Genomic DNA, 57,671 nt, shown 5'->3' with positions numbered 1-57,671 from the left:
CGACTTGTACAATCAACTCATAAATAGAAAAATTTAAATCACAGCTAATTGTTGATGAAAATGGCTTTTCAATTGCATTCTTGTGAATTACTCTAGGCGTGAATTGTTATGGGTTTAGTTCAATAATGTCTGACTTTCTGATTGATGAAGAATTACTTGCCGCCATAGATATGGGGTCGAACAGTTTTCACCTTGCAATTGCACGGGTAGATCATGGTGAAGTTAAAAAAGTTGCTTCGATGTCAGAAAAAGTACAGCTTGCAGCTGGTTTAGATGAGAATAAAAACCTAACAGAAGCCGCTCAGCAACGAGGCTTAGCCTGCTTGGCTCGTTTTGTAGGAAGATTAAGTTCTGTTCAACCGAATCGCTTACGAATTGTGGCGACCAATGCTTTGCGCCAGGCAAAAAATGGTCATGAATTTATCCAAAAAGCAGCAGAGATTTTGCCTAAACCTATTGAAATTATTGCTGGGCGAGAAGAAGCGCGTCTGATTTATCTTGGTGTATCACATACCATGGCAAATGGTGGTCGACGTTTAGTTGTAGATATTGGTGGTGGTTCTACTGAGTTCATTATTGGTGAAGAGTTTGAACCTATTTACACTGAGTCATTGCAAATGGGATGCGTGGCTTATACAAAAGCCTACTTTGCCGATGGCGAAATCACACAAAAAGCCTTTGATAAAGCAGTTGTTGCTGCCCGTAAAGAACTTTCAGCTATTGCAACAACGTATAAAATGGAAGGTTGGGATACTGTCGTTGGTTCTAGTGGAACGATTAAAGCTTGCCGCCAAATTATGGTGAATATGGGCTTGAGTGATGAACAAGAAAACGTTACTCGAGAAGGCTTATATAAACTCAAAGATAAATTACTTAAGTTTAAAAATATTTCTGAAATTGATTTTGAAGGGTTAAGAGAAGACCGACGAGCAGTTTTGCCAGCCGGATTGGCAATTTTGTACGCAGTTTTCGAAGTTTTAGAAATTGATCGTTTGGCATATTCTGATGGTGCATTACGTGAAGGAGTCATGTATGACCTGTTAGGTCGTTTTAAACATGAAGATATCCGTGATCGCAGTGTACAGGCTTTAATGGGGCGTTATAACGCAGATCCGAAACAGGCAGAACGAGTTGTAAATACAGCACAACAATTATTTGATGGTGTTGCAGAGTCCCTTAATTTAACGAGTGAAGACAGTGACTTACTGCGTCGAGCTGCCTATTTGCATGAAATTGGTTTAGCAATTAGTCATGGTGGTTATCACCGTCATGGTGCTTATTTATTGCAGCATTCTGATATTCCGGGTTTCTCACAAATTGATCAAAATCACCTTTCACATTTGGTTGCTCACCACCGTCGTAAATTGCGAAATGATGTAAAAAATGAAATTTTGAAGGCTGGTGGTAATAAATTACTTTATCTATGTTTATTACTTCGCCTAGCAGTTTTACTCAACCATAGTCGAAGTGATCAGATGCTTCCTGCCATTGAACTGACCATCATAAATGATCAACAATGGCAACTTAGTGTTTCTGGTGATGCCAAACAATGGCCATTGTTAGTTGCCGACTTGCATGATGAGCAAGAGCAGTTTAAGCATTGGGACATTGAATTGAATATTCAGTCGGAAAAATTTATCGATTAAAGGGATAATATTCGACCTATGAAAAAAGCTACTCAGTCCAAAGCATGGACAACGGTTCAAATTGCACGTCATCCTGATCGTCCGCAGTTTCTAGATTATGTCGGTGAAATCTTTACAGAGTTTGATGCCTTGCATGGTGATCGTTTGTTTGGTGACGATGGTGCGATGGTAGGTGGTCTTGCTCGTTTTGATGGTCAGCCTGTAATGGTTATTGGCCAACACCGTGGTCGTAGTACCCGTGAAAAATTAAAGCACAACTTCGGTATGGCTAACCCAGAAGGTTACCGTAAATCTCAACGCCTATTAGATATGGCTGAGCGCTTTAACCTTCCGGTCTTCACATTTATTGATACTATGGGTGCTTATCCAGGTGTTGGTGCTGAAGAGCGTGGACAAGCTGAAGCAATTGCAACTAGTCTTGCTCAACTTTCAAGTTTGAAAGTTCCTGTTGTTGCAACAGTACTCGGTGAAGGCGGTTCTGGTGGTGCTTTAGGTATTGGTGTTGCTGACCGAGTAATTATGTTGTCACATAGTATTTATTCTGTGATTTCACCAGAAGGCTGTGCATCTATTTTGTGGAAAACTGCTGAAAAAGCGGCTCAAGCAAGTGAAGCTTTAGGTTTGACAGCAGATAAATTACAATCTCTAGGTATTGTTGAATATGTAGTAGATGAAGGCGAAGGGGCTCATTTAGACCCTGAGCAAGTCATGCAAAACCTAAAAGTAGTTTTGAAGCAAGCTTTGGATGAGTTGCTACCAATGGATGCAAATGAACGATGCGAAGCACGTTATCAACGTTTAATGAAGTTTGGCAGCGAAAATTTAGGCATAGCGTCTTAAAACAGGCTCAAGAGTTTTCAGAAAATAGTACTTTTCTTATTGGATGTAGTGGCGGCATGGATTCAATGCTGCTACTACATTTAATGTCTCAAATTTTCCCTCAAAAGATCCGAGTAATTTACATAGATCATCAACTGCAATCAAAAAGTGCGGGATGGGGAAAACTCGTTGCTAAACAAGCGACTCGTTTAAATATTCCTTATATCATTAAAAAAGTTCAAGTTACTGACGGTAATTTGGAAGCTCAAGCACGTCAGGCGCGTTACCAAGCTTATCTACAACATTTACAAGCCAATGAAATTTTAGTGCTCGCTCATCATCAGCAAGATCAGGCTGAAACGGTAGTATTGCGTTTATTGTCGGGTGCAGGTGTTGATGGGCTTGCTGCTATGCAGTGTATTGATCATCGTGTAGATATGACAATTTGGCGTCCTTTTTTGGATTTAACCCGTGAGCAGATTGCCGAGTGGACTACTCAACTTGAGATTGAGTATGTAGTTGACCCTACAAATTATGATATTCATTATGATCGGGCATGGTCGCGTGAAGAACTTTGGCCATTTTTACAAAAACGATTTCCCAAAATGCAGCAAGCACTTAGTCGTACTAGTTACTTGATGCAAGATGCTTCTGAAATTTTAGAAGAAGTTTTAAAAGTTGATTTGCAAAATTGTGGTACGGATGAATGTTTGGATTTAACACAGCTATTAAAACTATCTTCTGCTCGACAGCGTCAATTGCTTTCGGTTTGGATGAAAGGTGATGGGCAATATCGACCTGCATTTGAAATGGTTGAACGGTTAAAAAATGAAGTAATTGATTCCAAGTCTGATGCACAAGCAGCATTACACTGGAACCAGTTTTACTATCTCCGTTATCAACACCATCTTTATCGGTTGAGTCGACAAGTTTTTCTTGCTGAAAAATTAAATCCAGTTGAAACCGAGATGGAGCATTATTTTCAACTAGGGGAAATAGTGGATTGCGCTTCAGGAAATTTTCAAATTACTCAAAAAAATATGGGTTTGGCTGCATCTTTATTAAATAAAAAATTAAAAATAATTCGACGCCAAGGTGGTGAAAAGGTCCATTTATATGGTCGTGTTGGGCAATGGCCATTAAAAAAAGCAATTCAAGAAGCACATATTTTGCCTTGGCTTCGTCATACAATTCAAATATTAGTCATAGATAATGTTATGCTTGGGGTTTTTACACCGAAAGGATTTTGGTTGGCTCAGTCTCCGTATTGTGAGCAAGGAGGATGGCAACCAGATTTAATTTCTTATTCTTGTAATCTGGTAAATGGCGAAGATGGTTATGACAAGTGCAGTAAATAGTAATATCTGTTTTATTGGTGGTGGTAATATGGCCCAAGCTTTGATTGGTGGGCTCATTTCAAGAGGTTTACCGCCAACACGTATTACCGTTTCAGATCCTGTTGAGCAAATACGTCAATTATTGCAAGAAAAAGAAGTCCATGTGACACAAGATAATGTAGCTGCAATTAAAAATGCTGATGTCGTTGTACTGGCAGTAAAACCACAAGTTTTGGCGACTGTTTTACGTCCTTTAAAAGGACTGTTATCAGATAAATTGGTTATTTCAATTATTGCTGGTGCTGAAATCCAAACGATATCGAACTTAATTGATAGCAATCGAATTGTTCGAGTTATGCCAAATACGCCAGCTCTAGTTCAGACGGGTGCACATGGTATCTATGCAAATGATGTAGTAGGTACTTCGGATCGTGAATTAACAAGTCAGATTTTAGCAGCCACAGGCTTAACAATTTGGGTAAACTCCGAAGCTCAAATTGATGCGGTAACAGCGGTTTCTGGCTCAGGTCCTGCATATTTCTTCTATCTCATGGAAAGTATGATCCGTGCGGGTAAAAATTTAGGACTTGATGAAAAAGTTGCAACTGCGTTGACTCTTCAAACGGCATTAGGTGCAGCTCAAATGGCAATTACCAGTTCAAATACTCCTTCTGAACTTCGTAAGAATGTGACATCGCCAAATGGCACAACTCAAGCTGCACTTGAAGTTTTTGACCGTGCACAAATCTCCCAAAATATTCAATCTGCATTGGCTGCTGCACAGAAGCGTAGTCAAGAATTGGCTCAAGAATTGAGTGACAGTGCGAAATAGCTTAAATAGGATAAGACAACTATGGGTGCAAATTCTGCGCTAATTTTTGGAATTTTAATTAATGTCGCGATTTTATTGGTCTTTTTCCGTTTTTTAATGCAATTGGCGGCAGTAAGTCCTTATAATCCTGTGGTTTTATCGACCGTAAAGGCGACTAAAATTGTTGATATTTTTGGCCGAATTTTTCCGACGGTCGCAAAAGGCCGATTTAATTTGGCTGCGTTGGTTCTTTTAATTATTTTATATTTGCTGAAAATTTTTGGCGTGATGTATCTTTCTGGCTCTATGCCAAATAGTCCGGTTCACTTAGTGATTCTGACATTTGTGACGATGATTCAGGACCTAATTCGTTTCTGCCGTTATTTAATTTTCGCGACAATTATTTTGAGTTGGGTGGTTATGTTCACTCAATCGCGTTCACCTTATATTGAAGTGATTCAAGATTTAGCTGAACCATTACTCGCGCCATTCCGTCGTTTATTGCCTAATATGGGAATGATTGACTTATCTCCAATTTTGGCGTTTTTGGCGCTTTATATTGCCGAGATCTTAATGAATGAAGTTGCAAAAGTTCTTTTAACGGGACTTTAAGTTAACGCAAAAAAAGGGCTGTTAATACAGCCCTTTTTTATTTCTACTAATTAATGGGCATCATCCCAGTTTTGCCCTTGCCCAACTTCAACAACTAAAGGCACAGAAATTTTTACTACAGATTCCATGACAGTCGCGATTTGCTTAGAGAGCTCCTCGGCAATGTTTTGATCTGCTTCAAACACTAATTCATCGTGTACTTGAAGAAGTAACTTGGCTTGATCTTTTGGTAAGATTCTATCGACTTCAATCATTGCAAGTTTAATGATATCAGCGGCACTACCTTGTAACGGTGCATTAATTGCAGCACGTTCGGCAGCCTTACGTACCATTACATTTCGTGCATCAATATCAGGCGTATAAAGACGACGACCTAAAATAGTTTCAACAAAGCCTTGTTCTGATGCTACTTGGCGGGTACGTTGCATATATTCATAGATGCCAGGATAGCGTTGGAAATATTGTTTGATATAGTTTTGCGATTCTTGACGTGTAAATCCTAATTGACGAATTAAACCAAACTCAGACATACCATACAGTAGACCAAAGTTAACTGCTTTCGCTTGACGGCGTTGGTCATTGGTCACATCTTCAATGGCAATACCCAATACTTCGGCAGCAGTACGACGGTGAACGTCTTGTCCATGCTGGAATGCGTGTACTAATGCTTCATCTTGAGAGAAATGAGCCATTAAACGTAATTCAATTTGCGAGTAATCGGCAGCCAATAATACTCGACCTTCTGGCGCAATGAATGCTTTACGAATTTGGCGCCCAATTTGTCTACGAATTGGAATATTTTGTAAGTTAGGATCTGAAGAGGAGAGGCGACCTGTTGCTGTAAGTGCTTGGTGATAACTTGTATGTACACGATGCGTGTCGTTATGAGATTGCTCAACTAGACGATCAGTATAGGTACTTTTTAGCTTTGCTAAACCACGATGCTCTAGAATAATTTCCGCTAAAGGATGTTCAATTTTTTCTAAAACAGTTTCACTGGTGCTGTATTGTCCAGTTGCAGTTTTTTTACCGCCTTTGATTCCTAATTTATCAAATAGTATTTCGCCTACTTGTTTAGGAGATGCAATATTAAAAGTTTCATCTGCAATTTCCATCGCCTGATTTTCAAGCCCTTCCATTGTTTTTGCAAATTCAACGCTTAATTTATCTAAGAAGGCATGATCTAGACGAATTCCATCTTCTTCCATACCCGATAAAATACGGGCAACTGGCATTTCGATGTTATATAAAATATTTTCTAGCTCAGGAAATGGCTTAAGTTTGTTTGAAAGGACTTCATATAAACGATAAGTCACATGAGCATCTTCTGCAGCATAGTGAGCAGCAACTTCAATCTCAATTTGATTGAAAGTCTTTTGTTTGGCGCCCTTACCAGCAATTTGTTCAAAGGTGGTGGTTAAGTGGCTTAAGTAGACACGAGCTACGTCATCCATGCCGTGACGAGTGGCTGCTGCATTCAATACATAAGATGCAAGCATGCTATCGAAATACCAGCCTTTAAGTTCTATGCCATGATTGGCAAAGATATGGGCATCATATTTAAGGTGATGACCAATTTTTTTAACTGCTTCATTTTCTAGCACAGGTTTAATTTGAGCCAGAATTTGATCACGATCTAGTTGCTGCGGCGCATTTTCATAATTATGCGCTAATGGAACATAGTAGGCATCTTTCGCATCAAATGCGATTGAAAAACCAACCATCTCTGCAATACGGTAGTCAAGACTTGTAGTTTCTGTATCAATAGCAAAATGATCGGCATTTTGCATGCGTTGCCAGAGCTGATCCCATGCTTCTTGGGTTAAAACAGTGTGATAATTTGCAGTTCCAAGCTGGTCATCTTGACTAGTTAAGCTTGCTTGATCTTCGGTTTCTATAGATTCAGCAGGTTTAACTTCATTTTGAACAACAGTTTGTGAAGCTTGTTGTTTATAGCTTGAGCTATTTGGATTGTTTGGATGATCAAGCGACTGTAATTGGTTTCTAAACTCAAGCTCAGTATAAAGATTACGTAGAGCCTCTACATTTGGATCAGTAAGCTTTAACTCATGCCAATCGAGTTCTAAAGGAAGATCACAAACAATGCTAGCTAACTGGTGGTCAAGCTTAATATTGTCTAAGTTATCTTTAATATTTTGGCTAAGTTTGCCTTTAAGTTGGTCTGCATTGGCAATAATATTGTCTAAAGTGCCATATTCAGTTAGTAACTTAGCTGCTGTTTTTGCACCTACGCCAGGTACACCCATGATGCCATCAGACGCATCGCCCATAAGGGTTAAGTAATCGATAATTTGATTTGGCCAAACACCAAATTTTTCAAATACCCCGTCGGTATCCATGACGCGATCTTTAAAGCTATCTTCAAGTTTTACATGATCATTGACGAGCTGAGCCATGTCTTTATCTCCGGTTGAGATAAGTACATGATGGCCTTCGAGTACGGCACGTTTAGCGAGCGTACCGATAATATCATCTGCTTCTGCACCCGGAAGACTATATAAAGGAATTCCTTGAGCTTTAATCAATGCATGTAAATATGGAATCTGTTGAGATAACTCTTCCGGCATGGTCGGGCGATCACCTTTATAAATAGGTGAAAGCTTGTGGCGGAAAGTTGGCTCAGGCGTATCAAAAATGACAGCCATATGTGTCGGCTGCATACGGCGCATTAATTTTTGAATGGCAGAAATTGCCCCACGTATTGCATTGGTATGTAACCCTGTAGAGGTCGTCAATGGTGGTAATGCATGATATGCACGAAATAAAAAATAGGACCCATCAACCAAGACAAATGGTGGCATTGAACAATTCCTTAATTTGAATTAGGGGTATTTTACGTGAAAACGGCTATGAATGCAGGTTTATGATTTTTGCAGTATTTTGTATGTATAAATATACGCTTGTATTGGCTTGAAGTAAGATGACCTGTAATGAAGGTGTCATATTGCTAAGCCCATGTATAAAAAAGACAAACAGGGAATGATCATTGTTTTGATCGCTTTGACTTTGTTTTTAGCCATTTCAATTGGTTTTAAATTTCAGAGTGCTGTTATTGCTTTATCTATTGCACTTACTGTCATTCTAGTTCAATTACTGTCAAATCTACATGAGCGTTTAACTCATTTAGAACAGCAGTTTTCTCAGCAGAAAACGCCACTTTATTCTATTCACATGCAAAGAACAGTGATTTATGCAGCCGCCTTGGTTGCATTAGTTGCTTATATAAATCATTGGATGTGGATTGCTGGTGGGGCTTTACTTGTTTTATTGCTATGTTTGATTCAAACCATCAGTGCATTTCATACTCGACTATTATACCTCGAGTCAGCAAAACAAACTGTTCATGTAAATGAGACCATACAAACAGAAGTTATAAATCCTGTAATAGAACAAGTTAGTTCCAATAATACAGACACGCTAGTCCCAGCGGGAACGGCACCTTTAAATCAAACAGAACAACCAGCACATGTTCAGACCGCATGGTGGCAACCAGCCGTAGATTGGATGATTCATGGTAATCCAATCTTAAGAGTTGCTGTTGCTGTGCTTATGGTTGGGGTAGTGTTGCTATTACGTTTTGCAAGCGAGCATTGGCAACTTAGTTTAGGTGTGAAACTTGGATTTATTGCGATTGCTGGAGGTGTGTTAACGGCATTTGGGTATACATTGCAAAAGAAAAATCAGCTTTTTGCTGTGGCATTGCAAGGTGTCGGGCTGGCTGTTGTATTCCTGACACTTGTGTTCTCACATCATTTTGGTGTAATTGCCAACCTAACTACAGCGAGTATTCTGTTTACGATTTTATTAGCTATTACGGTATTCCTGAGCTTAAAACAACAAGCTATTTATTTGGCAATATTAGCACTTGGTATGGCTTATGCGGCTCCTTTAGTTATTCCGCAATATCGCCCTGATGTAACCTTCCTATTTAGCTACTACTTAGTAATTAACTTAGCAGTTGCTGCGGTTAATTTTATTCAGCCTTGGAAAATCTTAAATCAAATTGCTTTCTTTGCCACAATGTTTATTGGTGGTAGTGCAATCGCATTTTATGCAGAACCTGCAAAATTTAATACATTAGACTGGATTTTGTGGTGCCATATAGCGCTGTTTATTTGGCTTAGTGTCCGTTATAGCCAAAATATATCTCGCACGTCAGTAAGTGAAAAACAAGAAGGCATTCGGTTACCTCCGCTCTTAGATGTGGGACTTATTTTTAGTGTGCCAGTACTGGGCTTTACCCTTCATGCCTACTTAGTACATGAGTCTACACAAGCATTGACGATTGGTGCAGCCGTCTTGGCAGGTACCTATGCCGTATTAACTTTCTGGATTAAAAAAACTCATCCACAGCTTTCGGTCCTTGCAAAAAGCTTTTTCATTCTCGCGGTTGCGTTTTTTGCCTTAATTTTCCCGCTTGCAAAAGGAGCACATTGGACAGCAATTGGTTGGGTTGCTCAAGGTACGGCTTTAATTGTTTGGGGAGTAACTGAGCGCTACCGTTTAAGCCGATATATTGGTGTAGTTTTAGTTTTACTTAGCTCTATTGCACTGTTTTATCAGGTGTGGGCAAATGAAGAGTTCCCAACGCTAAGCACAAGCATCTATGCAATTGCCCAATTTATTTCTGCCTTTTATTTATTGCAATACAACAGTAAAGAGCAACGCTATTTTAGCGCAAGCATGTTTAGTGGCATTTTCTTGTGTTTAGGAATGTATGCGGGTGCTGTAGCTGGTGTAGAAATCATGGCATGGCATCATCATGCTTTGAGTCCATATTTGATGTTCGCCGTAGTTCTAATCGCAATATTTAGCGCAGTTGTTCACTATAAACTTCGTGTGCAATGGCAAAGTTTGCAGTTAATTTTAATTAGCCTGTTACTGTTGTTAGTTTTGGGTGAAGCGTTTGCGAGTCAAGTGTTTACGTTGTTTAAATGGGTAGACTCATTACAACAAACTACTTTCTTAGTCGCTACCATTATTCTAAGTGCTTTATTTCTTATGGCTCAACCGCAGTCGGATGAGTCTGGGTACTTAAATGTCTGGGCTGGTTTAAGCTGGTTGGCGTTAGCAGTAGTTGGTTTGGCGATCTTTCCAAAAATGCCAGTTGTTACTCTGGCTTTTATCCCTGTGGTTTATTCGCTTTGGGCGTATAAGGCTCATAAAACTACATTGTTGCATCAAATTCCTGTTTGGTGTTTAAGCTTAATTTGGTTGCTAGTTGTGAGCGTTGATCGCCACTCTGCTGAGTACCTTTATTTTGTTCCTTTATTTAACTTAACTGATTTTCTTTCTATTGTAGTATTTGCAGGTCTGCTCTTTATTATTTATCAACATGCTTTTGATCAAGATAAATCACTAGAGTGGACTTTTAAAATTACAACAATTTTAGCTGGGTTATTGGTATTCAGTAGTGTGGTCGTTAGGGGCTTACATCATTACTGGGGGACACCACTATGGAGCTTAGCAATTTGGACGAATGGTGAAGTGCAGTTAAGTTTGACATTGCTTTGGGTCATTTTGGCATTTGTATTAACTACATTCTCAAGCCGTAAAATGATTCGTCAACTCTGGTTTGTAGGTGCTGCGCTTTTAGGTATTGTGGTATTAAAGTTGATTTTGCTTGATCTATCACAAAGTGCGACATTAACTCGAGTCATTTCGTTTATTGGGGCAGGTGGAGTAATGTTGATTATTGCTTATCTTGCGCCATTACCCCCGTCATCTACCGCACACAAGAATCAAGAGCCTAAGCTTTAGGCTCTCGTTTTAATTCTTTTTGATTGCTATATTGATCGATATCATCTTCAGCAAAACCAGTAGATGGTCGATCAATCAAGCCCATTTTAGGAACAGGAATTTCAATTCGGTTATCTAAGAATCCATTTCGGATTCGTTCTTGCATTTCATCTCGAACTTTTAACGAGTTCTCTTGTCGACACCACATTGTGAATAAAAGCTCAATTGATGATTCCCTGAATGCGGTAACCGTAACCGCGGGTTTGGGATCATCCAGTACAAGTGGATAATGAGCTGCTACATTCAGTAAAACCTCACGTACTTTAATAATATCTTCGTGAAAGTTGATTGCGAGCGTAATTGGGATACGTCGTATCGGATATTTAGACAAGTTGTGTACAGGCGCACGAATGAGTTGTTCGTTCGGTAAACGAATATAGACATTGTCGAGTGTAAGTAATTTTACCGAAAGTAAATCAATTGAGATGACTTCGCCTTCAATTGTATTACCACGAATGAGAGTAATTTGGATCGTATCACCGACTTCAAATGAACCTTCACCAATCAAAAATAAACCACTAATCAAGTTACTGGCAGATGTTTGCGATGCAAAACCGAGTGCTACAGTTAAAATCCCTGCTGCACCGAGGAATACACTAAGTTTGAACCCAGCTTCTTTCAAACTCGTCATGATGAAGAGTAAAAAAATAAAATAAAAAATACCACGGCGCCATACAAGGCGTTGGTGAGCATTAAAACGTGAGCCAATGGTTCTAATAAACGTATTCGAAATAATACGAGCAAGAACAAAGCCAATGAAACACAGTACAACAGCGACTAAAATTTCACTAATACGTTCGGTATTGATATTGGTAAATATGCTTTTGAGGCTATCAGCGATATCTTTTGGAATATTTGAATCAGCCATATAAACCTCTTAAAAGAATGAATCAAACATATTGAATAATGCTCCACCAGGTGAGCGTGGTGGGTGAACATAAGTCACTTCACCAGCAAGAGGTGGCGTACGATTTTCAATACGAATACGTGCCGGACGATCAGAACCCTCATAATAAACTTTAATTTGAGAAGTCCACAAACGACCTGTACTTTCACTATAAAAAAGAGGAAGGGCGGTAACTGGCACATTCATACGATCAAAGCGTAATTGATGATTACTTGTGTTGTGAAAGTCGATTGGAGTAACAGCACGGAAAGCGCGTGGTGTTAATAGATTCAAATCAGTACGGCCATCCACTGAAGTGGCATAACAGATTTCTCCTTGCTGCGCATTAGGACCAAACCACGTATCTTTAGGCTGAATCACAGGAATCTCAAACAAAGGTTCATGCTGACTTTCAACTAAGCCTGCAATCCATAATGGTGTGCTTATATATAGAGTCCCACGTTGACCTGCTGGAATATAAATAGGATCGACAGGTTTAATAACCACAGAACGATCTGCCAGACGTGGCATCAGTAAAAATTCTGGGTTGGTCTTTCGAAACATGTATCGTTCTACTTGAACCGTATGCGGAAAGGCAAAATGTGGATCGGCAATTGGATGCCAATCTTGTTCATTATCGTCTTGGAGAGACGGACGATAATATTCGATGCGCCATTCTTTTATGCCACGTGTTAAACGAAAGAGCATTGAACCGAATTGCCATGCTTTGGATTGGTTAATTTCAAAGTGCTGTTCACCCCACCATTTTAAAGAATTCTGGGGGTGAGGCTGATATTCATTATTTTCAAACAAGACGCAAAATTCCTCTACCGAGTTGTTAAACAGACTTCACGCTGTAATCTGCTTAGAGTACACTCAAAATCATCTTACTCATCATTATAAATTGTGATGCAAATATTGAAACAAATACAAGTTCCATATAGTTTTGCCAAGCGTCATGGTGTTTTATTTCGTTATGACGGTGATCAGGTATTTATTATTAGACGTCAAAACACTGAAAAAATTGCATTACAGGAAGCAAGACGCATCTTGGGTAAGCCAGCTCATTATCAATTATGTACTGAACAAGAATTTAATACGCTCTTAAGTACGAGTTATGCAGGTGATACAGGGGAATCACAACAAGTTGCAGCTGGTTTAGAAGATCATCCAGATTTATTGAGTTTGGCCGATCAGGTTCCTGAAACAGAAGATTTGATGGACCAAGAAGATGACGCACCTATTGTTCGTCTGATCAATGCACTTCTCTCTGAGGCAATTCGAGTAGGGGCTTCTGATATTCATATTGAAGCTTTTGAAAAGAAACTATCTGTACGATTACGTGTAGATGGACAATTACGTGAAGTTGTACAGCCGCGCCGTGAGTTGGCGCCGTTGCTTGTTTCACGTATTAAAGTCATGGCAAAACTCGATATTGCAGAAAAGCGTGTGCCGCAAGATGGGCGTATTTCTTTACGTCTTGCAGGTCGAGAAGTAGATGTTCGTGTTTCGACTTTACCATCTTCGCATGGTGAAAGGGTTGTAATGCGTTTGCTTGATAAACAAGCGGGCCGACTCAACATGACTCATTTAGGTTTAATGGCAAATGACTACGAGCGTTTAACTCAGTTAGTACATCGTCCTCATGGCATTATTTTGGTCACAGGGCCTACAGGTTCGGGGAAAACAACGACTTTATATGCAGCCTTATCTGATCTAAATGATAATACGCGTAACATCTTAACTGCCGAAGATCCGATTGAATATCAACTTGAAGGCATTGGTCAAACCCAAGTGAACACCAAAGTGGATATGACATTTGCTCGTGCTTTAAAAGCAATGTTACGTCAAGATCCAGATGTGGTGATGGTGGGGGAGATTCGTGATTTAGAAACTGCTGAAATTGCAGTTCAAGCATCTTTAACAGGACATTTAGTTTTATCAACACTACATACCAATACCGCTATTGGTGCAGTTACTCGTCTTAAAGATATGGGGATTGAACCCTTCTTGTTATCAAGCTCTTTAATTGGGGTGATTGCTCAACGTTTGGTTCGTACTTTATGTCCACATTGTATGACATGGCGTGAAGCCGATACTTTTGAGAAACAGGTTTTTCAACATATTAATAATGAACCATTATTGCAGTTACCTGAAGCCAAAGGGTGCGATCATTGTTCACATTTAGGTTTTAATGGGCGTACAGCGATTTATGAAATCGTACCAGTTGATGAACCTATGCGCCGTCTAATTCATGGTAACGCAGCTGAATATGAATTAGAAAATCATGCTCGTGAGTATTCAGGTTCTATTCGTGATGATGGTTTGCGCAAAGTACTTGCGGGTAAAACTACACTCGAAGAAGTGCTTCGTGTAACTAATGAGGCAAGTGAAGCATAATATTTAAGATGTAAAAAATGCCCGATTTGATTCGGGCATTTTTTAAATATCAAAACTTATTCAGTCACGATATTAAACGTCACATCAATATTATTGCGAGTTGCATTTGAATATGGGCAAACAATGTGGGCTGCTGCAACTAACTTTTCAGCTTCTTCACGATCCATACCCACTAAGTAAACATTTAAAGTTACTTCGATGCTAAAACCTGTAGGAATTGGGCCAATACCTACTTCACCTTCTACATAAGCGTCTTTACTAATATTAAATTTATCGCGGTTTGCAACAAATTTTAAAGCTCCTAAAAAGCATGCTGAATAGCCAGCTGCGAATAGTTGCTCTGGATTTGTTACAGCACCACCAGCGCCACCCATTTCTTTAGGTACACCAAGTTGTACATCTAATACGCCGTCTGATGAAGTCGCACGGCCATCACGACCACCGGTTGCTTTAGCTTTTGCACGATAAACAACTTTTTCTAATGACATCGTTTTTATTCCTAAAATAAATTGAATACAAATATATCGTACACGACTTAATTATTTTGACAAGTATATTTTTTAAAAAAATTGCTGTTTATTTGACTAAGTTTGTACGGAGTTTAGTAAGTTGATCTTTAAGGCCTAGTAGTGTTGTCATATCACATGAACTTGCTTCTAATACGCCTGATGGAATATGGATTGCTTGATCTTTTAATTTTTTTCCTTCATCACTTAGCGTAATAATCACTTGTCTCTCATCTTGAGTTGAACGGGTACGATGAAGTAAATGCGAGGCTTCTAACTTTTTCAAGATAGGAGTGAGGGTAGATGATTCTAAAAAAAGTTTAGCTCCAACTTCTGAAACAGTCACTTCATCCTGCTCCCATAACACTAACATCACTAAATATTGGGGATAGGTAATGCCCAAAGGTGCTAGAAGTTTTCTGTAGAGTTGATTAAGCGCTAAATTCGTTGAATAAATGAGGAAACATAATTGATTCTCAAGCTTTAAGTTTTGACAGTCTTGGTCCATATCTTCCTCAAAGAAACTAGTATTGCTTTTGTAGTATATCGCGTTCTATTCAGTTTCTTAAATGTTCATAAGAATAGGTTATGAATAAAGTAAATTAAGGGATATAAAAAATGGAATAATTACATCAATTATTCCATAAGATAAAAATAGTCTAGATGAAAGTGTTTACCACAAATCTGCAATCTTTTTCATTAAACGCGCACGATACTTCGCAGTAGGATTATTTGCATTACGTTGCTGCTCTTGTTCATAAAAATCTTGCCATGCAGTAATCATTTCAAGCGTAGTTCCTTGTTTTTTAATCACAGAAACATCTGCTGGCTGAATATTTTCTAAACGTTGTCTTGCACCTTCTGCGCCCGTACCCCAACCAATAATTCTTTGGCCAAAAGCGGGCAAGGGGATATTTTTAGGAGTTTCTGGAAGAATATCTGATTTGAGCTGTGCAGTAGGCGAAACAAAATGGTTTGTTGTACCATGCTCTGCATAACAATGAATATTTGCCCCCAAGCAAAAAATGCTAAATAAGTATTTCCACATGAATAATTAAACTTTTAATAATGAATCAATTTACGGTGAGTCATCAGAGGCATTGAAGAGCGGACGAGTTCTTGTGCTGTTAAATCAAAGGGTACAGTGATTAAACCACTCCCCTCATATCCAATCATACTTAAAATTTGGCCACGACTATCTGTTGCCCCAGAGTGTCCCCAGGTTTGTCGTTTTTCACCATGCCAGCCCTGTTGTGCTGCGCCTAAAACATAACATTGGCTATCCATTGCCCGAGCTTGTAGCAAAAGCTGCCAGTGCATTTGTCCAGTTGTATAAGTAAATGCAGCAGGAGCAGTCAGAATATGAGCGCCTTGTTGTCTCAGAGTTAGAGCAAGCTCTGGAAAACGTAAGTCATAACATACCATTAAGCCAATATTGCCAAAAGGGGTAGATGTGACTACTACGTCTGTTCCAGGTTCAAAGAAACGAGACTCTTGATAACCACCGACAGCATCACCCACTTGTACATCAAATAAATGGATCTTGTCATAACGTGCTTCTGTACGCTCAGGGCTAATACAAAGACTAACCGTCCGGACTCGACCATCTTGAATGGTAGATCCATCTGGACGAAATGGGCATGGTAAGGTACCGGCCACAACCCAGATTTGATATTGATGTGCTAGCTTCTCAAGCCGTTGTTGAATAGACTCAAATTGCTCAGCTGTTTCGCGTTGTTTTCCAGCTGCAAAACATACAAAGTTTTCGGGGAAAACAATTAGGCTAGCATTTTGCGCCTTACTTTGTTGAATCAGCGACTCAATGACTTGAAAATTATTTTCAATATCATCTTGAGAGTTCATTTGAGCAACAGAAATAAGGGTCATATTCTAATAATCCGGCTTAATGATTAAAGTCAGGCATTTTGCTTATCTGATACCTGTTCAAGCGTATCTTGTTCTTTCTGTAACTGCTTCACAAGTGGCTCAAACATATTCTGATTGTTTGCATTGAGTTTCATCAATGTCTTATGTGCATCCAGAACTGTTCTTAGCATTGCATTATGAGTGATCTGTTCATCAGTTAACGTTAATGTGCAAACGTTAGGATCGCCACAGTAATTCAAAATGACAAAAACCTGCCCTAGCCCCATACTGTTGGCTAAGGTTGTGATATCTGGATTGGTAGATAGCATCACAGCTTGAATATGATGAGTTTGTTTAAGCTTTAAACCTAGCTTAGCTAGGATGCCTAACACCGTACTATCAATAAATGTTGTTTGGGTTAAATCAACGATTGCACCAACAACATTCTCTTGCTGTTCAATTCTGTTTAAAAGTTTGTCTAGACTTATACAAGAATGGGCTCGCACTTCACCAATAAGTTTGAAAATATGCGTTCCATTTAAACTTGCATATTCAACATGACCTGTTGACATATAAATGCCATTTTCAGAGAAGGATAGAAAAATTATCACATAGTGCCATCGCAGACTCAAGAGTCCTTAAGTCGTATATTATGTAATTAATTGATTCGTAAATTAATTCATTCGACAAAGACTGAAAATGGCAATGTCATCAGCCACATGATCGGGTGCTTGGAATGATTGATTTTGCAAATGATGGACCAATTGTTGGAACTGATCATTTAACCCACCATCAAAAGGTTCAAGTGCTCCATCTGAGCAAACAATGAAACGTGCTTGGTGATTTAATGTACAAACATGCTCTTCAACTTCGAGTTCATCAGTTAAGCCTAATGGGAAGCTACTTGTTGTTAAAATTTTTGGAGCTTGATTAGGTTCAAAAATGATAGGAGGGGGGTAGTGCCCAGCACTTGACCAGCGAAGCGTATGTGTTTCAAGGTTTAAAATACCCACCACAATCGTAATGTGCTTTTCAATATTCTCTTGAACCAGCATCCCATTTAATTTTTTTATTAATTGTCTTGGGGTTTTAGAACGGCCATGAAAAGCTGCCATCCATGATGTTAATAAACTACTGGTTACACCATGTCCTGAAACATCGGCAAGATAAAATAAAACTTCCTTATCATTTAATTTCCAGTAGTCATACCAATCACCGGAGAGATAAGCTGAGGGTTGGAAGAAAGTTTCGACTTGATAATTTAATAAATCAATTGGATTAGGCAGTAATCGTTTTTGCAGTTCAGCAGCCGAAGGTAAGTCACGACTATCTTGGTTACGCTTATATTGAGCATCGATTCTTGATAATGCTTTATTTAAATCGTTAGGTAGTTGATTCCATACCCAACCTGCAAGAGCACCCGCCTCCCAAGCTTGAGCTAAAGCGCTACCTTCATGTTCAAAAGCAATGACAATCGTTGGTAAATTCCATTTATATGTCAGGAAATCTTGTACATCTGCTATTGCAATGATGGTTGGATCATATAAATCTAAATCATCTATGTTAATGACTTGTAAGCCTGGCAATTTATCCAAAGCTTGCTCTAAATAAGGGATAGAGCGTGTCGGTTTAATAAAATACATAGAAGAGATGGTAGTCCTTTTATATGATCACTTTATTCATCATAGAGTATGTATGATCAAAATCAAGGTATTGCCGAACTCTTAATCCGAGCAATACCTCGATTTCATCTTTTAAGGGTTTTGATTCTCATCTGGCGTATCTTCTGAGTCATCATCAATGAAAGATACATCAGCTGAGTCACCCTTTTTCTCTGCAATTTGGAATGCTTTACGTTGGAGGTATAAATCTCGAATCATGGCGTATTGATCACCTTGTAAGGTCTGATCTAGATCCAGATATTGAGCGCGCGTATCAACCGCTTGTAACATATTACTTGACCAATAAAGACCCTCTTGATCATCCATAACATATTTTTGTGGACGTGCTTGGGCGTCTACTGCTAAACCAAAACCATCACGTAAGGTACTTGGACCGAAAAAAGGCAACATTAGGAATGGGCCAGACGGAACACCATAGTAACCGAGAGTTACACCAAAATTCTCTTCTTCAGTCGGTAAACCTAAACGGCTGGCAGGGTCAGCTAAACCAAGAGTAGTTAACGTATTAATTGTAAAGCGACCTAGGGTTTTTGCCGCACGACCAGGGCGACCTTGAATAAGCTGGTTAACAGCATTCCAAGGTTCTCCAAGATTTTTACGGAACTGACGATAAGAACCACGTACATCTTCTGGAGTCTTTTCTCTATATTGCACAGCAACTGGACGTAAAAAATTTCGGTCCAACATGTCGTTAAATGAGTAAATTGGACGATTTAATGACTGTAATGGGTCTTTTACAGGATCTGGTTGTGCTGCATTCGCATTAATTTTTAAATCTTTAACTTTAATATTTTTTAAATCTTTAATAATTTGTGAGCGCGTATGAGTCGGTGCTGTTTCTTCTAGTGAGCTAGCATCAGAAGATTCACTTATAGTATTTTCTTGAGCATATAGAGAGGTACAAACACCTACAGATAATACGCTTAGTAAAATTAAATTAGAATAATTCATATAATTCCTTAACCGCCAGCCAGGCTAATACTTAAATGTGCAGTTGGGTGGAGATATGTTTTAATACAAAATTGATAACCTATTATCAATGTAAAATTGATCAAATAATATAGATAAAATGCTAAAAAGCTTAAAAAGTATCCAGTTGATGATATTGATTTAAAAAAAGGGTTGCAAAGGGACTGAGATGGTCTATAATGCACATCCATCGGCGGTGATGCAGATAGAAACTTGTTGAAAAACAGTTACTTGTGATTAAGTTGATTGCTTTAAGTAATGAATTTGATGGTAAGTTGGTTTGAGAATAAGTTTTAAAAATATCGAAATTACCTGTTGACTTTTAAGAGATTAAGAGTAATATAGCCGACCTAGCTTGCTGGTGACGAACCAGGAAGAAGATCATTAAGAGAATTGAAGAACAACTTGTGTGGATTTTTACTGATTGATTAATCGAAATAATTTTCATTGATTGATTGGTTTAAATTACTCGAAGTTTATTTGAGCGAAATTTAAGTCAGTAATTGATGAGCCAGAATTGGTACCTTGTCTTTAAATAAGGTACAAAATGATTTTAACTGAAGAGTTTGATCATGGCTCAGATTGAACGCTGGCGGCAGGCTTAACACATGCAAGTCGAGCGGAGAGAGGTAGCTTGCTACTGATCTTAGCGGCGGACGGGTGAGTAATGCTTAGGAATCTGCCTATTAGTGGGGGACAACATTTCGAAAGGAATGCTAATACCGCATACGTCCTACGGGAGAAAGCAGGGGATCTTCGGACCTTGCGCTAATAGATGAGCCTAAGTCGGATTAGCTAGTTGGTGGGGTAAAGGCCTACCAAGGCGACGATCTGTAGCGGGTCTGAGAGGATGATCCGCCACACTGGGACTGAGACACGGCCCAGACTCCTACGGGAGGCAGCAGTGGGGAATATTGGACAATGGGCGCAAGCCTGATCCAGCCATGCCGCGTGTGTGAAGAAGGCCTTATGGTTGTAAAGCACTTTAAGCGAGGAGGAGGCTACTTTAGTTAATACCTAGAGATAGTGGACGTTACTCGCAGAATAAGCACCGGCTAACTCTGTGCCAGCAGCCGCGGTAATACAGAGGGTGCAAGCGTTAATCGGATTTACTGGGCGTAAAGCGCGCGTAGGCGGCTAATTAAGTCAAATGTGAAATCCCCGAGCTTAACTTGGGAATTGCATTCGATACTGGTTAGCTAGAGTGTGGGAGAGGATGGTAGAATTCCAGGTGTAGCGGTGAAATGCGTAGAGATCTGGAGGAATACCGATGGCGAAGGCAGCCATCTGGCCTAACACTGACGCTGAGGTGCGAAAGCATGGGGAGCAAACAGGATTAGATACCCTGGTAGTCCATGCCGTAAACGATGTCTACTAGCCGTTGGGGCCTTTGAGGCTTTAGTGGCGCAGCTAACGCGATAAGTAGACCGCCTGGGGAGTACGGTCGCAAGACTAAAACTCAAATGAATTGACGGGGGCCCGCACAAGCGGTGGAGCATGTGGTTTAATTCGATGCAACGCGAAGAACCTTACCTGGCCTTGACATAGTAAGAACTTTCCAGAGATGGATTGGTGCCTTCGGGAACTTACATACAGGTGCTGCATGGCTGTCGTCAGCTCGTGTCGTGAGATGTTGGGTTAAGTCCCGCAACGAGCGCAACCCTTTTCCTTATTTGCCAGCGAGTAATGTCGGGAACTTTAAGGATACTGCCAGTGACAAACTGGAGGAAGGCGGGGACGACGTCAAGTCATCATGGCCCTTACGGCCAGGGCTACACACGTGCTACAATGGTCGGTACAAAGGGTTGCTACCTAGCGATAGGATGCTAATCTCAAAAAGCCGATCGTAGTCCGGATTGGAGTCTGCAACTCGACTCCATGAAGTCGGAATCGCTAGTAATCGCGGATCAGAATGCCGCGGTGAATACGTTCCCGGGCCTTGTACACACCGCCCGTCACACCATGGGAGTTTGTTGCACCAGAAGTAGCTAGCCTAACTGCAAAGAGGGCGGTTACCACGGTGTGGCCGATGACTGGGGTGAAGTCGTAACAAGGTAGCCGTAGGGGAACCTGCGGCTGGATCACCTCCTTAACGAAAGATTGACGATTGGTAAGAATCCACAACAAGTTGTTCTTCATAGATGTATCTGAGGGTCTGTAGCTCAGTTGGTTAGAGCACACGCTTGATAAGCGTGGGGTCACAAGTTCAAGTCTTGTCAGACCCACCATGACTTTGACTGGTTGAAGTTATAGATAAAAGATACATGACTGATGATGTAAGCTGGGGACTTAGCTTAGTTGGTAGAGCGCCTGCTTTGCACGCAGGAGGTCAGGAGTTCGACTCTCCTAGTCTCCACCAGAACTTAAGATAAGTTCGGATTACAGAAATTAGTAAATAGAGATTTCGGTCTTGGTTTATTAACTTCTGTGATTTAAGTATCACGGTATTAAGCATGACCTGACGAAGGCGTGTTTATTCATTAACAGATTGGCAAAATTGAGTCTGAAATAAATTGTTCACTCAAGAGTTTAGATTAAGCAATTAATCTAGATGAATTGAGAACTAGCAAATTAACTGAATCAAGCGTTTTGGTATATGAATTTAGATTGAAGCTGTACAGTGTTTAAGTACACAGACAACAGATAGTAGCGATGAAGAATCGCACGGACAACACTCACTTGTAGGTGTTGACGACTGTTTGGGGTTGTATAGTCAAGTAATTAAGTGCATGTGGTGGATGCCTTGGCAGTCAGAGGCGATGAAAGACGTGATAGCCTGCGAAAAGCTCCGGGGAGGCGGCAAATATCCTTTGATCCGGAGATTTCTGAATGGGGGAACCCACCTACTTTAAGGTAGGTATTGCAACATGAATACATAGTGTTGCAAGGCGAACGAGGGGAAGTGAAACATCTCAGTACCCTTAGGAAAAGAAATCAATTGAGATTCCCTCAGTAGCGGCGAGCGAACGGGGATCAGCCCATTAAGTTATGTGTGTTTTAGTGGAACGCTCTGGGAAGTGCGAACGTAGAGGGTGATATTCCCGTACACGAAAGGGCACACATAATGATGACGAGTAGGGCGAGGCACGTGAAACCTTGTCTGAATATGGGGGGACCATCCTCCAAGGCTAAATACTCCTGACTGACCGATAGTGAACCAGTACCGTGAGGGAAAGGCGAAAAGAACCCCTGTGAGGGGAGTGAAATAGATCCTGAAACCGCATGCATACAAGCAGTGGGAGCACCTTCGTGGTGTGACTGCGTACCTTTTGTATAATGGGTCAGCGACTTATATTCAGTAGCGAGGTTAACCGTATAGGGGAGCCGTAGAGAAATCGAGTCTTAATAGGGCGTTTAGTTGCTGGGTATAGACCCGAAACCAGGCGATCTATCCATGAGCAGGTTGAAGGTTGGGTAACACTAACTGGAGGACCGAACCCACTGTCGTTGAAAAGCCAGGGGATGACTTGTGGATAGGGGTGAAAGGCTAATCAAGCCTGGTGATAGCTGGTTCTCCCCGAAAGCTATTTAGGTAGCGCCTCGGACGAATACCATAGGGGGTAGAGCACTGTTTCGGCTAGGGGGTCATCCCGACTTACCAAACCGATGCAAACTCCGAATACCTATGAGTACTATCCGGGAGACAGACTGCGGGTGCTAACGTCCGTAGTCAAGAGGAAAACAATCCAGACCGCCAGCTAAGGCCCCAAAATCATAGTTAAGTGGGAAACGATGTGGGAAGGCATAGACAGCTAGGAGGTTGGCTTAGAAGCAGCCACCCTTTAAAGAAAGCGTAATAGCTCACTAGTCGAGTCGGCCTGCGCGGAAGATGTAACGGGGCTAAAACTATGTGCCGAAGCTGCGGATTTGACATTAGTCAAGTGGTAGGGGAGCGTTCTGTAAGCCGATGAAGGTGTATTGAGAAGTATGCTGGAGGTATCAGAAGTGCGAATGCTGACGTGAGTAACGACAAAACGGGTGAAAAACCCGTTCGCCGAAAGACCAAGGGTTCCAGTCCAACGTTAATCGGGGCTGGGTGAGTCGACCCCTAAGGCGAGGCCGAAAGGCGTAGTCGATGGGAAATTGGTTAATATTCCAATACTTCTGTGTAATGCGATGAGAGGACGGAGAAGGTTAAGTCAGCCTGGCGTTGGTTGTCCAGGTGGAAGGATGTAGGTATGTATCTTAGGCAAATCCGGGGTACTCTATACTGAGATCCGATAGCAAGCTGTACTTGTACAGTGAAGTGGCTGATACCATGCTTCCAGGAAAAGTCTCTAAGCTTCAGTTACACAGGAATCGTACCCGAAACCGACACAGGTGGTCAGGTCGAGTAGACCAAGGCGCTTGAGAGAACTCTGCTGAAGGAACTAGGCAAAATGGTACCGTAACTTCGGGAGAAGGTACGCTGTTGTTGGTGATGGAACTTGCTTCCTGAGCTGACGACAGCCGCAGAAACCAGGCCGCTGCAACTGTTTATTAAAAACATAGCACTCTGCAAACACGAAAGTGGACGTATAGGGTGTGATGCCTGCCCGGTGCTGGAAGGTTAATTGATGGGGTTAGCGTAAGCGAAGCTCTTGATCGAAGCCCCAGTAAACGGCGGCCGTAACTATAACGGTCCTAAGGTAGCGAAATTCCTTGTCGGGTAAGTTCCGACCTGCACGAATGGCATAATGATGGCGGCGCTGTCTCCAGCAGAGGCTCAGTGAAATCGAAATCGCTGTGAAGATGCAGTGTACCCGCGGCTAGACGGAAAGACCCCGTGAACCTTTACTGCAGCTTGACACTGAACTTTGACCTTACTTGTGTAGGATAGGTGGGAGGCTTTGAAGTTGGAACGCTAGTTCCAATGGAGCCGTCCTTGAAATACCACCCTGGTAATGTTGAGGTTCTAACTCTGTCCCGTTATCCGGGACGAGGACCGTGTCTGGTGGGTAGTTTGACTGGGGCGGTCTCCTCCTAAAGAGTAACGGAGGAGTACGAAGGTGCGCTCAGCGTGGTCGGAAATCACGCGTAGAGTATAAAGGCAAAAGCGCGCTTAACTGCGAGACCCACAAGTCGAGCAGGTACGAAAGTAGGTCTTAGTGATCCGGTGGTTCTGTATGGAAGGGCCATCGCTCAACGGATAAAAGGTACTCTGGGGATAACAGGCTGATACCGCCCAAGAGTTCATATCGACGGCGGTGTTTGGCACCTCGATGTCGGCTCATCTCATCCTGGGGCTGAAGCAGGTCCCAAGGGTATGGCTGTTCGCCATTTAAAGAGGTACGCGAGCTGGGTTTAGAACGTCGTGAGACAGTTCGGTCCCTATCTACCGTGGGCGCTGGAAATTTGAGAGGATCTGCTCCTAGTACGAGAGGACCAGAGTGGACGAACCTCTGGTGTACCGGTTGTGACGCCAGTCGCATCGCCGGGTAGCTATGTTCGGAAGGGATAACCGCTGAAAGCATCTAAGCGGGAAGCCTACCTCAAGATAAGATTTCCCTAGGAATTTATTCCTCTAAAGAGCCGTTCGAGACTAGGACGTTGATAGGTTGGATGTGGAAGCATAGTGATATGTGAAGCTGACCAATACTAATTGCTCGTGAGGCTTGACTATACAACACCCAAGCAGTTGTATATGAAGCATCAATCGATTCATAAACATGCAAAGCAACTTGATTTAGTTATACTACTAGCTAAAATGAACAACGAAAAATCAGACCAATCAGCCCATCTGTAAAGATTTGGAAAACGCAACGTATCACACAGTGAATAAAACGAAGCAAGTATCCATACCAGTTGTGCTGGCGACCATAGCAAGAGTGAACCACCTGATCCCTTCCCGAACTCAGAAGTGAAACCTCTTAGCGCTGATGGTAGTGTGGGGTTACCCATGTGAGAGTAAGTCATCGCCAGCTCATTATTCTAAACACCCCCGTTCTAATGAATGGGGGTGTTTTTTTATGCCTAAAATATATTTGGGGGAATAAATATAAAATAGATAGTAAGCTATGAGTTGAAAACTTTAAATTTAATAGAAAAAAACTATACACTTGAAGAGTAATCAATTAAACAAAATTAAAAGAGGGCTAGCTCCTCCTAATTAACTTTTTATAACAAGATTTCGTGTCTGACTTTATATGAGAACCGTGTTTGATAGAATTAATTTAATAAGATTATTTTTATAATTGGAAAAATCTCTTTTTTCTTCTACAAATTTCAGTTGGATATGTATGACAAATAGAAACTATATGTTATAAATATTGAATAGGCATGATTTTTGCTTGTTTTATGGAAAATGAAATATATGAAATTATCTGTTGGATTGAAAGTAGCGAATTCTCTATCGTTAACACCTCAATTGCAGCAGGCGATTCGTTTGTTACAACTCTCTAGTTTAGAGCTTGAACAGGAAATTCAGATTCAACTAGATAGTAATCCTTTACTTGAAAAAATAGAAGAAGAATCACTAACGGAGAGTCTGGCTGCATTAGAAAATAAAGAATCGGATGACTTAACGACGGAGCTAAATGCAGATCATTTACCTGATGATTTACCCGTTGATACTGAGTGGGATGATGTTTATACCCATCAATCAACAGCTTTGGCTACTCCAGAATTTGAAGAGCGAGAAGATAATCGCCAAGTTCAATTATCGCTAAAAGAACATATTCTAGAACAAGTTAATCTTTTGCATTTTTCTAAAATAGATCAATTAATTGCTTATTGTATTGTTGATGCATTAGATGATAAGGGATTTTTAGATGCTGAAATTGAAGAAATAATTTTAGCGGCACAACAATTATTAAATGAAATGGATATTGAGGAAGAGATCGAAGAAGATGAGGTTTTAGTTGTTTTAAAACACATTCAACGACTTGATCCTTTAGGGATCGGTTCGCGTAATTTAGCGGAATGTTTAAAAATACAGCTAGAGTTTCTGCCCAAAGATGTTGAATATCTAAATGAGGCAAAAAATCTATTACAGTATTATGAGCTTTTGATAGCCAATGATCTTAATAAATTACTCAAACAAACTGGTTTAACGAAAGACCAATTAAAGTTTGCAATCAATCTTTTAAAAACGTTAAAACCTTATCCTGGTATGGATTTTGATAAGCAAGAATCTGATTATCAAATTCCCGATGTAGTAGTTTCAAAAAAAGATTTACATTGGCAGGTTCAGCTAAACCCAGATGTACTTCCTAAATTAAGAATTAATTCTTTTTACTCTAGTATGATTCGTAGAGCAGATCAGAGTGAGGATAATTTATATTTACGTAACCAGATGCTTGAGGCGAAAAACTTTATTAAAAGTATTGATGAAAGGCATAAAACGTTATTAAAAGTAGCTTCTTGTATCGTAGAGCATCAAAAAGCTTTTTTGGAAATAGGCCCGGAAGCGATGAAGCCGCTAGTTCTTCGAGACGTGGCAGAAGAAGTCGAATTGCATGAATCTACAGTTTCTCGTGTAACTACAAATAAATATATGCTTACGCCTCGTGGTCTATTTGAGTTGAAATATTTTTTCTCTAGCCATGTAGGAACAACAGCAGGGGGAGAGGCATCTTCCACCGCAATTCGGGCAATGATTAAGAAACTAGTCGCCAACGAAAATCCACGTAAGCCTTTGTCAGATAATGTAATTGCTACATTGTTAAAGGATGAGGGAATTGAAGTGGCTCGAAGAACGGTCGCAAAATATCGAGAATCGTTACATATTCCTTCGTCGTCTGAAAGAAAAGTCTTGATCTGAATTTTGAAGTATGGCTATTCTAGAGATTCATTATGACGAAATAATGAAATTTCATTTTCACCAAGAGAGTAACTAAAATGGTTTAATTGTTCTAAGTTTTCTTTTTGATAGCATTAAATCGTTTTAGTTCTTCTTTAGATAACCTAAAAAAGGTGAGGGATAGAATTATGCAAATAACGATTCGTGGACATCATTTAGCAATTACACCAGCTATAGAAGAAAATATTAAATCAAAATTTAATCAGTTAACAAAACACTTAGATCAGGTGAATAGTATGCAGATTAAATTAACAAAAGATCATCAAATTGATAAGCGCTCTCATAAAGGTAGTTCGAACCATGTTGCAGAGGCTATTGTAAGATTGCCGGGAATTGAGTTGTTTGCTCAGGCAACTGCTGATGATATGTATACTTCAATTAAAAAACTAACTGAAAAATTAAAAAAACAATTATTAAAATATCGGAAAATGCAGTGCACTTATTCGCAAGTTGCTGTTTCTATTTAATAAGTTTTATATAATTGAAAGAGGCTTGAAACATAGCCTCTTTTTTATTGATAAAATATAAACACGTACTGAATTCTTTGAAAAAGTTATAGTAAAATACTTCGTTTTACACCTTAGGTTGTGTCAGAGGTCTTTGCAATGAATAGTGAACAGCTCACTCAAATTTTAAAAGAAGCTTTCCCTGAAGCGGAAGTAGCGGTGAGCGGACAGGCCGGAAAATTTGACCTCCGTATTGTGGATGATCAATTTGACGGTAAGCGTACTGTTGCTCGCCAACAATTAGTTTATGCACCATTAAATACTTATATTGCAAGTGGCGAAGTTCACGCGGTAACAATTCGTGCAATGACCAAAGATGAATGGCGTAAAGCAAGCCTTTTCGGAGCTTAAATATTAATGGATAAATTTTTAATTACGGGTGGTGTTAAGCTCGACGGGGAAGTGCGCATTTCTGGTGCTAAAAATGCAGCTTTACCATTACTTGCTGCAACTATTCTTGCAGACTCTCCAATTACGATCACTAATGTTCCAAATCTTAAAGATGTAAATACTTTGGTCAAGTTGATTGGTGGTTTAGGGGTTACAATCGGCTATGAAAATGACACAGTAAAAGCTGATACCTCTACTTTAGATAATCAGTTTGCTCCTTATGAACTAGTAAAAACAATGCGTGCTTCAATTTTGGTTTTGGGACCATTATTAGCGCGTTACGGTAATGCGAAAGTTTCTTTACCGGGTGGTTGTGCAATTGGATCACGTCCAGTTGATCAGCATTTAAAAGCCTTAGAAGCTTTAGGTGCACATATTGAAGTTGAAAATGGTTATGTCCATGCTTCAGTTGAAGGCCGTTTAAAAGGTGGCGAAGTTGTTTTTGATATGGTTACCGTTGGCGGTACTGAAAACATCTTGATGGCTGCTGCACTGGCTGATGGTGTTACGACTATTCGTAATGCAGCTCGTGAGCCTGAGATCACTGACCTTGCTCAAATGCTCATTAAAATGGGCGCCAAGATTGAAGGACTTGATACTGATACTCTTGTTGTAACTGGAGTAGAAAGTTTGCATGGCTGTGAATATGCTGTGGTAGCTGATCGTATTGAAACGGGTTCTTATTTGGCAGCTGCGGCAATTACGGGCGGTCGTGTCAAGACTACACATACCGACCCTGCATTACTTGAATCTGTTTTGGATAAGTTTGAAGAAATGGGTGCCGAAGTCACTCGTGGTGATGACTGGATCGAACTTGATATGTTAGGCAAACGCCCTAAAGCTGTAAGTTTTAGAACTTTGCCACATCCAGAGTTTCCAACAGATATGCAAGCTCAGCTTATGGCTGTAAATGCTATTGGTCGTGGATTTGCAACTATCTCTGAAACGATTTTTGAAAATCGTTTTATGCATGTTCCTGAATTGTCACGCATGGGTGCTAATATTCAGGTTGAAGGTCATGATGCTGTCGTGACTGGAGTAGAAACTTTACAGGCTGCACCTGTAATGGCAACAGATTTGCGTGCTTCGTTCTCTCTAGTTTTGGCAGCTTTAGTGGCAGAAGGAGATACCTTAATTGACCGTATCTACCATATTGACCGTGGGTATGAGCATGTCGAAGAGAAACTTCAAGGTTTAGGTGCCAAAATTAAGCGAGTAAGTTAATGAATGATGTAAGAAACGATGATCCTAATTTTGATGTGATGGGCAATTTTGATCATGGTTTGACCTTGGCACTCAGTAAAGGACGTATCTTAAAAGAGACGTTACCTTTACTAGCTACAGCGGGTATTAATTTGCTCGAAGATCCGGAAAAGTCCCGCAAACTCATTTTTCCTACTACGCATAAGCAAGTACGTATTTTGATTTTACGTGCATCTGATGTGCCTACCTATGTAGAAAATGGCGCAGCAGATTTAGGTGTAGCAGGCAAAGATGTGTTGATGGAACATGGCGCTCAGCATGTATATGAGCTACTTGACCTGAAAATCGCTAAGTGTAAATTAATGACTGCTGGCAAAGTGGGAATGGAACGTCCAAAAGGCCGTTTAAAAATTGCCACGAAATACGTCAATCTTACACGTCAGTATTATGCAAGCTTAGGTGAGCAAGTCGATGTGATCAAACTCTATGGTTCTATGGAGTTAGCGCCTTTGGTGGGTTTGGGTGATTACATTGTCGATGTGGTCGACACTGGTAATACGCTAAGAGCGAATGGTCTTGAGCCATTAGAGGAGATTTGCAAAGTCTCTTCACGTTTAATTGTAAATAAAGCTAGTTTTAAACGTAAGCAAACGCTATTAAACCCAATCATTTCACAGCTCGAGCAAGCTGTTCAATCACGTTAAAAGCAATTTCCCATCATGCTTTTGTGATAGTTGCTTCAGATGATGCCCACAAGCGTCTAGAAAAAGAGTAAACTTAGTTTTTCTTTTTCGCCTTGTGGGTAAATTGATGCGACGTTTATCGACTCAAGATCAGAACTTCAAACAGGTTTTTGCTGAGCTTTTAGCATTTGAAACTGTGAATGATCTTAATTTAGTGCAAACAGTAGATCAAATTATTACTGATGTTCGTCAGCATGGTGATGATCATGTTTTAAAGCTTACTCAACAGTTCGATCGACATCCTGCGCATCAATTTTCAGATTTGGAATTATCTCAACAACAACTTAAAACTGCTTTTGATAATTTAAGCCCAGAAATTCGTAATGCTCTAGAGTTAGCAGCAAAGCGTATTCGTTCATTTCATGAAGCTCAGAAACAAGAGAGCTGGACTTATATAGATGATTTGGGTAATACATTAGGACAAAAAGTCACACCTCTAGACCGTGTGGGTATTTATGTACCAGGTGGTTTAGCCTCTTATCCGTCTTCAGTTTTAATGAATGCAGTGCCAGCCCATGTTGCTGGTGTACCTGAAATTATTATGGTTGTTCCTGCACCAAACGGTGAACTAAATCCATTGGTTCTAGCTGCGGCTTACCTTGCAGGAGTGAGTCGAGTATTCACTATTGGGGGAGCTCAAGCTGTAGCAGCGCTTGCTTATGGTACTCAGACCATTCCACCTGTAGATAAAATTACTGGCCCTGGAAATCGTTTTGTGGCAGCTGCCAAACGCGCTGTATTTGGTCAGGTCGGTATTGATATGATTGCTGGACCTTCTGAAATTTTAGTATATGCAGAAGGTGAAAATAATGCAGATTGGTTAGCTATGGATGTTTTATCTCAGGCTGAACATGACACAGTTGCTCAAGCTATTTTCATTACTCCTGATGAAGCTTTGCTTAATGCGGTAGAGTTGGCAATTGAAAACCATTTAAATGAATTGCCAAAGGCAGACATTGCGAGAACTTCGATTGAAAACCGTGGTGCTTTGGTATTAGTAAAGGACCGTGCAGAAGCAATTGATTTGATTAATCAAGTTGCACCAGAACATTTGGAACTTTGCTTAGATGATGCCGAGGCTATGAGTGAAGATATTCGCCATGCTGGAGCAATTTTCATGGGGCGCTATACACCTGAAGCAATTGGTGACTATTGTGCAGGCCCAAACCATGTATTACCGACCTCTGGAACTGCTCGTTTTTCTTCTCCATTAGGTGTTTATGATTTTCAAAAACGTTCGAGCTTAATTATGTGTTCGAAAGATGGAGTCAAATCGTTAGCTAAGACAGCAGATATATTGGCTGTTCAAGAGAACTTAGATGCCCATGCACGCTCAGCTCGCTATCGTTATCAATAAGCTTATAAACCTTGTAGTTTTTTAATTATTACTCAGGGCTGGTTTTCAGCCCTTTTTTGAGATAAGACCATGACTTTATCTACAGCACAAATGCGCTTTTGGAGTCCAGAAGTTCGTGAGTTAGAGCCGTATATTCCTGGTGAACAGCCTAAAATTCAGAATTTATTGAAGCTCAATACAAATGAAAATCCATATCCGCCATCACCAAAAGTAGTTGAAGCAGTTCAAGCTGTTTTAACTCATCAGGCTGATGCATTGCGTTTATATCCAGACCCAGATGCTACGGCATTAAAACATGCGATTGCTAAGCAACAGAATATTGAAGTTTCACAAGTTTTTGTTGGTAATGGCTCAGATGAAGTACTTGCTCATATTTTTAAAGCATTTTTTCTTCAAGATGAACCAATTCTTTATCCAGATATCACTTATAGCTTTTATCCAGTTTATAGTCAGTTTTTTGGTACAAAGACTAAAGAAATCCCACTCAATGATAATTTTGAGATAGAAGTTAAAGATTATGTGCAACCAAATGGTGGGGTTATTATTACAAACCCTAATGCTCCAACAAGTATTGCACTAGGCTTAGCAGAAATCGAACAAATTTTAAAAGCTAATCCAGATCGAGTGGTTGTCATTGATGAGGCTTATGTTGACTTTGGTGCAGAATCAGCTGTGAGTTTAGTAAATCGCTATGAGAATCTGGTTGTGTGTCAAACAACTTCAAAATCTCGTTCTCTTGCGGGTTTACGCGTTGGCTTCGCGATTGCTCAGTCTCATTTAATTGCTGCACTTGAAGCTGTCAAAAATAGTTTTAATTCATATCCTATTGACCGTTTTGCAATTGCAGCAGCGGTAGCCTCTTTTGAAGATCAAACTTATTTTGAAGAACAATGTCAAAAAGTTATTTCTAGTCGTGAAAAGCTAGTAGATGAATTAACTACTTTGGGCTTTAAAGTTTTACCTTCTAAAGCAAACTTTATTTTTGCTTCACATCCATCGCATGATGCAGGTCAGCTTGCACAGCAATTACGTGAGCAGGGCATTATTGTGCGCTATTTCAATAAGCCTCGTATTAATCAATTCTTGCGAATAACTGTAGGAACTGATGAGCAAAATGAGCGTTTAGTACAGACATTAAAAGAAGATATTCTCTAAATTTTACTCTGCTGTGCTGTTCATCAAGTTCAGCATAGCAGAGACTTTATCAAGACTTTCTTGATATTCTGCTTCTGCATTTGATGCAATCGTAATACCACCACCTGCCCATAAAGAAAGCTGATTCTGATATTGTTGAAAACTACGGATAAGAATATTCCAGCGACCAGTTCCATCAAAATTGAAGTAACCCAATGTTCCGCAATATGCGCCTCTTGCTGATTCTTCTAACTCTTCAATGATCTGCATTGCCCGAATTTTGGGAGCACCTGTGATTGAGCCTCCGGGTAAGGCTGAAAGCAACATTTGCATAGGATTGATATCATCTTTAAGAGTGGCAACGATCTCGCTTACCATGTGATGTACTTGATTAAAACTTTCAATCTCGAATAGTTTTGTTGTTTTTACAGATCCTGTATTGGCATAAATGCTCAAATCATTACGTAATAAATCGACAATCATCACATTTTCTGCTTGGTCTTTTTGAGAGTTTTTTAAGGTTTGTTTAGAAATAAAATCTTTTTCTGCATTCTTATAGCGAGGCATTGTGCCTTTAATAGGTCTAGTTTTAATTTGTTTATTTTGATTAAATTCGATGAAAAGCTCGGGAGAGCAACTTAATAATTCAAAATCATCTAATTTTAAATAACCTGCATATGGAGCATTTGTAAGTTGCCATAAGTCTTTAGCTTTATTTAATAAGGATCCTGAAAATTTAGCTTTAAACTCTTGGGTTAAATTAATTTGATAGCAATCTCCAGCCTTAATATATTCTTGTATTTTATAGAAAGCATCGAAATATTGTTTTTTAGACCATCTTGGTTGAATAATGGTTTTTAATTCAAATGTATTTTTAGAGTTATTGGAATCAAAATTCTCTATTTTATTTTCAATATATGAGAATAGATCAATTGCATTTTCTTCATCACTAAAAAAATACCAATCATTATCTATATATTTTAAAAAAGATCGATATTGGCCTAGGAATAGAGAAGGTTGTATATGATTTCGTCCATTAATAAATTGATGTGCACTGAAGTCATAGCTGATAAAACCAATATAACCACCCATAAAACTTGTTGTTGATTTAATGTCTTTATTTAAATTGTTTTCTTTAAATTGAATGAAATTTAAGAGTTGATTTGATTTTGATCTATTTTTATATTCGATGAAATTTTGGCGCTCAAAATCTAAATAATTTTCATTTTGAATAATAATATAATCTTGCGGAAGAAATCCGATAATTGGGTTGTTATTATCATTTAAATAAATAAGCCCAGTTAAACCATTTAATTTTTTTAAAATATCGGCAGCATTTTTACTATATAAAGAGATTTTTTTCTTTAACTGAGACATTTTTAAATAAAAGAGTGTTTAATGAGAGAGTAGTTAGTTTACTATAAGTTGTACTTCATCAGGAGAAAGTCTTTTAAATACTAAACTTTTTGCTGATAAAATGAACGAAATTTTCAACTTAGAATTTATTGTTTTTAACAAGGTTTGTGTAGAAAAACTTGAGTGTACCGTTTGTCGGGTAGTTGGCAAAAAATGCACAACACTAGTTGAACAAAAATTAACGTAGATGTAATTTAGTAATTGCTAAGCAAAACTACTCAAGGATTGGAAGTTTCGGTTGCCATATAAAGAAAAATGCAATTTGAGACAATAGAGTGGTTAAGTCAAAAAATAAATGCTCTTGGGAGAGTGCTCAATGAAAATGTTTACTAAACTTGCTTTAGTTTCTTCTTTAGCTATCAGTGCAAATGCAAATGCAATGGCAATGCAGTCAATGGACGATGCTGCGCTTAGTGCTGCTACAGGTCAAGATGGTATTAATATCGGTATCGCTTTAGGTGCTGGCGGTATTTCTATCGATAAAGTATTTATTCATGATAATGATGGTTTAGACCCTGCTACAGGTATTACAGGTGCTGCGGCAACAGCTGGTGCGATTGTAGTAAGCGGAGTATCTGTTACACAGGTTGATCAAACTGCTAATTTGTTGGATCTTAAAATTGATAGTGTTGGTGCAGCTGGTAATAATGGCGCGTTTTTAAACGTTGCTGCAAACGTGGGTGCTGTTAATGTAAGTGTTGGTTCTATTGGTGTGGGTACTTCTGGTACTTTAAATACAACTACTGCTGTACGTGGTATTAATGAAACTGCTCCAACTGAAATTATCTCTGGTTTAGATTTGTCTCTAGGCGCAATTTCAGCGAATGTACAATTAGGTACTACTCCACAGGGTGCGATGATTAAAGTGAACTCTGCTTTACAGGGCGGTTTAACACTATCTAACTTCGGTATCAACGACGCTGCGGGGGGGGGATCGATTTTATTGGATAAAGTAATGGTTCGAGGCGCTGGTAATACGACTGGTGATTTAGATGTTGATGCTGAAATTTCAGTTGTACCAACAGGTTTACAAATCCAAAATAACAGTACTCAAGGTATGAACGTTTATGTACAGGGTGTACGTTTAGGTACAAATACTAAAGCAACTGATGGTACTTGGGGTACCGGTGCGGTTAAAGCAGCTTCAATTGGTGATGTTGAAATTCAAGGTTTAAATGTAGGAACTTCTACAATTACAATTTCAGGTCACTAATCTGAGTTTCTAATAAAAAAAGCGCGTTTATTACGCGCTTTTTTTATTTATTAACTGTCTAATTTAACTATATAAAAATATATTTTTTATTGATAAAAATAAGCTGTTAAATTAAAAATCGATTTAAATTAATCACACAAGTCTCTCTATTTTTATAAAACTAAACGTTCATCAAAAAAAAGTAAAAAAAGGCTGTTTTTTTCAAAAAAAAAAGGTATCTTCAACACACAGGGATGTAGAGCTATTGCTCTAAGAATAAAATGAATAAGGCCAGTAGGCCACCATTTAGAACAAGTGCTTATGTTAGAGATTGCTTTAGGCTCAGCATTGATATATTACTTTGCGACAGAAGCCTTCGAAATAGAAAAAAAGCCACCGGGAACTGTTTATTATACAGAGACTGCCGATTCACGTAATTTATCTTTTCGCCGTAATCATATTGAACCAGTTCAGATTAAACCAGCTGTAGAAGATCAGTTCCGAGGTATTGTTCGACAAGCTTATGACTATAGCTGTGGTTCAGCTGCTCTTACTACACTTTTAAATGGTTATGTGGGAACTAGTTTGACTGAACAGCAGACTATGAGCGGTTTACTACAGTATGGTGAATATCAACGTATTATTGAACGTCGAAGCTTCTCACTACTTGATATGAAGCGCTTTGTTACTGCTATTGGTTTGGATAGTGGCGGTTATCGAGGGGAGTTTTCGGATTTAGTCAATCTTGGACAACCTGCAATTGTTCCAATTTCTTATGCTGGTTTTAAACATTTTGTCGTATATAAAGCTTATAAAGATGGACGAGTCTATGTTGCTGATCCTGCATTAGGGAATATCAGCTTTGATGAAAATCGTTTTAAAGAGGTTTGGGATAATAATACATTATTCGTTGTTTCTGTTCCTGAATCTCAACGTAAAGACCTATTGGCCTTAAAAGACTCAGATATGCGTCATGTGGAAGATGCAACTGTTAACCGTTATGCCTTTGTGGATGTGCAATATCCAACATTCAATTATGACCGTTTAGCAAATAAAGCATCAACTATGCGTAGGGTACTGGATAAAGACCCAAATTCTGCAACCTATAATCAGCCAATTGAAACATATATGCGTCTTTACTATAAGCGTAAATAATCAAATATGAATTGAGTAAAATAAATACATTAGGTGGGAAGAAACATGAATAATCGATGGATGAAGATGAGTGTGTTGGCATTAAGTATGAGTGCTATTACGGGCACACTTTATGCAAATGACCAAGTCGCACAAACTGAAGCTGAAGCTCAAAACACCACAGTTGTTTCTGATGCGAGTACAGGATCAGTAGTAACATCAGCAACAGATTCAGTTCAAGAAACGAGTACAACTCCAGTTACAGATGTTGTAACTACTGAACCTGCTCCTGTTGAGGCAGCAAATACTGGAGCTAATCAAGCTGCTACTGCTTTACAGAAAAAAGAAGGTGATGCGTCTCAAGAGACAAATTTGCAAGAAGTATTTACTTCAAATGAGCGCCAATATTCATTGATTAAAAGAGGCGTATTTTCAGCCTATTACGATCTCGATTATACCTATTATCGCGATACTCGAATTGATTTAGCTTTGGCTGATAATTCATCTCAACTCAACCGATTGCGTATTGAAGAAGATGCGAACCATACTTTAACGAATAGTTTTACTGTTCAATACGGGATATTGGACAACTTAACATTATCTGCAACTGTTCCTTTCGTTGCCAAGTCTGAAATTGTTCGAGATACAACTGCAGCGGGTTTAGGTGATATTTCTTTAGGGGCACGCTGGGAACCTTTCCCATTAAAGCAAGGCCGTTTGCCATTGGTATTATTTGGTAACCTATCAACAAAAACTGGGGATAGCCCTTACGAAATTGGTTTAGATGAGCTTTCAACAGGTAAGGGATATTACTCTGTTGGAGTGGGAGCAAGTACCCGTAAATATATCGATCCGGTTGTGTTATTTGCTTCGGCATCTGCCAATTATGGTTTTAAAGAAACAGGTTTAGATCAAGCACGTGGTAGTGGGGCTAAGGGGCCAAGGATTTTAACTTCTTTTGATCCAGGCATTAGTGGCGGTTTCTCATTCGGTTTTGCTTACTCATTTAACTATGACGTGTCATTAACCATGTCGTATCAACAAAGCTTTAACATGGATGCTGAGTTTGAATTTAATAATGGAGACGAATCATATAAATCGCCAGACCAAAGTAGTGCAATGTTGTCTTTTGCTTTAGGTGTACGTGTTTCACCTGAAACGATTGTTAATGGCACAGTGGGGATTGGTTTAACAGAAGATGCACCAGATGTTTCACTTGGTCTGTCTTTCCCGCTAGATTTTATAGGCTTTGGCAAAAAAAACAAATAAGGAGATATGCAGGTGAAATATCCTAAATTATGTCCTTTAACGGCGGCAATTGTGATCTCCGGTTTTTCTAGCTTTGCCAACGCTCAATTAGGACAAAACCTAGCTGTTGATATTCGTTCACTATCGATGGGGAATGCTGTAACTGCAGATCCGCCTGGTATTAGTGCAATTCACTTTAACCCTGCGGCTTTAGCGAAAATTGATGGGTTACAGACAGATGTGCAAGGAATTTTAGCGAATTTTAATATTCAACGTGAGTTTTCGGCACCCCCTGGTTATAACGTTTTTGGCTACTCAGATGATCCTCTTGTTTGTAATGATGGCCCAGAAGTTACAGCTAATATTTGTACTGATTTTAAAGGCCCTGTACGTGGTGATGTTGAATACGCTAGCTTATATATTCCAATTCTAAAAAAAATGGTTGATTTAGGGGAGGGTTATCCACTCGCTGCTCCTACCGCAGGGATTGCCTATAAACCACCGGGTTCAAAGTTGACCTATGCTACTGCAATTTATGCACCTTTAATTGCAGGTTTTGGCGCTGAAAATGGTAATGCTGGAAACTTTATGGGTCAGCAAGTTGCTGTTGAGCGGATTACTTATTTGTCTCCATCTTTTGGTTATCAAGTAAATGACCATTTGTCGATTGGTGCCTCTGTGGGGATGTCTTATAACGCTCTTGCTATGAAAACCGATTTGCGTTTTCCCAATGATATGATTGGGGTGTTGCGTATGGTTGATGATGTATTATGTGGTCCTTTCAAAGACAATAACGATATGATTACTAATCTATTGTTATTTGGCTTATGTAATACTCAAGAAGGTATGAATCCATTCAAGAAAATGGGATCACTTCAAGTTTCTATGGAGCAGTCTTTAAGTCCAAGTTATAACTTAGGATTAATGTGGGAGCCGACAGATGATTTTGGCTTTGGTATGGTTTACCAAAGTGCAGCTAAAATGCGTATGAAAGGGAAATACCTAATTAATAATGCTAAGGCTCCTCAAGAATTAATTAAAGGCTTAAACTCATCAGCTACAGGTCAGGTTTTAGCTGCCATTCTCGGTTTACCAGGAAATGTACCAAGCTCTGAGTCTGGACTAGCTGCGATGGATCTGGAATATCCTGCACATTTCCAAGCAGGGATTAAATATAAAATATTTCCTGATTTGCAAGTTAATTTTGATGTGGGTTGGACCGACTATTCTGCATGGGATAAGTTTAAGTTTGAATTTGATAGACAGATTACCTTACTCAAAGTTGCCAAACTTTTATCAAATGATGTGACAGATGCTTCATTAGCTTTGCCTTTAAAGTTTACCTCACCTTGGAGCTGGGGTATTGGTTTAGAGTATTCCGCAACAGATCGTTTGAAGTTACGTGCTGGTTATGAGCCTCGTGCTAGCGCTATTCCAAATGACAAACGTAATACCATGATTCCAATTAATAATGCGCAGCTATTTGGTTTGGGTATTGGGTACCGATTTGATGCAGATACAGATTTGGATCTTTCAGTTGGTTTCTTACGTAGCCGCGATAATATTCCAGCAGGGACTAGTACCTTATCTAATAAAACGGGAGTTGATAATATCCTGTTAAACCCTTATGCCGGTTTGGATGTTAAAACCAATACCAAAGTTACAGTACTCGGGTTAAATTATAGAACAAAATGGTAAAATTAAATTGCGAACGGATGTCTCGACCTAGATTTGCTATTGCAATTTTTTTTGTTGCAATAGCAAGTAACTCTGCTATTTATGCGGATGGTTTTTATACGATTATTGGTCCTGATGGTCGACCAATGATTGTTCCGAGTAAAAGGGTGGAACGAACCGTTACACCATCTAGGGTATTAACAAATCCAGAGATAAAGACAACTCGTCCAGAACCGCAAGTATTGCCAGAAGCATCTTTAAAATCAAAAGAATTGCCTAAAGTAATTAAGAAATCGTCTAATACTGCACCAACTGCACCAACTGCACCAACTGCACCAACTGCACCAACTGCACCAACTGCACCAACTGCACCAACTGCACCAACTGCACCAACTGCACCAACTGCACCAACTGCACCAACTGCACCAACTGCACCAACTGCACCAACTGCACCAACTGTCTCGATAAAGAAACAATCTACAGTTTCAAAACAGACAAAAATAAGCAAAGAAGAATCAAAAATTATTGATCAAAAGTCTAGTTTAGCGACTACTAAAGAAAAAACAATGATAGAGGATTCTGCTTCCCAACGAAAGACTGAAGAAAAAGTAGAACTGAATGCAGTTGAACCCTTGTCTAAGGATATCATTACTTCATCAGCACCAGTAGCACCAAAAAACGATGAGGCGAAGTACACTACCATTGATGGTGTGGAATACGTTAATAATGAATATTTAGAGAATCAAGAATTTAATCTTGAAGGGAAAAAACGTTTTTATATTATGCCTGATGGTTTAGGTCGTACTGAATCTATTGAGCGTAAAAAAGGTGTTGGTCAGTCTATCCTTGATAACGTATTGCATCGATCTCAAGAAGATCAAGTCTCTTCTGTTGTATTAGCTCCTACTTATGTGAGACTTTCGCACAAAGAGTTAGCAAGCACTTTTGAAAATGATTTGTGTTTTATTAATGGCTATAACAAATCAATTAAAAAGCTAAGCCAGAATAAAGAAGTTGGGTTATGGCCGAGAAAACCTCTTAAAGAAAAATTTGAATACGAAGTCGTAAAAGTAGATTCTTCTATTAAGAATATACAAGTAGCTTCCTATGCTACAACCAATGATAAGCCTGTATATTATTGGCCCCTCGCTGTTTTCTTGGATGAAAAGGGGTGTGTTATAGAAGGTGCTAGTGGTTTTAAAAGTAAGTCGTATCCTGCGACGATTTTACAACATGCATCGATTTTAGGCGTTTTACAGGTGCCAGAACGTACACACTATATTATGTTAACGCCTTTATCGTCGGCTGTGGATATGCCAGATCAGGAACTATCTAATCAGGGACAAATTAAAATTTCGGTATTACGTTAAAAATAAATAGGAATGATGATGAGTAAAAAAATTTTATTACCTTTTGCATTATCTACATTGGCAATTGTATTAAATGGTTGCGGTGGTGGTGGCTCAACAATTAATGAAGATCCTACTCAAGGTGGTGGTACGATTCCGACCACTAATTTAGATTGTAAAGCAACAGATGAAACCTGTCTGAATTTTGTATTAGACTATCCAGTGGAAGGCTTAAATTTTGATTGTAGTTTATCTCCGAATCAGCATTACATTACATTATTAGAGGTTGATCCTGAAACGAATAAGAAACTTAATGCTGTCACTGGAGCTTGTAGTATCAGCAGTAGTAGATCAGATGAAACAATTACGCTTTATCTACAAGGTAGCAATACTCACAAGATTGCGTTAGGTACGATAAAACTTGATACATTAGGAAAATACGGAACAACACATTTAACAGTTTTGGATATGGCTACAGCATTAACTGGTCAGCCTCCTGCTTCAATGAGTAACGCTGATCCAACTATTAAAGTAGCTATGGCTTTAGTTAAGTTATTCCAAAGTATTGGTGTTGAACGTGGCGATAATGTGGTAGGTGATTTACAACCAACCCAATTTACTCAAGATAAGAAAAATTTGTTGACTAGTTTGACACAAGATATCACTGCAACAGAATGGAAGAATGGGCAATATGCAACTCTTCTAAAACCTTGGTTAGATGTAAGTAAAGTGTCTGATGCAGAAGCTTATGCACTCGTGGTTCAAGTCACAAACTTAGCAAATGCTGCATTATTTCAAGCAAATGAAGCGACTTATGCGGGTATTGTAGATCCTGTTAGTTCCCCGTTACCGCTGGGTTTTTATGGCTGTAATCAGGCATTAGCAGATTGCTTTAATAAATCTACCACTAATTTACGTCATATGATGGCTAACATGTTCATGTTGACTGACCGTGAAGGTTATGCAATGGGTTACGGTCTGCAATGGCGTGGTGATGCTACTTTATATAAAGATAAGGACGGAAACGTGACTGGTGTTGCTCCACCAGTTTTATTGTGGACCAAAGCAAAACCAATGCAAATGCTTGTTGCTCCCCAACAAAATGGTTGGCTTAACCCAATTTCAAAAGATATTCAATCGACTCAACCCTTACGTTTAAGCATTGATGGCAATGCAAATAATGATTTGCAAATCTATCAAGGTAAGTTTATGAACGATTATGCTGTTGCGGGAAGTGAAGGTTTTTATAAACAACTAACACGCTCGACCACAGGAAATATTCAGCATTATGGTTTATGGCGTCAAACAGTAGGTACAGAAAACTATAAGGGTTCACTTGATATTATTAAAGCCAACCCGATTAGTTATCTTGGAAAAGATATTTTTAAAACAGCAGCTAACGTGAGTTCTGGTCAACGCTATGTTTTCCCATTATATGCGACTTTGACATTCCGATTTGATACTACTGGGATAGCTCCTATCGATTTAGGTATTGTCGTTGATGAAAAAGGAAATATTCGTACGGATATTAAACCAAATGCAACTGCAACCGATATGTCTGGTCAATGTGCAACAGTAACAGACAACAGCTTAATTGATAGTAATGGTGTGCAACAATACCGACTTGGTACTACTGGTGGAACAGAGTCATCGGATAATGATAGCTCTATTACTGTTCGTATGATTTTATCGAATCCTCAGCTAGGTAATCTTAATGGGATTTTGATGGGGCTTAACTCTGTGGTGAGACAGGATACTAATCCTGATGATAATGTAAATGATTCAATTTCGGTAAATGGAGCCAAGATTAACCTATATAACTTATTAGCAGGTCAAAACAGCAGTAATAGTATTAATTTAAGTGATTATGAAAACAAGACCGCACGTTGGATTAACCTTTATGCTTTCTATCAAGCTGTTTATAATAATATTAAGGATATTAGCCCAGCACCAACAGATGCTGAAAAAGCTTTGGCTCAACGCTTGTCTGGCACGGTGTCTATTAAACTAGCCAATCAGTCTATTCCAGCTTGTAATGCAATTAAGACTAAATCTTAAAAAATAAAACACATATAAAAAAGACCGCGAAGGCGGTCTTTTTTATTATCTAAATGATTAACCTGTATGGTCTAAACGAGTCCCCAAAGTTTCAAGATGTGTTGGAAAAACTTGTTTCTTACGATCTTCAAAATAATGTCTTAATGTATGTTCGACACTAGGAAAGGCTAGTTCTCCCCATGGAATTTCATGCTCTTCAAACAACCGACTCTCGATACTTTCTTCACCTGCACCAAAAATGCCATCTTTCAGCTGTGCTTTGAAAAGAACATAAATTTGACCAATACGAGGAATATTGTACATACAATAAAGTTGTTCTATTTCTATCTCGGCTTCTGCTTCTTCACGAGTTTCACGTGCTGCACCTTGTTCCATGGTTTCGAACAATTCCATATAACCAGCAGGTAATGTCCACAAACCATAACGAGGTTCAATCGCACGACGACAGAGTAATACTTTATCTTCCCATAACGCTAAGGCACCGCAGATTACTTTGGGGTTTTCATAGTGAATATTTCCACAATGAGTACAAACACGGCGTACTTTATGATCACCTAAAGGAATTTTTTGTTCGGTTTTATGCCCACACGCTACACAGAAACTCATAATTATCATCGAGTATAGAGATGCCTCAGCATAACTGAATTTTTAGACTTACGCATCAACTCTATTCCCTAACTTTGATTTTCAGATATGATGCAAAGAGAGACAGAATAATAGGTGAATGGTATGGAAGAGCACTTGCTAACACAAAAGTTACAGCAAAGATTACGCTTTTCCACCCGCATACAAGAAGCACAAGCTGCAGTACTTATTGCCATTACGAATGAGAATGATCCAAAGGTACTGCTTACACGCCGTTCAATACATATGAACAACCATGCGGGGGAAGTTTCTTTTCCGGGTGGAAAGCGTGACCCCAGTGATACGAGTAATATTGTTGTAGCGTTGAGAGAGGCTCAAGAAGAGACAGCTTTAAATCCGTTTGATGTACAGTTGTTAGGTGATTTGCCGATGCAGCGTGCAAGAAGCGGTTTGTCTGTAAAACCGATCGTTGGGCTTATTCCTCCTGAGGTCACTTTAATACCTCAGCCTACCGAAATTGATCGAATTTTCTTTGTCCCATTACAGCAACTTATCGAGACGCGTCCAACACCCTATGAAGTTCGATATGCTCATCAGTCTTTATATTTTCCAAGCTTACAGATTGATAATGAAATTATTTGGGGCTTAACTGCTCGTATGTTAGTTGCCCTGTTTAAATATGGATTGGGTTATCAAAAAGATTGGCCATTTTTACTCAACTCACCAACCTTTGGAATGCCAAAGTTTTCTCATAAAAAATAAAGATCAGGATTGATAAATTATGATGTATAGCTATCAAGGACAGCACCCAAAAGCCTTACATGAGCCATGGGATGGCTGGGTTGCTCCAACTGCAACGCTTATTGGGCAGGTAGAACTAGGCCGTCAGGTCAGTATTTGGTTTGGTGCAGTAGTTCGTGCTGATAACTGTGTCGTTCGGATTGGTGATTTTTCTAATATTCAAGAAAATTCTGTCTTACATACCGATGCTGGACTTGAGTTAAATATTGGTGAATATGTCACAGTCGGTCATAAAGTCATGCTACATGGTTGTACGATTGGTGATAATAGTTTGATTGGTATGAACGCCGTAATTTTAAATCGGGCGGTGATTGGTAAAAATTGTATTATCGGTGCTAATGCTTTAATACCTGAAGGAAAAGTAATTCCAGATAATTCAGTGGTGATGGGTTCACCAGGCAAAATTGTCAAAACTTTAGATGAAGATGGGGCAGCGAAAATACGCTTGAGCGCATTACACTATGCTGAACACTTTAAGAGCTATGCAGATTTAAAAGAGTTTCACTTTTAAAATCTTTTAATAAGTTATTTTCTATGCCAAGCACAAGCTTGGCATTTTTATTTAGAAAGAGAACAACTCGCCTATCAGAGCCGAGTGGGGTATCATAACCCTCGTTTTTAATCTGATTTAATACTAAGGTTGTGCATGAAATTGCTGGCGTTGGAAACTGCAAATGAGCAGTGTTCTATTTCATTAGTCGATGAAACCCAAGAACTGTTTTTTCAACTCGATACGCGGGCGAAAGCACAAACCCAGACCATTTTGCCTATGATTGAGCAAGGGCTACAACAAACAGGTCTTGAAGTTGCTGGTTTGGATGCGATTGCCTTTAGTCGTGGGCCGGGTTCTTTTAGTGGTGTTCGAATTAATGCTGCTGTTGCCCAAGCTTTAGCTTGGTCACAAGATTTACCTGTGGTTCCAGTTTCTACATTGCAAGCTTTAGCTCAAGCGGCATACCGACTTGAAGGTTTGAAACAAGTGACTGCGGTTCTTGATGCGCGTATGAATGAAGTTTATATCGCAAGTTTTGTTCTAAATGAACAAGGTATCATGCAGTGTATTGATGAAGAAAAACTAATGGGCTACGAGTCAGCAGCAGCTTATGCAAAACATTGCTTAATTGGTTCGGGCGCAAAGCTACTTCAAGCTGATGCAGAGCATCAAACAATCACTGCAACTGCACAGGATATTGCTTCTATTGCACGTGTCTATGCTACACAAAAGCAATGGGTGGATGCCGAGCATGCTTTGCCAGTTTATTTACGTGATGATGCGTGGAAAAAGATAGCGGATCAGGGTAAAGCAAAGTAAAGTAAAGGCAGTACTCATGCATATATATTTTGAAGAAGATTTTCAAGAACAAGCACAGCACTACCAAGCCGTGCTTTGTTCTAGAGGTGTGACTGTCGATTTACAGCCAATTGAAAAGCTGAATGCACGGTTTTTACGCTTCAATCCTGAAATTGCCCTTTGTGTAGATGAAAACGGACTTTGGTTATCTGCTAATGGCATGAAAATGCAGCCTGACTGGAAAGCTGAAATTCCACGTTTAAAACGTGCAAGTCTTAAATCGGAAATGATTGCCCGTGCTTGTCAGTTAGGTGAAAAGCCAGTATTGGTTGATGCAACAGCGGGTTTAGGCCATGACAGCTTACTTATGGCTTATCTAGGTGCCCAAATCCAGCTCGTTGAGCGCCATCCGATTTTATTTACTTTACTTGAAGATTCAAAAGCTCAGGCGGAACGTGATCCATTCTTAAGTCAATTTATGGATCGTATTCAACTGATCTTTGCTGACTCTGCAAGCTATTTACAGCAATTACATCAAGAAGCAAAAACGGTTGATGTAGTCTACCTTGACCCGATGTTCCCACAGCGCGACCAGAATCAACAAGCAATTAAAAAACAGGCTCAAGTCAAAAAACAAATGCAGCTTTTACATCTTCTTTTACCCGAAGATGGTGAGATGGATTTGGGGGATAATTTGCTAGTTTTGGCACAGAGAGTTGCTAAACGTGTGGTCGTTAAGCGACCACGCCATGCTATTTTCTTGGCAAATCAAGAGCCAGCTCATCAATGGCAAGGGGATGCTTGTCGTTTTGATGCGTATTTTCAGTAGGCTTATGTAAGGTTAGGTTTTATTGCTTGAATAATGCACAAATATATGTGATATAGTTCAAAAGCATGATTGCTAAAATTCTTAGCAGGCATACACTTAAGATGCCTGTCAAAAACGAAATTTTTGAAAACCTTCTATGATTGATCTTAAACCCTCCATTAACTTTTGGCATGATTTTAAAAGCAACCAAATTGCCGGAATGTGGCTATTTTTGGGATCAAGACGTTCTCTACAAATTGTACATCCATCTATTCTTCAGCTTATTGTTTGGGGAATTTTAGGGGGATGTACTAACTCTCTGTATAGCTGGCTTGTCGCTGGTCAAATCGGTGATTTTAATTCACAAGGTTTAATTGGTTATGCGCTTTGGCCATTCATTGCCTTAATTGTTGGTATTTTCTTATCACAGCGAACTAACCAACCTCGTTTAATGCTAGTTCCTGCTTTACTTTGGCTAGTTCTAGATACAAATATCTTATTAATTCAATGCTTAATTCAGTATTTGGGGTCTAATGGTTATCTCAACTTTATTCCCGATGCTATTTATAATGGAATTTTACCGAGCTTATTTGTAGCTTTATTCGTTTGGCAAAGTTTAGCGGTAATTTGGGTTTTCTCACGTGAGCTTAAGTGGCCATGGTGGGAACGTGCATTGGTTATGGTTGCGACTATTGCAACGATGGTGGTTTGGCAACTTTCCGTAAAAGATCAACCGATTTGGAAGGTAGAAGAGTCTGCACCAACGTTTGCTGAAGATGCTTTTTATGCGCAAAGTAAACTATTGAATGATTCTTTAGAGCAAGTTCAATATGGTGAGCTTGCCAAAAGCCATTGGTATTTTTTAGGTGTTGCTGGTGATAGTTATCAAGATGTTTTTAAATCGGAAGTGGTCCGTATTAAAGAGCAGTTTGATACACGTTTCGGAACGATTGGTCGTTCGATGATGTTAGTCAATAATCCAGATACCCGTACAGAAATTCCAATTGCCTCTAAAACCAGTATTGAACTGGCACTACGCCGTATGGGCCAGCAAATGAACCGTGATAGTGATGTCCTATTCCTATATATGACCTCACACGGTGAGCAAAATCACTTCGAAATTGAAAATGCGCCATTAGATTTAGGGCAAGTGGACCCGAAATGGTTGCGAGAAACACTGGACAAATCCGGTATTCGCTGGCGTGTAATTGTGATCTCAGCCTGTTATTCAGGAAGTTTTATTCCTGCTTTACAGTCTCCTGATACCTTAATTATTACTGCATCGGCTGCTGATAAAACTTCTTTTGGGTGTAATAACGAAGCTGATTATACTTATTTTGGACGAGCTTTCTTTGATTTGGCTATGCGAGAGCAATCGTCGATGAAAGATTCGTTTAACACAGCTAAGCAAACGGTAACCAAATGGGAAGTGGCTCAAGGTGTTGAACCTTCAGAACCTCAGTGGATGATCGGTAAAAATATGGAACTTATGCTACCTCAATTGGAAAAGTATCTATTTCCTCAGCAAAATACGGGTAGTGTAGATATTGCTCAAACAAAAACAGAGGCTAAAAACGATGCAACTCCTGCAAAAAAACCGCTGCTTTGAGGGCGAGCAGCGTATATACCAATTTGAATCTTCTTATTTAAAAGGACCAGCGAAGTTTGGTGTTTATTTACCACCAGCAGCTTTAGAGGGTAAAGCTTGCTCAACTTTGTTTTACTTAGCTGGGTTAACGTGTACTGAAGAAACTTTTGCCATAAAAGCACATGCTCAGCATATGGCAGCACAACTTAGTCTTATACTGATTACACCTGATACTTCTCCACGTGGCGAACAGGTTGCGGCAGGGGATCATTGGGATATAGGTCAAGGCGCAGGCTTTTATATTAATGCCACAGAAGCACCTTGGTCTGAGCATTATCAAATGGAGAGCTATTTAATTGATGAGCTATATCCACTCATTTTAAAAAGCTTTTCTGTAAACGCTCAACAAGTCGGTATCTTTGGGCACTCAATGGGTGGCCACGGTGCATTAACTTTAGCGTTTAAATATCCAGAAAAGTTTAAGTCGGTATCTGCTTTTGCTCCGATCTGTGCACCAACTGAATGTGCATGGGGCGACAAAGCCTTTAGCCATTATTTGGGTGCAGACCGTGATAGCTGGTTGGCTCATGATGCCACCGCTTTAGTCTCAAAAAATGGTGCAGTATTTAGCGAAATTTTGGTTGATCAGGGATTAGATGACCAATTTTATGAACAACTTCACCCTGAAAAATTTAAGCAAGCATGTTTAAAAGCAGGACAGCCTTTAACTTTAAGACAACATGCTGGCTATGATCATGGTTATTACTTTATTCAAACCTTTATGGATGAGCACTTACAGTTTCATGCAATCCAGTTAGAAAAAGTATTTGGCTAATTAGTTTAGTGTTGCCATTCAACTTGAAATTCTCGTTGAGCCATACGGTTTAGATGATCAAGAACAACTTTTTCTAAGTGGTTGTGGTCATCCAACTGACTATCAATAGCAACGTTTAACTGCTCTGTTTCTGGTGCAAGCGTGATCGTTGCTGTAGGCATTAAGATTTTAAAATCCTGTTCAGTTTCTTGTACTTCAAATTTGTGTTTCCAATGATTAACTAAACGTTTTGCAATGCGTTTTCCATCGTTTGTTAATAGATGAGTTGTGCTTTTCATTATCAATCCTCACATTGGTTTAATGTACCTTAACAAATTCGTTTCGCCATTAGCATTCTATTGTTGCAACGTTACGTTTCAAGTTTGAAATGTTGTCATTTAAGCAAGGAAGGGCGGGCTAAGTAGGTTCTTTTTTGTTATAATTTTTAGCCTCTCCTTAAACTTCTAGCCAGGTCATCCACCTATGTCCAAGCCTTATTTGATTGCTCCTTCTATTTTATCTGCCGATTTTGCTCGTTTAGGCGAAGATGTAGACAAAGTGTTAGCCGCAGGTGCAGATGTAGTGCATTTTGATGTTATGGATAATCACTATGTTCCAAATTTAACTTTTGGTGCAGGTGTATGTAAGGCTTTAAAAAACTATGGGATTACAGCTCCTGTTGATGTGCATCTAATGGTATCTCCAGTTGATCGAATTATTGGAGACTTTTTGGAAGCAGGCGCAGATATTATTACATTCCACCCAGAAGCGTCTCACCACATTGACCGCTCATTACAGCTGATTAAATCTGGTGGTGCTAAAGCAGGTTTGGTTTTTAACCCAGCAACGCCATTGCATTATCTAGATTATGTACTTGATAAAGTTGACCAAATTTTATTAATGAGTGTAAACCCTGGTTTTGGTGGACAAAAGTTCATTCCAATGACTTTAGAAAAATTACGTGAAGCTCGTAAAATTATCGATGCAAGTGGTCGTGATATCCGTTTAGAAGTTGATGGTGGTGTTGGCCCTGCAAATATCCGTGAAATTGCAGAAGCTGGTGCAGATATGTTTGTTGCGGGTTCCGCAATTTTTGGTCAACCCGATTATAAAGTTGTGATTGACCAAATGCGTGCAGAGCTTGCAAAAGTAGGCAGTGTTAATGCTTAAAAAGATAAAGTTAATCTAAAATAAACTTGTGGATAACTTTGTTTATAACTGTATGGATAACTGTGTTGATAACCGTATGGATAAGATGTTGGTAAAATAAACAAAATTAGATCAACCGCTTATTCTATAGACAAAAACTATGAAAAAAGAACGTTTTGGCGTTCTTTTTTTATGCGTGTTGAATAATTTATTAGCTGGTTTTTTATTAAGCTTTGCTAAAAAATAACCTGTGCAAAAAATGATGCAGCTCTGTGTAAAACTTTTTGTGCATAGATACGTATAAAACTGTAAAAGTGTCATGAAAAATAAAGCTAAATTTGGTTTAATAAGTTTTTAGTAAGAGACCTTGATCATTAATGACAGTAAAAATTTTAGCGGTAGATATGGATGGGACTTTTCTTAATTCCAAAAAGCAGTACAACAACGCACGTTTTTTAAAACAATACGAACAACTAAAACAAAATAATATTCATTTTGTGGTAGCCAGTGGTAATCAACTTGCAAAACTTGTTACCTATTTTCCAGAGATTAATCATGAGATTGCATTTATTGCAGAAAATGGCGCACATGTTGTAGATGCTGGACAAGAAATAGCTTTTGCTCATTTAAGTCAACAACAATACATTGAGATTCTAAAAGCAATCGACCCTTCATATACCTCAACAATGGTGATCTGTGGAAAACAAAGTGCTTACGTGCATAGAAGTATGAACGCAGAAGACTATGCCAAAGTTGCCCGATATTTTGAAAAACTGACAGTTGTAGATGACTTTTATGCACTAGATGACTTAGTGTGCAAAATTACTTTTACCGCTCAGGAAAACGAAAGCTTTGCGATTTTTGAGCATTTTCAGAAGCAAAGTTTTGTAGCAGATAAAGTTTTGGTACCTGTTTCAAGTGGTTTTAATTTTATCGATTTGATTCTTCCCGACCAGCATAAAGCACATGGTTTGAAGCTGTTACTACAAAAATGGCAGGTTGAACCTAATCAAGTGGTTGCGATTGGTGATAACAACAATGATATGCAGATGATTAAAGCTGTAGGTTATGGGTTTGCAGTTGAAAATGCAGTAGAAGCATTAAAAGCGGTGGCGCCTTATACCACTGTAAGTAATGAACAAGAAGGTGCATTAGAGGTGATTGATTTAGTCCTTCAGCATCAACCTCCATTTGCTTAATTGCTCTATAACAAGCATTTAAGATAGAAAATTGTATCTCTTTTAAAACTTCGTTATGCTAATGGCATTAAGATCACTCATTGGCTCTAGGTGATAAATCACAATGGCTCTACAACACTTACGCAAGTATGCTTGGTTTGTGTTCCTAATGGCTTTCGTCATTGGGTGGAGTGGTGTGTCTATTGCACAGACGCCTATGCAACATGATCTTCATACTATGCCGTGTCATAGTGAAAAATCTTCGCATAACAATATGCATACTCAAGCAAATGATCAGACCGTATGTCATCAAAAGATGACTCAGTCTCTTCATTCGCATGGTGAGCATTGTCAGGACTGTAACCCAGTTCATTGCCAAATGGTGAATTTAGCTCTGCAGCAAGCTGTACCTGACGTTGAATCCCCACTTATTCCTATTTCATATCAATTTAGCAGTATTTATCAGGCTCAACATTTAGCCGGATACTGGCAAGAGATTTTACGTCCTCCTAAAGCTTGATCCTTATTTACTTATTTTTTTAATTAAAAAGGATCACAGCAATGTCTCATAAAACAATTAGCAGCCTCGTCGCTGTATTTGGTCTATTGGTTTCACCATGGACCCTCGCGGCAATTAAGGAATATCACCTTAATATTAATGAACAACAGGTCAATGTTACTGGTCAGCCGCTCAAACGAATTACCGTAAATGGAAAATTTACAGCACCACTCCTTGAGTTTGAGGAGGGGGATGACGCTGTTATTCATGTTCATAATCAGTTAAAGAATCAAGATACGTCTTTACACTGGCATGGCTTATTACTGCCTGGGTTAATGGATGGCGTACCGGGTTTCAATGGTTTTAAAGGAATCGCGCCAAACGGAGATTTTGTTTACCGCTTTAAGGTGAAACAAAACGGCACGTATTGGTATCACGCGCATAGTAAAGGCCAAGAGCAAGACGGTTTATATGGACCACTCGTGATTTATCCAAAAGGTAAGATACCTGTTGCTGCTCATGAAAAAACAGACCGTGATTACGTGGTAATGCTTTCAGATTTTCATAATTCTTCTAGCGATAGCATTATGAAGAATTTGAAGAAATCTGCTGAGTATTATCAAAACCGCCGTGAAACCGTATCTGATGTTTTGAAGCAAGTTAAAACACAAGGTTTAAAAGCAACTTGGCAAGATCGTTCGATGTGGAATCAGATGCGGATGTTAAAAACCGATATGTCTGATGTGACGGGCTATACGTTCTTGGTCAACGGCAAGACACCTCAGCAAAACTGGACAGGTAATTTTAAAGCTGGTGATAAGGTTCGATTACGATTTATTAATGCATCAGCGATGTCATTTTTTGATGTCAGAATTCCAAATTTGAAAATGACAGTTGTAAGTGCAGACGGGCAGCCAGTTAAGCCAGTTGCAATTGACGAGTTCCGTATTGGTACAGCCGAAACCTACGATGTCATTGTAGAACCTACGCAATCAAATTATCAGATTGAAGCAGAGTCTATTGACCGCAGTGGTTTTGCCATTGGGACTTTGCATAATGAAAATACGCAAGCTGTAGGGCCAATTCAAATGCCACAGCCGCGTCCACGTGCTTTGTTAACTATGGATGATATGGGCATGAGTCATGGCAATGGGGCAAGTGATGAACATGCTGGCCATCAAATGAACATGCAACATGACATGTCGGCTATGCCTGAAATGAAAAAAGAAGCGAACCATGCTAATCATGATTCTACAATGATGAATATGGATCATCACATGAAAAATAAGTCATCTAGCGAACATGATCATTCCATGATGCAAATGAAGCATGATATGCAGGCAATGTCAGCTAGCGAGAATGACCACGCTATGATGAATATGAATCATGAGATGCCTGCGCAATTTGAGAATAAGCCTAAAAAGGATGAACCCGTTTATGGCTGGGCAAATGCTTCAACACCAGCGGGTATGAAAGCACTGCAATATAGTGATTTGCAATCTTTAACACCTCAGCCAGACACGCGTGCACCAGAACGTGAATTAGTTATTCGTTTAGGTGGCAACATGGAGCGTTATATCTGGACTATTAATGGCAAAAAATTTAGCGAAGCTGAGCCATTACAAGTTAAGTATGGCGAACGTATTCGCTTGAAGTTTGTGAATGACAGCATGATGGCCCACCCAATGCATTTACATGGCATGTTTATGCAATTAGAAAATGGCCAACAAGCTGAAAACTTACCAAATAAACATACCCTTATTGTTCCACCTGGAAAGACGGTTACTGCGTTATTGACAGCCGATGCCTTAGGAGAATGGGCGATTCATTGCCATTTGCTCTACCACATGAGTGCGGGAATGATGAATAAGTTGATTGTTGCTCAAGTAAATGATGGGCAACGAGCTGCTCAAGCTCAACCATCTGTTCAATCTGAAAATGAGAAAGGAGCTAGTCATGCGCATCACTAAGTTATTTTCTCAAATGATATATTGCGGTGCTTTCTCGAGCATATCAGTATTTACTTTTGCTCAAGAGCCTTTAACTCATGATCATTTACGTGAACATGGCGGACAGATCTATCAAGCAACAAAAATTGATACTGGCTGGACTCAAAATGAAGAAGGAGAAGGTAGTTTTTCTTCTGAATTAGAAACTTGGGTGGGAACGGATGAAAATAAATTGTTCATTAAAGCCCACGTTGAAAAAGCAGAGTCAGAAGATGCTAATTACGGCAGTTCAGTACTTTATAGTCGAAATGTAGCTGACTATTGGGATGTACAGGCTGGAGTAAACTACGAGCGTTTGCAACGGGAAGATGAAAAGCAAGATCGTTGGGCAGGTGTAGTGGGTTTACATGGCATGGCACCTTACTTTTTTGAAACCGATGCATATCTTTATGCAGGTGAAGACCAGCTATGGAAGTTAAGTTTAGAAACGGAAAGGGACTTGCTCTTTACCCAAAAGTTAATTGGTAAACCTTATTTAAAAGCAGATGTCGTTTTGCAAGATGAATCTCGCTATGCAAGTAAAACAGGTTTATCAAGTTTACAAGCTGGTTTTCAAACCCGTTATGAAATCAACAAAAAGGTCATGCCATTTGTTGATGTTGGTTACGGCTATGAAAAAGGTTTAAAACAAACTGCTTGGCAAACTGGAACCGACTCCGAACATGGTTGGTATTATGGAGCTGGCTTAACACTAAAATTCTAATTGCCGAACAAAAAGTAAGCTTAAACATATGCCATTGGTTTATACTAATGGCATTGTTTTTTGTGTCAGTTATGGTGCAAAGATGGCTTTAGAAAAACAAGAGAATCAAATACATTTAAGTAAAAATAGCTCTAACTGCGAATGCTCAAGCATGTCGTCTCAGGAGTGTTTCACACCTAGTGAACCTGTGACTAAAAAGAGTCAATGGGTAAGTTATTATCATATTCCCCGCATGGATTGTGCAGCCGAAGAGCAAATGGTGCGGATGGCTTTAGCCTCTTACACTGACGATATTCAAGAACTTCATTTTGATTTGCCTGCACGCCATTTAGCGATTTATCACAGTCTTCAAGCTGAAATGATTACTCAAAGTTTACAGCGTTTAGGATTAGGAGCCGAGTTACAACAAACACAGCCACATTATGAACCTGTTGAAAAACCTAAAAAGGTTCGACCAAGTACTTCAACGAATGCAGCACAAAAACAAGTTTTACAATGGTTGTTACTGATTAATGGGGTCATGTTTGTTATTGAGTTAATGGCAGGCATCATTGCTTCCTCTACAGGATTAATTGCCGATTCGCTCGATATGTTTGCCGATGCTGCAATTTATGGCATTGCTTTATTTGTGGTGGGTAAAAATCTAAATGCGCAATTAAAGGCTGCGCATCTTTCGGGTTGGTTGCAGCTTGGCTTAGCCATGATTGTGTTAATCGATGTGTTGCGCCGTTTTATTTATGGCAGTGAACCTGTTTCAATTCTCATGATTTTAATTGGCGGATTAGCTCTTGCGGCCAATATTAGTTGCCTTTATTTAATGAGAGACCATAAGGAGAGCGGGGCACATATGAAGGCGAGTTATATCTTTTCTGCAAATGATGTCATCGTTAACTTAGGTGTCATTATTGCAGGGATATTGGTTGCCATTACAGGTTCTCCTTATCCTGATTTAATTATTGGATTGATTATTGTTTTGTTTGTTTTAAATGGCGCACGAAAAATTTTACAATTAAAAAGTGAATAAGTTTCTCTAAGACAGGCAAGCTTTAGATAGGGTTTGCCTTCATTTTTTATTTTAAAGTAAACTGAGTCCTTACATAAAGGAGGAACGACCTCCCCCATAATGGGTAATCATGTCGGGACGACCTGACGCTATAAAAATTAGTGAATGTTATGGCTTGGGCTATTTTAATTTTAGCAGGTGTATTTGAAATCATTTGGGCATATTCTATGAAAATGTCTGAAGGTTTTACACGTTTAACACCTAGTGTTATTACCGTAGTTTTTATGATTTTGAGCGTAATTCTGCTTTCAATGTCAATGAAAACTTTACCGCTTGGTACTGCTTATACGGTTTGGACAGGAATTGGCGCAATCGGGTCATTTCTAGTCGGTATTTTCTTTCTTCATGAGCCTGTTGGCGCTATGAGAATGATTGCCGCTGTATTAATTGTGTCAGGCTTGGTTTTAATGAAAATTTCATCGCCGTCTTAAGAGAATAAAACTATGTTGCTGTCTTATAAGTATATCAATTCGCCTGTTGGGCAATTAAAGCTAGTTGCGAATGAAAATGCTTTGGTGGCAGTACTCTGGGACAATGAAAATCCAAAACGTGTTCGGCTGGCTGAGCTGGTCGAACAAACTGAACATCCAGTTTTATTAAAGACCGAACAACAATTACAAGAATATTTTGAAGGCAAACGCCGTGAATTTACACTGCCGTTAGATTTCGAAGGGACTGTATTTCAAAAACAAGTATGGTCTGCCTTACTGACCATCCCTTATGGTGAAACAAGAAGTTATAAAGATATTGCACTCCAAATTGGCAATGAAAAAGCGGTGAGAGCAGTGGGCGCGGCAAACGGTAAAAACCCAATTTCCATTATTGCACCTTGTCACCGAGTCATTGGTGCTGGTGGAGCTTTAGTTGGTTTTGCTGGTGGGCTTGATAAGAAAGATATTTTATTAAAACTAGAGCAACAATGAGCCGTTTTTGCGCTCGATTTTTTTAGTCTTTTCTACTAAGCTGTCCACTATGATATTTCATAAGGTCGGTGCTTCACTGCATTGCTTTTTTGAAATATTGATCTTATTCATAACAAACTTTGGATGTTCTAAAAATGGCTGTCGGTGACGTAACAATGCCACAAATGTATGTGGTAAAAGGTGTAAAAATTGGCTCAACAGAAGCATATGTACGTTACCAAAACCGACGAGATTTAGTCATTTTTGAGTTTGCAGAAGGCTCAAATGTTGCTGGTGTATTTACTCAAAATGCATTTTGTGCAGCACCTGTTCATGTCTCTAAAGCTCATCTTGCCGAAGGTAATCCGCGCTATTTAGTGATTAACACAGGTAATGCCAATGCGGGTACTGGACCTACAGGTTTGAAAAACGCTCAAGATACTTGCGCGAAGTTAGCGGAGCTTGCAGGAGTTAATAGCTCTGAAGTACTTCCATTTTCTACAGGTGTGATTGGTGAGCAGCTTCCAATGGAGCGTTTACTTGCTGGTCTTCAGCCTGCATTAAATAGCGTACAAGATGCTGCTTGGAATGATGCTGCAACTGGCATTATGACAACAGATACTGTGCCTAAAGGCGCATCTGAACAATTTGAACTTGATGGCATTACTTATACCATGACAGGTATTAGTAAAGGCGCCGGAATGATTCGCCCGAACATGGCAACCATGTTAAGTTTCGTGGCAACAGATGCACCTATTAGCCGTGATTTAGTACAAAAGCTACTAAAAACCACGGTTGAGCATTCATTTAACCGTATTACGATTGATGGCGATACTTCGACTAATGACTCTTGTATTTTCGTAGCAACAGGTCAGGCGGGTGGCGCTGAAATTACATCGGACAGTGATGTACGCTACGCTAAAGTGTTAGAAGTTCTTGCTCGTGTAATGAATCGTTTAGCACAGTTAATTGTCCGTGATGGTGAAGGTGCGACGAAATTTATTACTGTTGCTGTAGAAGGCGGCGCAAATACTCAAGAATGTTGTGACATTGCATATAGCATTGCGCATTCACCACTTGTCAAAACTGCACTTTTTGCATCGGACCCGAACTGGGGACGTATTTTAGCTGCGATTGGCTATGCAGGCGTTAAAGACTTAGACGTGTCTAAAATTCAAGTGTGGTTAGACGATGTACAAATCTGTAAAGACGGTGGCGCAGCTGAGGACTATACCGAAGAAGCGGGTGCGCGCGTTATGGCACAAACCGAAATTACCATTCGTGTTGATTTAGGACGTGGTCAGGCCAAAGACACGGTATATACGTGTGACTTATCTTACGACTATGTCAAAATTAATGCTGATTACCGTTCTTAAATATCAGTTATAATCAAGCCTCGACAAAGAGGCTTTTTTATTAGCCCCATCTTTTGATATTAAATGATTCAATCCGTAAATCATTTAAGCAGTAACGTTATATGCGAGCAGGTATGCCAGCATGAAGGATAGAGAAGACGTTTTATGAGTGATGCGACTTTAATTGCCAACGATGCAAAAAACATTGTACAAGCGCATTTAGACCGTTTAGGTGAGCCAAAAGACAATCGCTTAAGTGAAGAAGCAAAACAACAAAAGTTTGCGCAGATCGAAGCAGAGCTCAAAAAACGTGATGCTGTCCTTGTTGCTCATTACTATTGCGACCCTGAAGTACAAGAACTTGCCGAAAAAACAGGTGGATGCG

General features: G+C 39.4%; 49 protein-coding genes, 2 tRNA genes and 3 rRNA genes (1 of these 54 cut by a window edge). 41 read left to right on the top strand and 13 right to left on the bottom strand.

The features are described from left to right. Positions 1–125: 125 nt before the first annotated feature. The 5 genes from ppx to AC52J8_RS15200 are packed head-to-tail and all read left to right on the top strand — an operon-like array spanning position 126 to position 5,225. On the top strand, positions 126–1,646 hold the full coding sequence (gene ppx, locus AC52J8_RS15220) for an exopolyphosphatase (protein ID WP_014208409.1): 1,521 nt from the start codon (positions 126–128) through the stop codon (positions 1,644–1,646). Positions 1,647–1,664: 18 nt separating this feature from the next. Then, entirely contained in the window at positions 1,665–2,486 is an 822-nt protein-coding gene (locus tag AC52J8_RS15215) for an acetyl-CoA carboxylase carboxyltransferase subunit alpha (protein ID WP_005066304.1), read from the top strand. Positions 2,487–2,542: 56 nt separating this feature from the next. Further along, positions 2,543–3,823: a tRNA lysidine(34) synthetase TilS gene (tilS, locus tag AC52J8_RS15210; protein ID WP_250621380.1), complete on the top strand. Its 1,281-nt coding sequence runs from the start codon at positions 2,543–2,545 to the stop codon at positions 3,821–3,823. After that, on the top strand, positions 3,798–4,634 hold the full coding sequence (proC, locus tag AC52J8_RS15205; protein ID WP_005804294.1) for a pyrroline-5-carboxylate reductase: 837 nt from the start codon (positions 3,798–3,800) through the stop codon (positions 4,632–4,634). The genes tilS and proC overlap by 26 nt, the downstream gene beginning before the upstream one ends. A gap of 21 nt (positions 4,635–4,655) precedes the next feature. Further along, entirely contained in the window at positions 4,656–5,225 is a 570-nt protein-coding gene (locus AC52J8_RS15200) for a YggT family protein (protein WP_000501183.1), read from the top strand. A 50-nt stretch (positions 5,226–5,275) separates the two neighbouring features. Here AC52J8_RS15200 and polA read toward each other — a convergent pair whose 3' ends face one another. After that, on the bottom strand, positions 5,276–8,047 hold the full coding sequence (gene polA, locus AC52J8_RS15195; RefSeq protein ID WP_086400244.1) for a DNA polymerase I: 2,772 nt from the start codon (positions 8,045–8,047) through the stop codon (positions 5,276–5,278). Between the two features lie 154 nt (positions 8,048–8,201). On the opposite strand from polA, the gene AC52J8_RS15190 reads away from it, so the two are divergent. Beyond that, on the top strand, positions 8,202–11,006 hold the full coding sequence (locus AC52J8_RS15190; protein WP_086400243.1) for a DUF2339 domain-containing protein: 2,805 nt from the start codon (positions 8,202–8,204) through the stop codon (positions 11,004–11,006). On the opposite strand, the gene AC52J8_RS15185 is transcribed toward AC52J8_RS15190, so the two are convergent. After that, the gene (locus AC52J8_RS15185; RefSeq protein WP_005066312.1) at positions 10,996–11,913 is read right to left on the bottom strand and encodes a mechanosensitive ion channel family protein; all 918 of its coding nucleotides are present in this window, start codon (positions 11,911–11,913) and stop codon (positions 10,996–10,998) included. The genes AC52J8_RS15190 and AC52J8_RS15185 overlap by 11 nt on opposite strands. Before the next feature lie 9 nt (positions 11,914–11,922). Continuing rightward, positions 11,923–12,744: a DUF432 domain-containing protein gene (locus tag AC52J8_RS15180; protein ID WP_005804297.1), complete on the bottom strand. Its 822-nt coding sequence runs from the start codon at positions 12,742–12,744 to the stop codon at positions 11,923–11,925. A 96-nt stretch (positions 12,745–12,840) separates the two neighbouring features. Here AC52J8_RS15180 and gspE point away from each other — a divergent pair, with 96 nt between their 5' ends. Further along, positions 12,841–14,331: a type II secretion system ATPase GspE gene (gene gspE / locus AC52J8_RS15175; protein ID WP_086400242.1), complete on the top strand. Its 1,491-nt coding sequence runs from the start codon at positions 12,841–12,843 to the stop codon at positions 14,329–14,331. Between the two features lie 56 nt (positions 14,332–14,387). Here the strand turns inward: gspE and AC52J8_RS15170 are convergent, their stop codons facing one another. The 7 genes from AC52J8_RS15170 to AC52J8_RS15140 all read right to left on the bottom strand — a co-directional run bounded on the left by AC52J8_RS15170 (position 14,388) and on the right by AC52J8_RS15140 (position 19,336). Continuing rightward, complete coding sequence (locus tag AC52J8_RS15170; protein ID WP_002117290.1) at positions 14,388–14,819, bottom strand: organic hydroperoxide resistance protein; 432 nt, start codon at positions 14,817–14,819, stop codon at positions 14,388–14,390. Between the two features lie 88 nt (positions 14,820–14,907). Further along, complete coding sequence (locus tag AC52J8_RS15165) at positions 14,908–15,345, bottom strand: MarR family winged helix-turn-helix transcriptional regulator (protein WP_086400241.1); 438 nt, start codon at positions 15,343–15,345, stop codon at positions 14,908–14,910. Positions 15,346–15,510: 165 nt separating this feature from the next. After that, entirely contained in the window at positions 15,511–15,885 is a 375-nt protein-coding gene (locus AC52J8_RS15160; protein WP_014208416.1) for a DUF4951 domain-containing protein, read from the bottom strand. Between the two features lie 14 nt (positions 15,886–15,899). Next, positions 15,900–16,724 (bottom strand): carbon-nitrogen hydrolase family protein, encoded by an 825-nt coding sequence (locus tag AC52J8_RS15155; RefSeq protein WP_065388029.1) that lies wholly within the window; start codon positions 16,722–16,724, stop codon positions 15,900–15,902. Positions 16,725–16,753: 29 nt separating this feature from the next. After that, a complete protein-coding gene (gigB, locus tag AC52J8_RS15150) occupies positions 16,754–17,275 on the bottom strand; it encodes an anti-anti-sigma factor GigB (RefSeq protein WP_002117273.1) in 522 nt (173 codons plus the stop codon). A gap of 102 nt (positions 17,276–17,377) precedes the next feature. Next, on the bottom strand, positions 17,378–18,346 hold the full coding sequence (gene gigA / locus AC52J8_RS15145) for an RsbU family protein phosphatase GigA (protein WP_002117221.1): 969 nt from the start codon (positions 18,344–18,346) through the stop codon (positions 17,378–17,380). 111 nt (positions 18,347–18,457) lie between these two features. Further along, positions 18,458–19,336: an MlaA family lipoprotein gene (locus AC52J8_RS15140; RefSeq protein ID WP_016803114.1), complete on the bottom strand. Its 879-nt coding sequence runs from the start codon at positions 19,334–19,336 to the stop codon at positions 18,458–18,460. Positions 19,337–19,908: 572 nt separating this feature from the next. Here AC52J8_RS15140 and AC52J8_RS15135 point away from each other — a divergent pair. The 12 genes from AC52J8_RS15135 (at position 19,909) to hisC (ending at position 32,488) form a co-directional block, all read left to right on the top strand. Continuing rightward, positions 19,909–21,446 (top strand): 16S ribosomal RNA (locus tag AC52J8_RS15135). A 59-nt stretch (positions 21,447–21,505) separates the two neighbouring features. Continuing rightward, a tRNA-Ile gene (locus tag AC52J8_RS15130) sits at positions 21,506–21,582 on the top strand. A 55-nt stretch (positions 21,583–21,637) separates the two neighbouring features. After that, positions 21,638–21,713, top strand: a tRNA-Ala gene (locus AC52J8_RS15125). Positions 21,714–22,065: 352 nt separating this feature from the next. Beyond that, positions 22,066–24,956: ribosomal RNA gene (locus tag AC52J8_RS15120) — 23S ribosomal RNA — on the top strand. A gap of 186 nt (positions 24,957–25,142) precedes the next feature. Continuing rightward, positions 25,143–25,257, top strand: a 5S ribosomal RNA gene (gene rrf / locus AC52J8_RS15115). The 16S, 23S and 5S rRNA genes sit together here with 2 tRNA genes alongside, the layout of an rRNA operon. Before the next feature lie 389 nt (positions 25,258–25,646). Then, positions 25,647–27,095 (top strand): RNA polymerase factor sigma-54, encoded by a 1,449-nt coding sequence (locus AC52J8_RS15110; protein WP_016803219.1) that lies wholly within the window; start codon positions 25,647–25,649, stop codon positions 27,093–27,095. A 167-nt stretch (positions 27,096–27,262) separates the two neighbouring features. Then, positions 27,263–27,601 (top strand): ribosome hibernation-promoting factor, HPF/YfiA family, encoded by a 339-nt coding sequence (gene hpf, locus AC52J8_RS15105; protein WP_005071251.1) that lies wholly within the window; start codon positions 27,263–27,265, stop codon positions 27,599–27,601. A 138-nt stretch (positions 27,602–27,739) separates the two neighbouring features. Beyond that, positions 27,740–27,991 carry a BolA family iron metabolism protein IbaG gene (gene ibaG / locus AC52J8_RS15100; RefSeq protein ID WP_002115399.1) on the top strand — a complete coding sequence of 84 codons (252 nt, stop codon included), beginning with the start codon at positions 27,740–27,742 and terminating at the stop codon, positions 27,989–27,991. A gap of 6 nt (positions 27,992–27,997) precedes the next feature. Then, on the top strand, positions 27,998–29,254 hold the full coding sequence (gene murA / locus AC52J8_RS15095) for a UDP-N-acetylglucosamine 1-carboxyvinyltransferase (RefSeq protein WP_002115380.1): 1,257 nt from the start codon (positions 27,998–28,000) through the stop codon (positions 29,252–29,254). Next, the gene (gene hisG, locus AC52J8_RS15090; RefSeq protein WP_005071248.1) at positions 29,254–29,937 is read left to right on the top strand and encodes an ATP phosphoribosyltransferase; all 684 of its coding nucleotides are present in this window, start codon (positions 29,254–29,256) and stop codon (positions 29,935–29,937) included. The genes murA and hisG overlap by 1 nt, the downstream gene beginning before the upstream one ends. Positions 29,938–30,043: 106 nt before the next feature. Next, positions 30,044–31,333, top strand: a complete 1,290-nt coding sequence (hisD, locus tag AC52J8_RS15085) for a histidinol dehydrogenase (RefSeq protein WP_086399613.1) — start codon at positions 30,044–30,046, stop codon at positions 31,331–31,333. Between the two features lie 69 nt (positions 31,334–31,402). Next, positions 31,403–32,488 (top strand): histidinol-phosphate transaminase, encoded by a 1,086-nt coding sequence (hisC, locus tag AC52J8_RS15080; protein ID WP_086399612.1) that lies wholly within the window; start codon positions 31,403–31,405, stop codon positions 32,486–32,488. Between the two features lie 3 nt (positions 32,489–32,491). Here hisC and AC52J8_RS15075 read toward each other — a convergent pair whose 3' ends face one another. After that, positions 32,492–33,844, bottom strand: a complete 1,353-nt coding sequence (locus AC52J8_RS15075; protein ID WP_208753484.1) for an anthranilate synthase component I family protein — start codon at positions 33,842–33,844, stop codon at positions 32,492–32,494. A gap of 355 nt (positions 33,845–34,199) precedes the next feature. Between AC52J8_RS15075 and filA the strand changes: the two genes are divergently transcribed. The 6 genes from filA (at position 34,200) to filF (ending at position 42,541) form a co-directional block, all read left to right on the top strand. Then, positions 34,200–35,096, top strand: a complete 897-nt coding sequence (filA, locus tag AC52J8_RS15070; protein WP_197738946.1) for a putative pilus system protein FilA — start codon at positions 34,200–34,202, stop codon at positions 35,094–35,096. Between the two features lie 300 nt (positions 35,097–35,396). After that, positions 35,397–36,230 (top strand): putative pilus system C39 family peptidase FilB, encoded by an 834-nt coding sequence (gene filB / locus AC52J8_RS15065; protein ID WP_014208424.1) that lies wholly within the window; start codon positions 35,397–35,399, stop codon positions 36,228–36,230. Between the two features lie 45 nt (positions 36,231–36,275). Next, entirely contained in the window at positions 36,276–37,478 is a 1,203-nt protein-coding gene (gene filC / locus AC52J8_RS15060; RefSeq protein WP_197738945.1) for a putative pilus system protein FilC, read from the top strand. Between the two features lie 12 nt (positions 37,479–37,490). Next, complete coding sequence (gene filD, locus AC52J8_RS15055; RefSeq protein WP_086399618.1) at positions 37,491–39,155, top strand: putative pilus system OmpP1/FadL family transporter FilD; 1,665 nt, start codon at positions 37,491–37,493, stop codon at positions 39,153–39,155. A gap of 17 nt (positions 39,156–39,172) precedes the next feature. Further along, positions 39,173–40,504, top strand: coding sequence for a putative pilus assembly protein FilE (filE, locus tag AC52J8_RS15050; protein WP_496538848.1), 1,332 nt, complete (start codon positions 39,173–39,175; stop codon positions 40,502–40,504). A gap of 12 nt (positions 40,505–40,516) precedes the next feature. Next, positions 40,517–42,541 (top strand): putative pilus system protein FilF, encoded by a 2,025-nt coding sequence (gene filF / locus AC52J8_RS15045; RefSeq protein ID WP_086399610.1) that lies wholly within the window; start codon positions 40,517–40,519, stop codon positions 42,539–42,541. 57 nt (positions 42,542–42,598) lie between these two features. Here filF and AC52J8_RS15040 read toward each other — a convergent pair whose 3' ends face one another. Next, the gene (locus AC52J8_RS15040) at positions 42,599–43,147 is read right to left on the bottom strand and encodes an NUDIX hydrolase (protein ID WP_002115876.1); all 549 of its coding nucleotides are present in this window, start codon (positions 43,145–43,147) and stop codon (positions 42,599–42,601) included. Positions 43,148–43,261: 114 nt separating this feature from the next. Here AC52J8_RS15040 and AC52J8_RS15035 point away from each other — a divergent pair, with 114 nt between their 5' ends. The 6 genes from AC52J8_RS15035 (at position 43,262) to fghA (ending at position 48,449) form a co-directional block, all read left to right on the top strand. After that, positions 43,262–43,888, top strand: a complete 627-nt coding sequence (locus AC52J8_RS15035; RefSeq protein ID WP_014208431.1) for a CoA pyrophosphatase — start codon at positions 43,262–43,264, stop codon at positions 43,886–43,888. Positions 43,889–43,910: 22 nt separating this feature from the next. Further along, positions 43,911–44,438, top strand: a complete 528-nt coding sequence (locus AC52J8_RS15030; RefSeq protein WP_078210186.1) for a gamma carbonic anhydrase family protein — start codon at positions 43,911–43,913, stop codon at positions 44,436–44,438. Positions 44,439–44,573: 135 nt separating this feature from the next. Beyond that, positions 44,574–45,239, top strand: a complete 666-nt coding sequence (tsaB, locus tag AC52J8_RS15025; RefSeq protein WP_496538847.1) for a tRNA (adenosine(37)-N6)-threonylcarbamoyltransferase complex dimerization subunit type 1 TsaB — start codon at positions 44,574–44,576, stop codon at positions 45,237–45,239. 16 nt (positions 45,240–45,255) lie between these two features. Continuing rightward, the gene (locus tag AC52J8_RS15020) at positions 45,256–46,047 is read left to right on the top strand and encodes a class I SAM-dependent methyltransferase (protein WP_039767181.1); all 792 of its coding nucleotides are present in this window, start codon (positions 45,256–45,258) and stop codon (positions 46,045–46,047) included. A 136-nt stretch (positions 46,048–46,183) separates the two neighbouring features. Beyond that, positions 46,184–47,635: a C13 family peptidase gene (locus AC52J8_RS15015; RefSeq protein ID WP_016144399.1), complete on the top strand. Its 1,452-nt coding sequence runs from the start codon at positions 46,184–46,186 to the stop codon at positions 47,633–47,635. Continuing rightward, positions 47,604–48,449, top strand: a complete 846-nt coding sequence (gene fghA / locus AC52J8_RS15010) for an S-formylglutathione hydrolase (RefSeq protein ID WP_086399608.1) — start codon at positions 47,604–47,606, stop codon at positions 48,447–48,449. The genes AC52J8_RS15015 and fghA overlap by 32 nt, the downstream gene beginning before the upstream one ends. A 5-nt stretch (positions 48,450–48,454) precedes the next feature. Here fghA and AC52J8_RS15005 read toward each other — a convergent pair whose 3' ends face one another. Beyond that, positions 48,455–48,727, bottom strand: coding sequence for a DUF2218 domain-containing protein (locus AC52J8_RS15005; protein ID WP_086399607.1), 273 nt, complete (start codon positions 48,725–48,727; stop codon positions 48,455–48,457). Positions 48,728–48,911: 184 nt separating this feature from the next. On the opposite strand from AC52J8_RS15005, the gene rpe reads away from it, so the two are divergent. The 10 genes from rpe to nadA form a co-directional block, all read left to right on the top strand. Next, positions 48,912–49,598 (top strand): ribulose-phosphate 3-epimerase, encoded by a 687-nt coding sequence (gene rpe / locus AC52J8_RS15000; RefSeq protein WP_017387482.1) that lies wholly within the window; start codon positions 48,912–48,914, stop codon positions 49,596–49,598. Positions 49,599–49,954: 356 nt separating this feature from the next. Then, complete coding sequence (locus AC52J8_RS14995; RefSeq protein WP_086399606.1) at positions 49,955–50,776, top strand: Cof-type HAD-IIB family hydrolase; 822 nt, start codon at positions 49,955–49,957, stop codon at positions 50,774–50,776. Between the two features lie 103 nt (positions 50,777–50,879). Further along, complete coding sequence (locus AC52J8_RS14990) at positions 50,880–51,275, top strand: hypothetical protein (RefSeq protein WP_002115904.1); 396 nt, start codon at positions 50,880–50,882, stop codon at positions 51,273–51,275. 41 nt (positions 51,276–51,316) lie between these two features. Then, positions 51,317–53,224, top strand: a complete 1,908-nt coding sequence (locus AC52J8_RS14985) for a copper resistance system multicopper oxidase (protein ID WP_086399605.1) — start codon at positions 51,317–51,319, stop codon at positions 53,222–53,224. After that, complete coding sequence (locus tag AC52J8_RS14980; RefSeq protein ID WP_198912075.1) at positions 53,211–53,966, top strand: copper resistance protein B; 756 nt, start codon at positions 53,211–53,213, stop codon at positions 53,964–53,966. The genes AC52J8_RS14985 and AC52J8_RS14980 overlap by 14 nt, the downstream gene beginning before the upstream one ends. 28 nt (positions 53,967–53,994) lie before the next feature. Continuing rightward, a complete protein-coding gene (locus AC52J8_RS14975) occupies positions 53,995–54,990 on the top strand; it encodes a cation efflux transmembrane domain-containing protein (RefSeq protein ID WP_203079932.1) in 996 nt (331 codons plus the stop codon). A 149-nt stretch (positions 54,991–55,139) separates the two neighbouring features. Next, the gene (locus tag AC52J8_RS14970; protein ID WP_013198888.1) at positions 55,140–55,460 is read left to right on the top strand and encodes a DMT family transporter; all 321 of its coding nucleotides are present in this window, start codon (positions 55,140–55,142) and stop codon (positions 55,458–55,460) included. 12 nt (positions 55,461–55,472) lie between these two features. Then, the gene (locus tag AC52J8_RS14965) at positions 55,473–55,952 is read left to right on the top strand and encodes a methylated-DNA--[protein]-cysteine S-methyltransferase (protein WP_086399604.1); all 480 of its coding nucleotides are present in this window, start codon (positions 55,473–55,475) and stop codon (positions 55,950–55,952) included. Between the two features lie 134 nt (positions 55,953–56,086). Next, the gene (gene argJ, locus AC52J8_RS14960; protein WP_017481251.1) at positions 56,087–57,307 is read left to right on the top strand and encodes a bifunctional glutamate N-acetyltransferase/amino-acid acetyltransferase ArgJ; all 1,221 of its coding nucleotides are present in this window, start codon (positions 56,087–56,089) and stop codon (positions 57,305–57,307) included. Between the two features lie 144 nt (positions 57,308–57,451). Beyond that, positions 57,452–57,671, top strand: partial view of a quinolinate synthase NadA gene (nadA, locus tag AC52J8_RS14955; protein WP_002115913.1) — the start only. The gene runs 845 nt beyond the window's last position; 220 of the gene's 1,065 nt are visible here — the first part of the coding sequence; it begins with the start codon at positions 57,452–57,454; its stop codon lies off the right edge, out of view.

It is taken from the genome of Acinetobacter sp. S-1 (assembly GCF_059579785.1).
The sequence above is the reverse complement of the archived record's forward strand: the minus strand, read 5'-3'. Positions and strand labels throughout refer to the sequence as shown.

What these genes read in the sequence shown, in the direction of transcription:
- tilS (WP_250621380.1), top strand. Translation starts at nt 2,543, where the DNA reads ATGGATTCAATGCTGCTACTACATTTAATGTCTCAAATTTTCCCTCAA.
- AC52J8_RS15155 (WP_065388029.1), bottom strand. Translation starts at nt 16,724, where the DNA reads ATGACCCTTATTTCTGTTGCTCAAATGAACTCTCAAGATGATATTGAA.
- gigA (WP_002117221.1), bottom strand. Translation starts at nt 18,346, where the DNA reads ATGTATTTTATTAAACCGACACGCTCTATCCCTTATTTAGAGCAAGCT.
- AC52J8_RS15170 (WP_002117290.1), bottom strand. Translation starts at nt 14,819, where the DNA reads ATGTCATTAGAAAAAGTTGTTTATCGTGCAAAAGCTAAAGCAACCGGT.
- AC52J8_RS15075 (WP_208753484.1), bottom strand. Translation starts at nt 33,844, where the DNA reads ATGTCTCAGTTAAAGAAAAAAATCTCTTTATATAGTAAAAATGCTGCC.
- argJ (WP_017481251.1), top strand. Translation starts at nt 56,087, where the DNA reads ATGGCTGTCGGTGACGTAACAATGCCACAAATGTATGTGGTAAAAGGT.
- AC52J8_RS15110 (WP_016803219.1), top strand. Translation starts at nt 25,647, where the DNA reads ATGAAATTATCTGTTGGATTGAAAGTAGCGAATTCTCTATCGTTAACA.
- gspE (WP_086400242.1), top strand. Translation starts at nt 12,841, where the DNA reads ATGCAAATATTGAAACAAATACAAGTTCCATATAGTTTTGCCAAGCGT.
- filF (WP_086399610.1), top strand. Translation starts at nt 40,517, where the DNA reads ATGATGATGAGTAAAAAAATTTTATTACCTTTTGCATTATCTACATTG.
- ibaG (WP_002115399.1), top strand. Translation starts at nt 27,740, where the DNA reads ATGAATAGTGAACAGCTCACTCAAATTTTAAAAGAAGCTTTCCCTGAA.
- proC (WP_005804294.1), top strand. Translation starts at nt 3,798, where the DNA reads ATGGTTATGACAAGTGCAGTAAATAGTAATATCTGTTTTATTGGTGGT.
- AC52J8_RS14970 (WP_013198888.1), top strand. Translation starts at nt 55,140, where the DNA reads ATGGCTTGGGCTATTTTAATTTTAGCAGGTGTATTTGAAATCATTTGG.
- AC52J8_RS15040 (WP_002115876.1), bottom strand. Translation starts at nt 43,147, where the DNA reads ATGAGTTTCTGTGTAGCGTGTGGGCATAAAACCGAACAAAAAATTCCT.
- AC52J8_RS14965 (WP_086399604.1), top strand. Translation starts at nt 55,473, where the DNA reads ATGTTGCTGTCTTATAAGTATATCAATTCGCCTGTTGGGCAATTAAAG.
- rpe (WP_017387482.1), top strand. Translation starts at nt 48,912, where the DNA reads ATGTCCAAGCCTTATTTGATTGCTCCTTCTATTTTATCTGCCGATTTT.
- ppx (WP_014208409.1), top strand. Translation starts at nt 126, where the DNA reads ATGTCTGACTTTCTGATTGATGAAGAATTACTTGCCGCCATAGATATG.
- filB (WP_014208424.1), top strand. Translation starts at nt 35,397, where the DNA reads ATGTTAGAGATTGCTTTAGGCTCAGCATTGATATATTACTTTGCGACA.
- hisC (WP_086399612.1), top strand. Translation starts at nt 31,403, where the DNA reads ATGACTTTATCTACAGCACAAATGCGCTTTTGGAGTCCAGAAGTTCGT.
- AC52J8_RS14975 (WP_203079932.1), top strand. Translation starts at nt 53,995, where the DNA reads ATGCCATTGGTTTATACTAATGGCATTGTTTTTTGTGTCAGTTATGGT.
- AC52J8_RS15190 (WP_086400243.1), top strand. Translation starts at nt 8,202, where the DNA reads ATGTATAAAAAAGACAAACAGGGAATGATCATTGTTTTGATCGCTTTG.
- hisG (WP_005071248.1), top strand. Translation starts at nt 29,254, where the DNA reads ATGAATGATGTAAGAAACGATGATCCTAATTTTGATGTGATGGGCAAT.
- murA (WP_002115380.1), top strand. Translation starts at nt 27,998, where the DNA reads ATGGATAAATTTTTAATTACGGGTGGTGTTAAGCTCGACGGGGAAGTG.
- polA (WP_086400244.1), bottom strand. Translation starts at nt 8,047, where the DNA reads ATGCCACCATTTGTCTTGGTTGATGGGTCCTATTTTTTATTTCGTGCA.
- AC52J8_RS15200 (WP_000501183.1), top strand. Translation starts at nt 4,656, where the DNA reads ATGGGTGCAAATTCTGCGCTAATTTTTGGAATTTTAATTAATGTCGCG.
- AC52J8_RS14995 (WP_086399606.1), top strand. Translation starts at nt 49,955, where the DNA reads ATGACAGTAAAAATTTTAGCGGTAGATATGGATGGGACTTTTCTTAAT.
- gigB (WP_002117273.1), bottom strand. Translation starts at nt 17,275, where the DNA reads ATGTCAACAGGTCATGTTGAATATGCAAGTTTAAATGGAACGCATATT.
- tsaB (WP_496538847.1), top strand. Translation starts at nt 44,574, where the DNA reads ATGAAATTGCTGGCGTTGGAAACTGCAAATGAGCAGTGTTCTATTTCA.
- filC (WP_197738945.1), top strand. Translation starts at nt 36,276, where the DNA reads ATGAATAATCGATGGATGAAGATGAGTGTGTTGGCATTAAGTATGAGT.
- AC52J8_RS15005 (WP_086399607.1), bottom strand. Translation starts at nt 48,727, where the DNA reads ATGAAAAGCACAACTCATCTATTAACAAACGATGGAAAACGCATTGCA.
- AC52J8_RS14985 (WP_086399605.1), top strand. Translation starts at nt 51,317, where the DNA reads ATGTCTCATAAAACAATTAGCAGCCTCGTCGCTGTATTTGGTCTATTG.
- hpf (WP_005071251.1), top strand. Translation starts at nt 27,263, where the DNA reads ATGCAAATAACGATTCGTGGACATCATTTAGCAATTACACCAGCTATA.
- AC52J8_RS15030 (WP_078210186.1), top strand. Translation starts at nt 43,911, where the DNA reads ATGTATAGCTATCAAGGACAGCACCCAAAAGCCTTACATGAGCCATGG.
- AC52J8_RS14980 (WP_198912075.1), top strand. Translation starts at nt 53,211, where the DNA reads ATGCGCATCACTAAGTTATTTTCTCAAATGATATATTGCGGTGCTTTC.
- AC52J8_RS15015 (WP_016144399.1), top strand. Translation starts at nt 46,184, where the DNA reads ATGATTGATCTTAAACCCTCCATTAACTTTTGGCATGATTTTAAAAGC.
- AC52J8_RS15215 (WP_005066304.1), top strand. Translation starts at nt 1,665, where the DNA reads ATGAAAAAAGCTACTCAGTCCAAAGCATGGACAACGGTTCAAATTGCA.
- fghA (WP_086399608.1), top strand. Translation starts at nt 47,604, where the DNA reads ATGCAACTCCTGCAAAAAAACCGCTGCTTTGAGGGCGAGCAGCGTATA.
- AC52J8_RS15020 (WP_039767181.1), top strand. Translation starts at nt 45,256, where the DNA reads ATGCATATATATTTTGAAGAAGATTTTCAAGAACAAGCACAGCACTAC.
- AC52J8_RS14990 (WP_002115904.1), top strand. Translation starts at nt 50,880, where the DNA reads ATGGCTCTACAACACTTACGCAAGTATGCTTGGTTTGTGTTCCTAATG.
- AC52J8_RS15185 (WP_005066312.1), bottom strand. Translation starts at nt 11,913, where the DNA reads ATGGCTGATTCAAATATTCCAAAAGATATCGCTGATAGCCTCAAAAGC.
- filE (WP_496538848.1), top strand. Translation starts at nt 39,173, where the DNA reads ATGTCTCGACCTAGATTTGCTATTGCAATTTTTTTTGTTGCAATAGCA.
- AC52J8_RS15160 (WP_014208416.1), bottom strand. Translation starts at nt 15,885, where the DNA reads ATGTGGAAATACTTATTTAGCATTTTTTGCTTGGGGGCAAATATTCAT.
- filA (WP_197738946.1), top strand. Translation starts at nt 34,200, where the DNA reads ATGAAAATGTTTACTAAACTTGCTTTAGTTTCTTCTTTAGCTATCAGT.
- hisD (WP_086399613.1), top strand. Translation starts at nt 30,044, where the DNA reads ATGCGACGTTTATCGACTCAAGATCAGAACTTCAAACAGGTTTTTGCT.
- AC52J8_RS15140 (WP_016803114.1), bottom strand. Translation starts at nt 19,336, where the DNA reads ATGAATTATTCTAATTTAATTTTACTAAGCGTATTATCTGTAGGTGTT.
- AC52J8_RS15165 (WP_086400241.1), bottom strand. Translation starts at nt 15,345, where the DNA reads ATGGACCAAGACTGTCAAAACTTAAAGCTTGAGAATCAATTATGTTTC.